Here is a 42,656-nt window from a genome sequence, read left to right as displayed (position 1 = left end):
GTCCACCGGACCGGGGCCTCAGCCATGTGCGGGGAGAGCGTCAGAAGCGGCGCGTGATGAGCGCCCGCTTCACCTCCGCGATCGCCTTGGTGACCTCGATGCCGCGCGGGCACGCGTCCGTGCAGTTGAAGGTCGTACGGCAACGCCACACGCCGTCACGGTCGTTGAGGATCTCCAGGCGCTGCTCGCCGGCCTCGTCGCGCGAGTCGAAGATGAACCGGTGCGCGTTGACGATGGCGGCCGGACCGAAGTACTGGCCGTCGTTCCAGAAGACCGGGCACGAGGACGTGCAGGCGGCACACAGGATGCACTTCGTCGTGTCGTCGAAACGCTCGCGGTCCTCGGCGGACTGCAGCCGCTCACGCGTCGGCTCGTTGGTCTCCTTCGTGATCAGGAAGGGCATCACGTCCCGGTAGGCCTGGAAGAACGGCTCCATGTCCACGATCAGGTCCTTGAGGACCGTGAGGCCCTTTATCGCCTCGACCGTGATCGGCTTCTCCGGGTTGAGGTCCTTGATCAGCGTCTTGCACGCCAGGCGGTTCTTGCCGTTGATCCGCATGGCGTCGGAGCCGCAGATGCCGTGGGCGCAGGAACGGCGGAAGGTCAGCGTGCCGTCCTGATCCCACTTGATCTTGTGCAGCGCGTCGAGGACACGCTCCTTGGGGTCGATCTCCAGCTGGAAGTCTTCCCAGGTCGCCTCGGCGGAGACCTCCGGGTTGAACCGGCGGATCCGGAAGGTGGCGGTGATGTACGGGGAGTCGCCGAAGCCGGGCTCGGGGGATCCGGCCGCTTCCGCCTTGTCCACAACAGGGGTAGCCATCAGTACTTACGCTCCATCGGCTGGTAGCGGGTCTGGACGACCGGCTTGTAGTCGAGCCGGATCGACTCGGAGCCGTCGTCGCCCACCTCGCGGTACGCCATGGTGTGGCGCATGAAGTTGACGTCGTCCCGGTTCGGGTAGTCCTCGCGGTAGTGGCCGCCGCGGGACTCCTTGCGGGCGAGCGCGGAGACGGCCATGACCTCGGCCAGGTCGAGCAGGTTGCCCAGCTCGATCGCCTCCAGCAGGTCCGTGTTGAACCGCTTGCCCTTGTCCTGGACGGAGACGCGCAGATAGCGCTCGCGCAGCTCGGCGATCTTCTCGACGGCCGTCTTGATCGTCTGCTCCGTACGGAACACCATGACGTTGGCGTCCATGGTCTCCTGCAGCTCGCGGCGGATCTCGGAGACCCGCTCGGTGCCGGTGGAGGACCGCAGCCGCTCGATCTGCGCGACGACGAAGGACTCCGGGGCCTCGGGCAGCTCGACGAAGTCGGCGGTCTGCGAGTAGTCGGCGGCCGCGATGCCGGCCCGCTTGCCGAACACGTTGATGTCCAGCAGCGAGTTGGTGCCCAGCCGGTTGGCGCCGTGCACCGACACGCAGGCGACCTCGCCGGCCGCGTACAGACCGGGGACGACGGTGGTGTTGTCCGCCAGCACCTCGCCCCGGACGTTCGTCGGGATGCCGCCCATGGCGTAGTGCGCGGTGGGCTGGATCGGGATCGGGTCCGTGTACGGCTCGATGCCCAGGTAGGTCCGCGCGAACTCCGTGATGTCGGGCAGCTTGGCGTCCAGCTGCTCCGGCGGGAGGTGGGTGAGGTCCAGGTAGACGTGGTCGCCCTCGGGGCCGCAGCCACGGCCCTCACGGATCTCCGTGTAGATGGACCGGGACACCACGTCGCGGGAGGCGAGGTCCTTCATGACCGGCGCGTACTTCTCCATGAAGCGCTCGCCGTCCTTGTTGCGCAGGATGCCGCCCTCACCGCGGGCGCCCTCCGTCAGCAGGATGCCCATGCGCCAGATGCCGGTCGGGTGGAACTGGAAGAACTCCATGTCCTCCAGCGGCAGCCCGCGCCGGTACACGGCCGCCTGGCCGTCACCGGTCAGGGTGTGCGCGTTGGACGTCACCTTGAAGAACTTGCCGTTGCCGCCGGAGGCGTAGATCACGGACTTCGCCTGGAAGACGTGGATCTCACCGGTGGCCAGCTCGTACGCCACCACACCGGCCGACTTCTTGACGCCGTCGACCTCGGTGATCAGCTGGTCCAGGACGTAGAACTCGTTGAAGAACTCCACGCCCTCCTTGACGCAGTTCTGGTACAGCGTCTGGAGGATCATGTGACCGGTGCGGTCGGCCGCGTAGCAGGAGCGGCGGACCGGCGCCTCGCCGTGGTTGCGGCTGTGGCCGCCGAAGCGGCGCTGGTCGATGGTGCCGTCCGGGGTGCGGTTGAACGGCAGGCCCATCTTCTCCAGGTCGAGGACGGAGTCGATGGCCTCCTTCGCCAGGATCTCGGCGGCGTCCTGGTCGACCAGGTAGTCACCGCCCTTGACCGTGTCGAAGGTGTGCCACTCCCAGTTGTCCTCCTCCACGTTGGCCAGCGCGGCGGCCATGCCGCCCTGCGCGGCGCCCGTGTGGGAGCGGGTGGGGTAGAGCTTGGTCAGGACGGCGGTGCGGCTGCGCTTCGTCGACTCGATGGCCGCGCGCATGCCCGCGCCACCGGCGCCGACGATGACGGTGTCGTACTTGTGGATCTTCATGATTTTCGCAGCCCCGTGCCTAACGGATGTTCGGGTCGAAGGTGAAGATCACCAGCGTGCCCAGCAGGATGGTGAACACCGTGGCCGTGTAGAGCAGGCCCTTGAGCCACAGCCGGGTGTTCGCGCGTTCCGCGTAGTCGTTGATGACCGTGCGCAGGCCGTTCGCGCCGTGCAGCATCGCGAGCCACAGCATCAGCAGGTCCCAGACCTGCCAGAACGGCGAGGCCCAGCGGCCCGCCACGAAGGCGAAGCCGATCTTGGAGACACCGCCGTCCAGGACGAGCTGGATCAGCAGGTGCCCGATGACCAGGACGACCAGGACGACGCCGGACAGGCGCATGAACAGCCAGGCGGCCATCTCGAAGTTGCCCCGGGTGGTCTTCGGGGTCTTCCTGGTCCGCTTGCGCGGGGGCTCGATGACCGGCGCCGGGTTGTCGACCGAGTAGAGCGACGCACCCTCGACGGGGCTGATGCCCGAAGCAGTGGATTCAGTCGTGGACATGGGCGTCAGCTCCCGAACAGTTCACGAGCGGCGTGGCCGAGCACGGGGTAGATCGCCCCGAGCATCAGCACGACCCACAGGGCGCCGACGGTCCAGAGCATCTGCTTCTGGTACCGGGCGCCCTGGAGCCAGAAGTCGACGGCGATGACACGCAGGCCGTTGAGCGCGTGGAAGAGGATGGCGGCGACGAGGCCGTACTCCAACAGCGCGACGATCGGCGTCTTGTACGTGGCCACGACGGTGTCGTAGGCCTCGGGGGACACTCGCACGAGGGCGGTGTCCAGCACGTGGACGAACAGGAAGAAGAAGATGAGGACGCCGGTGACTCGATGAGCCACCCAGGACCACATTCCTTCCCGGCCGCGGTACAGCGTTCCAGCCGGCACGGAATTTTCCTCCGGGAGCGGGGATTGGGGCCGCGCCGGCTTTCTCCGTGTCGGTCGGGCCCGGCCGGGTACGGTCCACCGGCCCCCAGCATCGTAGCCACGTGTGGCGGCGAGGCGGACAGGGGCCCTGCCGCTGTGATCGAACTGGCACGCTTACGGGCTAGGAAAGCGGGCGGCGGAACGGGTTCCGGGGAGTCGCCGAGGGGCTTTTGGGTGACTTGGTGCGGCTTGGTGCCGTCTGCGGGTGGCCGCCGCGGCCCGTCAGCGGTCCGCGTCCGCGAGGAAGGCGGCCAGCCGGCCCCGGGCCAGGCGCCGGAGTTCCTCCGCGGCGACCAGGCGTTCCTCCTCCGGATCGTTGGCCAATCGTGACCGGATCCCTTCGAGTACGTGGTCCAGGACCTCGTCCGGCTTCAGACCGTCGAGGCAGATGACGAACGGATGTCCGAACCGGCTCCCGTAGGCCGCGTTGGCCGCGTTCAGGGCCGTGTGGGCGGCGGAGTAGGTGTCCGCCGGGAGGCCGGGGAGGGATTCCGCGGCCAGCGCCTCGGCGCGGTCCGCGCGGGGCAGGTCGTAGGCAGCCTCGTCCGCCGCCGCCAGGAGGGCTTCCAGGTCCGGGTACGGGCGGTGGGCCGCGAGGCGCACCGCCCAGCGAGGGCTGTGCAGGCAGGCCAGCAGGGCGCGCTCGGCGTCCTCGGACGGCATGGCGTTGAAGCGCTCCAGCCCGGATCGGGCGCCGGGCGTGTCGGACGCTCCGGGGATGCCGCGCGACTGTCCGGGGAGGGCGACACGGCCGGGGAGGGGCGGGAGACGGTGCGCGGGCAGCGTGGGTCCTCGGGGTGTCACGTGTGTGTCGGTGAGGGAAGGTGAGGGAAAGGGGAAGGGACGGTGAGGGTGGGGTGGTGGATGGTGTGAGAGTTGTGCCGTCACGTTATCGAGTGAGTCCATGACGTGTCCGATCGATAGTCGAAATTCACTCGGACGGGAGAGTTTCGGAACGGCTCCTCGACGTCCGTCACCCGGATGGGCCGTAGGTTGGTCGTGTGAGTCAGCACAGGCAGCACAGGCGTCGGCCCTCTCCTCGGCAGGTGCGGCAGCGGCGGACGCTGGCCGTGGCCCTCGCCGCGGGCGCGCTGGTCGCGGCGTCCGGGGTGGGCATCGGTCTCTGGGCGACGTCGGACGACGGCGGCACGGCCGGTTCCGCCGCCTCCCGCTCCGCGGACGCGGCGGGTTCACCGCCCTCCGGGACGTCCGAGCCGAGCCCCAGCCGTTCCTACCCCTTGTCGAAGGCGCCCCGGACCATCCCCGCCGTCCGTGACCACAGCGCCGAGCGCGGCCCCGGCTGGCGGCCCGGGCGCGGTCACCGGGTGGTCGTCGGTGATCCGGCGCTGGCGGACGAGGGCCGCCTCATAGCCGGCGAGCTGGGCCTCGCGTACGCGGGGGAGAGGAACGACGAGCGCGCCGGGGACCTGCGCCTGGAGCTGAACAAGGGCGGGGGCGCGAACCCCGAGTCGTACACGATGACCGTGCGGGGCGGGCGGGTGACCGTCAGCGCTCCCGCCGAGGCGGGCGTCTTCTACGGCACCCGCACCCTCAAGCAGCAGATCCGCGGCGCAGAGACCGCCCCCGAGGGCGTGGTGCGCGACGAGCCGGCCAAGCAGCGGCGCGGGATGATGCTGGACATCGCCCGCAAACACTTCACCGCCGGCTGGATCGAGGACCGGGTCCGCGAGCTCGGCGACCTGAAGTACAACGAGCTGGGCCTGCACTTCTCCGACGACCAGGGCTTCCGCATCGAGTCCGACTCGCACCCGGAGATCGTCTCCGACCAGCATCTGACCAAGGCGCAGGTCGAGCGGATCGTCGACCTCGCCGCGAGCCGGCACATCACCGTCGTCCCCGAGATCGACTCGCCCGGACACCTCGGCGCGGTCATCGCCGCCCACCCCGACCTCCAGCTGCGCGACGCGGGCGGCGGGCCCGTGCGCGGCGCGATCGACATCTCCGACCCCGGTTCCGCCGAGATCGTCGACGACCTGCTGAACGAGTACGCCGGGCTGTTCCCCGGATCGCAGTGGCACCTCGGCGCCGACGAGTACCAGGCGTTGGTGGTGTCCGACCCCGAGGCGTCGTTCCCGGGGCTGGCCGCCGCCGCGGGCAGGGAGCACGGTCCCGGCGCGACCGTCGAGGACCTGGCCACGAGCTGGCTCAACGACCGCGCCGACACCGTCCGCGCCCACGACCGCACCCTCCGCGCCTGGAACGACGGCTTCTTCGAAGGCGGTTCGGTGCAGGCCGCGAAGGACATCCAGGTCGCCTACTGGACCGGCAAGGAGATCGGCGCCCGGCAGCCGGCGGACTATCTGGGCGAGGGCCGCGAGGTCGTCAACTACAACGACGAGTTCCTCTACTACGTGCTCGGCGAGCCGAACGACTTCGTCTACCCGACGGGGGAGCGGATCTACGAGCAGTGGACACCGCGCGTGCTGCGCGGCACCACCGCCGTGCCCTCCCGGTACGACGGTCGGATCGTCGGCGGGTCCTTCGCCGTCTGGTGCGACCTGTCCCGTTCCCAGACGCAGGACCAGGTCGCGGCCGGGATCAGGATGCCGCTGCGGGCGACCACGCAGAAGCTCTGGGACCCGGCCGAACCGGGGTTGTCCTGGGCGGAGTTCCGGAGCCTGGCGGACGAGGTGGACTGATCCGGACCCGACGTGGCGGTTTCAGCGTCCTTCAGTCGGTACAGATGGAGTGGTGCGGGGCGGATCGCGGCATATCCCTGCGAACCCTCGTGCGACTGTGGTGGTCTTCTGACGAGTCGAAACCAATACACCGGGGGGATACCGGCACATGGGCTACTGGGGGTATTTCGTCGTGGGCCGTGACGAGCGGCCGCTCGCCGAACGGGACGCGCTGGCCGGCGCCCGGGGCATGACCCTGCGCACGTCGGCGCCGGGCGGATGGCAGGTCTGGGAGTACCCGAGCGGCGACGGCGGCATCGGGAACATGAACGACCTCGCCAGGGAGACCGGCGCACCCGCGCTGTTCGGCTACGTGATGGACAGCGACTGCGTGGTGGTGGAGGCGGCCGCACCGGAGAGCGGTGCCTGGACGACCTGCCTGGCGCGGACCGCGATGGCCGGCTACCTCGGCGCCTCGGCGGCGGACGGCACCGGCGGGGCGGAGGGCGGCGAGGGCGCGGCAGGTGCGGTGCAGGACGGGCTCACGCTGGAGGACTACTTCCTGGAACCCCGTGACGCCGCCGGCCGGGCCGTCGAATGGGCCGCCGAGGCCGGACACACCGTAGCCGTGGAGGAACTGGTCGAGGTGCTGACCGCCGACCCCGATCCGGTGGCCGAAACCTTGCTCTTCCGGTTGCTCGACCGGCTCGGAGTGGTACCCCTGTGACACTCCCGGGCCGTCGCACGCAGTAAGGGCAAAGTGCGGCCTCCGTGCTGGTGAGGTCCATGAAGGGCCTTTTCAGAGGCTTGCGAAGACCCGCTGAGGAGACGTGGATGAGCCTGGTGGAACTGATCGCGCAGGCCGACGAGCGAGGGCTGGCCGCGAGCGGACTGGCTTGTTTGGATCGCTGCGTGCCGTTGCTGGGCGGCGACGACGAGACGCTGCGCCCGCTGTGGGGGAGCCTCGCCGAGGACGCCGCCGCCGAGGACTGGGCGGAGCGGCTGGAGCAGACGCGCGGCAGGCTCGCCGCGGCGGGCGGCACGGACGCGGCGGCGGTGCTCACGCACCGCATGCTCACCACCGCCCCGGCGGAGAACTCCGCCGCCGCACTGCGGGAGTGGGCCCACGCCTGCTCGGTCACCGCGCTGCGGATCCACCGCATCCTGGACGGCGGTGCTCCGGACGAGGACGTGGCGGACGCGATCGAGGCAGCCCGCGGGGGCCGTACGGAAGGGCTGCCGCTGTCACCGCTCGGCGCCGCCGAACTGCGCCGTCAGATCACCGTTCTGGAGGTCCTGGCCGGTCACGGTCCGGCCGGGCTGCGGCGCGTGCTGGAGATCTCGACGGAGGGCCGGCGCGTCCTCGTCGCGGCCCTGTCCCGCCGCAACCGCAGGGACGGCTGACCCGGCTGCACATCGGCGGCCTCCGGGAAGCCGGCGGCCCGGCCGGCCTGCGCCGCGGTGAGCAACAGGAACGGCGGTCGGGCAGGACCGGGCGGGGAGACCGGCCGGCCGCCGAGCACCGCGTGCGCGGGCGGCCCGTTCGGCGCGCGCGGCGAGGGAGCGCCCGCGTAGAGGGGTTCGTGGACGGGGCAGCCCTTGTCGAGGACCTCCTCGCGGTGCCGGGCCCCGATCCGTCCCCCGACGTCGACCGCCCCGCGGCTCGCAGAGCCGGCCACCCGCCCGAACGGCGGCGCCTGTGACCGGACTGCGGCGGAGCCGGGCCGGTTCCGCGCCGGTTGCCCGTGCCCCCGCGCATCCGGGTGACAAAACCACGGGCCCGAGCGCTCTATCGGGTGTGACGACTGCGACGAGTGAAACTTCGACGACCGCGACGACCGCGACCACACGGCAGGAGACCCGGCCCTCGGCCGCGGCCAAGCCGGTGCGGTGGGCGGCGGACACCGTGACGGCGATGCGCGAGGGGGCGCGGCTGCGCCTCGACTACTCGGCGCGCAGCCTGTGGAGGGTCGACCGCGCCATCGAGGACATACGCGGGGAGTCGGCCCCGTACGCCGCCGTGGAGACGGTGCTGCGCGGGTTCGGTGCCTACGCCGGTGAGGTGATCGTGCGTCAGGCCGGCGGCGAGTGGGTGGCCTCGGGCGGCGAGTACTGGGTCCGTACCCCCGACGGCCGTTTCTGGGACCCCATGGAGGAGGCCCGCCGCTGCTACACGGCCGACGGATCCCTGCGCCTGCTGTGCCGGGACGCGTCGGGCGGCAGCCGCTGAGACGACGGGCGGCACGCACGGGTCGCGCGGGCGGCCGTAGCGGTCCGCACCGGCGGGTTCACGGGACGCCCTGGGCGGCTGACGGGCTGTGACACTTTCGTGGCGCCGGACGCTGATGACCATGGGGCCGTGGGCACGACCCGACGTGGCGCGCCGCACGGCTGCGCCACGGACCGGTACGGACGAGGACAGTTCTTGGGCAAGGGAGGGGAACCCCGCCGCGCGCAGGCGCACGACGGGGAACTGGGCGCGGCCGTCGCGCGGGCCCAGGACGGTGACGAGGCCGCCTTCGCCGTGGCCTACCGGCTCGTGCAGCCCGGACTGCTCGGCTACGTGCGCGGACTGGTCGGCGACGACGCCGAGGACGTGACCTCGGACGCCTGGCTGGAGATAGCCCGCGACCTCGGCCGGTTCAAGGGCGACGGGGCGGGGTTCCGGGGCTGGACGGCGACCATCGCCCGGCACCGGGCACTGGACCACCTGCGCCGGCAACGGGTGCGGCCACGGTCCTCGGCGCTGGAACAGGACGTGCTGAACCTCCCCGCTCCGCAGAGCACGCACGACCAGGCGCTGGAGACCCTCTCCACCGAGCGCGCCCTGGAACTGGTCGCCGGGCTGCCGCGGGACCAGGCCGAGGCCGTACTGCTGCGGGTGGTCGTCGGCCTCGACGGCCCCGCCGCCGCCCGTGTCCTCCGCAAGCGGCCGGGCGCGGTACGGACGGCGGCGTACCGGGGACTGAAACGCCTGGCCGGACAGCTGGGCGGCGACAGTGTGACGGATGAGGCCTCCCGGACGCTGGGTGGGTCGAAGTGACCGGTGACCGGGACGGCGCGTGACGGCGGACGGGGCGACGACGCCCGGACCGGACCGGTCGGCCCCCGGCCACCCGTGAACGCGGCCGGCCCGGCGGACTGAACAGGCCGGACGTGCGGGACGTATGCGTCGGACGGCACCGGCCGGGCGGGCCGGGCGGGCCGGGCGGGCCGGGCGAGTGGATCGAGTACATCGAGTGGATCGAGCAGGGACGGAAACGGACATGGGTGAACGGAGGAACGACGGCGGGACGCCCGACCGTCGGCGTGCGCACCCTGATTCCACGTCGCAGGGCCACCGCACGGCCGGACGGGACCGCCCCGGTTCCGGTTCCGGGGCAACCTCCGCGTCAGCCCCTGCCCGGCATCCCGTCCATGACACCGTCGGTCCCGACACCGTCGGCATCGAGGCCCTGCTCGCCGAAGCCCTGGTCCCGGACGGTGTCGACCCCGGGTCCGAGCAGCGGGCGGTGGCCGCGTTCCGGGAGGCACGGGACGCAGACGCGCATCGCACCCGCACCCGCACCCGGCGCCGCGACGACTGGCGCCCCCGGGAACGGCGTCCCGGCCGCTTCTCGGTGAAGGCCACCCTCTCCGTCCTGGTCGCCGGCCTCAGCCTGGGCGGGGTCGCCGTCGCGGGGATGGGTGCGGCCGGGACGGCGACGGACGGTTCCCGGGACGGCGAGGGACGTCCGGCGGCACCGGCCCTCACCTCCGCACCCGCGGGGGACCGGCCCGCCGGCCGGCCCCCCGCCGCCGGCCCGGACGCGGGCTCCGGCCCCGCCGCCCCGGAGCGCCCCTCCCGGGCCCGGGACACCGAGGCCCACTGCCGTGTGTACGAGAAAGTCGAGGGGCGCGGCAGGGCCCTCGGCTCGGCCGCCTGGAAGCGGCTCGTCGCCGCGGCGGGCGGCGTGGCGAACGTCGACGCCTACTGCGCCGCGCAGGTGCGGTCGGCGACGAGCGAGGCGGAGCCCGGTGGCACCGGTGCGCCGAAGGGCCTGACCGGCGACGCGGGAGGGGCCGGGAGCGGCCCTTCGAATGACGCGGGCAACTCCGGCAACGGCACCGGCAACGGCAGTTCGGGGGACGGCGCGGACGAAGCCGCGGATGAGGGCGCTGACAACGGCGCGAACGGCCGCCGGGGCACGTCCGGCCGGCCGAGCGGTGAAAAGAAGCCGTGATCCCGGCCTGCCAAGGCAACGGCCGAGGCCGCCACCCCCCACAGGAGAGGCCCCGGCCGTCGCGCGGCACGGACCGCGCAGCGGCCCGTAACTCCTACAGCGCCATGAGTGCGTTTTCTGTCACACCGCCCGGTCACAGGTCTGTTGAATCACACACGGAAACGTGGGCGGACATGGACGGGGAGCGGTTTGAGGTCGTAACGTGCCTTTCGCGCCAGCCGTCCGAGGACAAACGACCACAACCACCACGGACGGCCGAGAACATCGAGGAACCATGACAGCGAGAATCCGGTCCGCGCGGGCGGTGCCGGCTCAGGCGCAGAAGGGCGCGCGCGGTGCTGGGGGACGACGCGGAGCTGACGGCCGCGGTGGGGGCGGCACAGGACGGGGACGAGACCGCGTTCCGGACGGTGTACCGGGCCGTGCACCCACGGCTGCTGGGGTACGTACGCACGCTGGTCGGTGAGCTCGACGCCGAGGACGTGACGTCCGAGGCGTGGCTGCAGATCGCCCGGGACCTGCAGCGGTTCAGCGGTGACGCGGACCGGTTCCGCGGCTGGGCCGCCCGGATCGCCCGCAACCGTGCCCTCGACCACATCCGCATGCGGGGGCGCCGTCCCGCGACCGGCGGCGACGAGACCGAACTGAACGGGCGGCCCGCCGAGTCCGACACCGCCGAGCAGGCCATCGAGGCGATGGCCACCGACGGTGCCTTCGCCCTCATCTCCCGGCTGCCGCAGGACCAGGCCGAGGCCGTCGTCCTGCGGGTGGTCGTGGGCCTCGACGCGAAGACCGCCGCCGCGACGCTGGGCAAACGGCCGGGCGCCGTACGCACGGCCGCACACCGGGGCCTGAGACGTCTGGCTGAGATGCTCGACGGCGATCCGGAAGCACATCCGGAATCCGCGGGGGTACTGGATGTCCTTCCGTCCCAGAGAGAACCACGCCGCCCTGCGGTGACGTCCGCGAGTGTGACGCATATGCGAGCGCGGACGCAGAAGGACATGTGATGGCCGACGAGCAGGACAGGTGGCTGGACCGCGAAACGGCGGAGCGACTGCTGAGCGGAGAGCCCCCCGAAGCTGCCGACCCGGCCCACCGCGAACAGGCCGAACGGCTCGCGCGCGCACTCGGCGCCCTGTCCGCCCCACCCTCGTCGGCCGACGGGGAACTCCCCGGTGAGGCCGCCGCGCTGGCCGCTTTCCGCATGGCCCGCGAGGAGCGGGCGGGACGGGCCGCGCAGGACGCCGACGTGGGACTGGTCAGCATCGGTGCCCTGCCCGCGGACCGTCCCGGAGCCGAGCGCGGACCCCGCTGGGCGCGCCCGGTGCGCTTCGGGCTGGCCGCCGTGCTGACCGTGGGCATGGTCGGCGGTGCCGCGGTCCTGGCCGGTACCGGAATCCTGCCGACACCGTCCGGAATCTCCGGCCCCGCCGCCACGCCCACCGCCACCACCTCACCCGAACGCCCCCTGCCGCCGCCCCCGTCGGAGAAGGACGCGCCGGGCGGCGCCATGCCCGGGGGCGGTGATCCGGGCAAGCCGTCCGGGGACGCCGACGGTGGCACCGGGCAGCAGGACGGACCGGGCGCCGGCGGCGACGAGGACGGCGGCGCGGCGGAGCCCGGCGTGAAGACCGGCGACGTCGCGGCCGGGAACGGCCGAGGGAAGCAGATCGCCTCGGCCTGCCGTGCCTTACGCGACGGCCGCAAACTCCCGGGCAACCGCAAGCGCCTGCTGGAGGACGCGGCGGGCGGTTCCGCCCATGTCGGGCCGTACTGCGAGAACGTCCTGGCCGCCCACGGCACCGGAGCCGACACGGGCACGGGCTCCGGCTCCGGCTCCACGGCGAAGAGGGACGGTGGCGACGGCACTGACACCGGCACCGGCAACGGCGCCACGGGAAACGGGAACAACGGCACAGGTAACGGCGGCACCGGGGACGCGACGGACGGCAACAGCGGAAACGGGAAGGGCAACGCGACCGGCAACGGGAACGCCAACGGCAACAAGAACGGCAAGGGTGCCGGAGCATCCGGCTGACCTGCGGCTTTACAGGCGTTCGGCGTTTCCGTGCCGCCAGGTGTGACATTTTCGGCCACCGGGGCGCAGTACTGAGTGAGCCGACTGGTCATCGGCTTCTGCACGGAGCCGGGGTTCCCCCCGTACCTGCGGCTCGTGCACTCGGCGCGGGCGGGACACGTTCCCCCGGTCCCGCCCGCGCCCTTCTCCCGTCACTCCCCTGATGCCGCCGGGTGTCCGCGCCGCGCGGCTCACCAGTGGACGACGACCTTGTCGCCGTCGCGCACCTGCTCGTACAGCCGGGCGATGGCCGCCTCGTCCCGCACGTTGACGCAGCCGTGCGAGGAACCGGCATAACCCCGCGCGGCGAAGTCGGCCGAGAAGTGCACGGCCTGGCCGCCGCTGAAGAACATGGCGTACGGCATCGGTGAGTCGTAGAGCGTGGACACATGGTCGCGGGACTTCCAGTAGACCTCGAAGACACCGTCGCGCGTCGGTGTGGGGTCGGAGCCGAAGCGGACGGGCAGCGTCGTCAGGGTCCGCCCGTCGATCATCCAGCGCAGGGTGCGGCTGGACTTGCTGATGCACAGCACGCGTCCCGTCCGGCAGCGCGCGTCGGGAGCGGCGGCCGGCTGGCCGCCCATCAGGTACAGCTCCCACCGGCCCGGCTCGCGCGTCATGCCGAGCAGCCGCTGCCAGGTGACGGTGTCGGTCCGCCCGGTCCGCGGCAGCCCTCGCTTGCCCTGGAACCCCTCGACGGCCTCCCGCGTGGCACCGTCGTACGTCCCGGTGGGCCCGTCGAACAGCCAGGCGACCTGACGCAGCCGGGCCTGGAGCTCACGGACGTCACGCCCCGAGTCGCCGGGGGACCACAGCACCCGCGCCGGCGGCCGGGCAGGCACGCTCTCCGGCCGGTCCCCGGCGCCGGAACCCCCGCCACCCCTGCCGTCGTCGGCCCCGGGCCCGGAACCCCCGCCGGCCCCGGCCCCGGAGCCGGAACCGTTGCCGGAACCGGAACCGGAACCGTTGCCGGACCCGGAATCGGAGGGCGGCCGGTACGCCGACGGCGTGCCGCTCGGCAGCTCGATGCGCACCGGTGACCGCCCCTTGCCGTCCGCGTCGACGGGCTGCACGGTGCAGCCCGCCGCGCCCCCGGCCAGCGCGGCCAGCGCCACGCCCGCGGCGACGGCCCTCGCCGCCGCACCCGTGCCCGGCCGCGACCGGGTCCCCGCCGCCGCCCGTGCCCTCGTCCCCATGCCCGTAGTACGCACGCGAGCCCCCCTCGCCTCACCGGTCCCTGCGTGCCGTCACCTGAGATGGTCCCCGACGTGACCGCTCCCGAACCAGGGGGCATGGTGGTGAGTGACAGGCGGACGGCGGCGGAGACGAGCGCTGTGAGCGGGGTCCCACCGACCCTGTGAGGAAGGTCCCAGCGTGCGCCCCTGCACCGGATCGCACCCCCACGACTACAGTCCGTCGAAGGGTCGGGTCCGTACCGGCGGACAGTCGGTCGGTACGGGGGAGCACCTGACGAGCACCTGACCTGACGGTGAACGGGCAAGCAGCCGAGCAGCGCTGCTCAGCGGGAGGCATCACACCATGGCACGCGAGTCGGGCAGTGCCCGATCCACCGAGAGCGGACTGCCCATCGAACCGGTCTACGGACCGGAGTCCCTCGAGGGCTGGGACCCGGCCGAGCAGCTGGGTGAGCCGGGGACGTTCCCGTTCACCCGGGGTGTGTACCCGACGATGTACACGGGCCGGCCGTGGACGATGCGCCAGTACGCCGGTTTCGGCACGGCGAGCGAGTCCAACGCCCGCTACAAGCAGCTGATCGCCAACGGCACGATGGGCCTGTCGGTCGCCTTCGACCTGCCCACCCAGATGGGCCACGACTCCGACGCCCCGATCGCCTCGGGCGAGGTCGGCAAGGTGGGCGTGGCCATCGACTCGATCGACGACATGCGGGTGCTGTTCGGCGGGATCCCGCTGGACAAGGTCTCGACGTCGATGACGATCAACGCTCCGGCCTCCCTGTTGCTGCTGCTGTACCAACTCGTCGCCGAGGAGCAGGGCGTCGGCGCCGAGCAGCTGACGGGCACCATCCAGAACGACGTGCTCAAGGAGTACATCGCCCGCGGGACGTACATCTTCCCGCCGAAGCCGTCGCTGCGGCTGATCGCGGACATCTTCAAGTACTGCCGGGCCGAGATCCCCAAGTGGAACACGATCTCGATCTCCGGCTACCACATGGCCGAGGCGGGCGCGTCCCCGGCGCAGGAGATCGCCTTCACCCTGGCGGACGGCATCGAGTACGTGCGGACCGCGGTCGCGGCCGGCATGGACGTCGACGACTTCGCCCCCCGCCTGTCGTTCTTCTTCGTGGCCCGCACGACGATCCTGGAGGAGGTCGCCAAGTTCCGCGCGGCCCGCCGGATCTGGGCCCGGGTGATGAGGGAGGAGTTCGGGGCGAGGAACCCCAAGTCGCTGATGCTGCGCTTCCACACACAGACGGCCGGCGTGCAGCTGACCGCCCAGCAGCCCGAGGTCAACCTGGTCCGCGTCGCCGTCCAGGGCCTGGCCGCCGTCCTGGGCGGCACGCAGTCGCTGCACACCAACTCCTTCGACGAGGCCATCGCGCTGCCCACCGACAAGAGCGCCCGCCTGGCCCTGCGCACCCAGCAGGTCCTCGCCTACGAGACGGACGTGACCGCGACCGTCGACCCGTTCGCCGGCTCCTACGTCGTCGAGAAGATGACCGACGAGGTGGAGGCCGCGGCACTGGAACTGATGGAGAAGGTCGAGGACCTCGGCGGCGCGGTCAGCGCCATCGAACACGGCTTCCAGAAGAGCGAGATCGAACGCTCCGCCTACCGCATCGCCCAGGAGACCGACTCCGGCGAACGCGTCGTGGTCGGCGTCAACCGCTACCAGCTCGACGCCGAGGAACCCTACGAGCCGCTGCGCGTCGATCCGGCCATCGAGGCCCAGCAGGCCGAACGCCTCGCCACACTCCGCGCGGAACGCGACCAACAGGCCGTGGACAACGCCCTGGCCGCCCTGAAGAAGGCCGCCGAGGGCGAGGACAACGTCCTCTACCCCATGAAGGACGCCCTGCGTGCCCGCGCCACGGTCGGCGAGGTCTGCAACGCACTGCGCGAGGTCTGGGGGACCTACGTGCCCAGCGACGCCTTCTGAGCAGGTCGGTTACCTCGCACGAGTGACCGCGGGCGGAAGCCGTCCGTCCCCGGTCACTCTCGTGGAGAGTGGGCCCCGAAAGGAGGACGCCATGGCCGTACTGCGGCAGGAGCTGACCCTGGGTGAGGCTGCCGACCAGCTCGCCCGTGCACTGCCTGGCCACCGCGTGGAGATTCTCCAGGGGAGGCTCACTGTGACACCGCCTCCGGACGGCTCGCACGGGTTGGCGTTGACGAAATTCTGCAGGGCACTCGAGCGTGCGGGTATCGCGGGCAGCGGGGCCGAATGGATCCGAGGTGTCGGTCTGTGGCTGCCCACCTTGCCGGCGGACTTCGCGATCCCCGACCTGTCCGTCGTCGACGACGACTTCCGCGACGCCCACGTCACCAAGAACTATTACGCGCCGAACGTCTTCCGTCTGGTCGTCGAGATCACGTCGTCCAACTGGTCCGACGACCTCGGCCCCAAGGTCGAGTGCTATGCCCAGGCAGGCATCCCGGCCCACCTGGTCGTGGACCGCAAGCACGACGAGGTCCTGCTCCACACGGAACCGGCCGACGGCAAGTACCCCGACCCCCAGCGCTTCAAGCGGGGGCAGGACGTGGCCCTGCCGGGATCGGTCGGTGTGCGCGTAGAGCTCCCCGTGGACACGCTTCTCGACGGCTGAAACACCGGCGCGGAGTGTCGCACCCCCGTGCGACACTCTCCTCCATGTTCGGCGTCATCGACCTCCCCACCTACCTGGCCGGCCTGATCCTCATCGTGCTGCTGCCCGGTCCCAACTCGCTGTACGTGCTGTCCGTCGCCGCGCGGCGCGGGGTGCGGGTCGGATACAAGGCGGCGGCCGGGGTGTGGTGCGGGGACGCCGTGCTGATGACCCTGTCCGCGGCGGGCGTCGCCTCGCTGCTCCAGGCGAACGCCGTGCTGTTCGGCATCGTGAAGTACGCGGGCGCCGGCTATCTGACATGGCTCGCGGTCGGCATGCTGCGCGCGGCCTGGGGCATGTGGCGGACCCGGCGGGAACAGAGCGCCCCTGAGAACGCCCCCGGGGTGGTTCCGGCCGACGCGGCCCCCGTGGAACGGCCGTACCGCAGGGCGCTGGTCATCAGCCTGCTCAACCCGAAGGCGATCCTGTTCTTCGTCTCCTTCTTCGTGCAGTTCGTCGACCCGGCCTACGCCTACCCGGCGCTCTCCTTCGTCGTCCTCGGCATCCTCGCCCAGATCGCCAGCGTCCTCTATCTGAGCGCCCTCATATTCGGCGGCACCCGGCTCGCCGCCGCCTTCCGCCGCCGCCGGGCCCTGTCGGCGGGCGCCACTTCGGCAGCGGGCGCCCTGTTCCTGGGCTTCGCGGCAAAGCTGTCACTGGCGGCGTGACTCCGGCGGCGGAGGTTTCCTCACCCTCCGAGGACGGCCGGCCCACGCGCCGGACGGACTCCCCGGTGCCCCGATACCGTCCCCGCGCTACGCCAGCAGCAGGACCATCAGGCCGAGCGCGAGCGTCAGCGTCAGTACCGCGTAGAGGTTGATCCTCCACTTCGGGGCTTCGTACTTCTTACCCGTCCGGGCCGTCGCCGCCTGCTTCACCACCTCCGGTCTCAAAGCGGCGACCAGGAGGGACACGGAGAGCACGGAGACGGAGTACATGACCAGGGCCTCCACCGCTCCGTGGTCCCGCAGCTCATTGTGGCCGAGGACGGACAAGACTCCGAGCGCGGGTGCCATCAGGGAGAGCAACGCGCCTTTCCTGTTCCTGAGGCAGTAGTAGAACGCGGCCGGGAAGAGAGCCGAAACCACGAGCGCGACGATCCACCACTGCCCCACTGTCAAGTTCTGTGCGACCACTGCTCTTTCGCCATTTCTTCGTCACTTGGCACGGGGGCGGGTGACACGCACACGCCGTGTCACCCACCCATGTCTTTCAGCTGTGTCCGGAACTGCTGTCCGTTCAGCTCCAGTTCAGCCATCCGATGGCTGCCGTGGTGGTGTCCTCCAGGAATCCGGACAGCTTGGTGCCCACCTCGTCCGCGATTCCGGAGAGGCCCGGCACCTTCTTGGAGGCCCAGCTGACGGCGCGTCCCTTGCCGAAGAACATGGCGCTCAGGGCGAACGTACCCAGGGACTTGTTGAAGTCGGTGCCCCACCAGCCGGCGGAGAACCCTGTCGCGATGACGTTGATGCCGCCGGCCACCAGGGACACGCCTCCCGCGATGAGGGAGACCCCGCCGAGGACCGCGGCGACGGGCTGGCCACCGGGGATGAGGGCGGCGATGATCGCCGCGCCGCCGGCGACCGCGGAAATCGTCCCGGCCACGGTGCTGACACGGCCGGACCAGGTGGCCCAGTCGTCCGCGCTGATGCCGAGGAACTCGGCTTCCTTGTCGGCGTTGTTGCTGTCGCTGTCGGGGGTGTCGGCCGGGTTGGTGCCGTTCTCCCTGTTCTCCCTGGCCTTGCGTGCCGCTTCGGCGGCCGCGGCGGCGATCTCCTGCTGCCGCTTGCGCTGTGCTGTGCGGTGCGCCTCGCTGGCCGCCGTCGCCGCGGCCCGCGCGTCCTGGCCGGCCTGGGTCGCCGCGGCGCGTGCCTGTGCCGCGGACCGGGCCGCCGAGACGGCCGAGGCCTGGGCCCGGGTCGCCGAGGCGTAGGCCTGGTTCGCGGAGTAGTTGGCCGCGCGGGACGCGGAGCGTGCCACGGACGCCGCTTTTGTGGCCTGCTGTGCCGAGGCGGCGGCCTTGGCGGCGGAGGCGTCGGCCGCCGTGGCGTTGTCACGGGCCTCCGTGGCCGCGCGGGTGGCGTCGGCGGCGTAGTCCTGGGCCCTGGCCGCCCAGTCGGAGGCCTCTTCGGCCGCGTTCCGCGCCTCCGCCGCCGCCTTGGAAGCACGTGCGGCGTCCTCCAGGGCCTTCTGCGCGGTGTGGGCGGCGTGTGCGATGGCGGCCCGTATCGCGGCGACGTGGGCCTCGGTGTCATGGTCGAGGCGGGCGATGTTGTACCGGTCGTGTGCGAGGAACGACCGCCGCATCAGGGCGGACCCCTCCAGCACCACCTTCGCGGCCGACTGGAGGTAGGCCCCGCCCTCGTTGAGGATCCTGAAGATCTCGACGCTGTCGTCTTCCTTGGTCGCCTCGGCGTACTCCGTGCTCAGGAAGCGGAACAGTGCTTCGGCGCTGTTGTCGGCGAGGGCGGCCTCCGCCTTCTCCTTGACCGCGGGACCGGGCTCCTGCCCGAGGATCTTGAAGATGGTGACGCGGTTCTCGGTGGCGGCCGCCTGCGTCACCCCGTGCTCGAGGAAGGTGCGCGGCGCGTTCGCGTCGTCGCTCTCCACGGCCTGCCGAGCGGCTTCCGCGACATCCGGAGCAGCCACCCCGGCGACGGCCAGCACGGTCTCGCGGTCGTCCTGCTGCTGTGCCCCGATGCGGTCGGCGTCGATCCAGTTGAGGATTTCGTAGTCGCCGCCGGCCAGGGCGAACTCGGCCGCCTCACGCGTCCAGGTGCCGTGGCTGTCGAGGAGCTTGACCGCGGCCCTGCGGCCGAAGCCCACCGCCGCCGCCTCGTCCCCGGCGGCGAACGCGCTCTCCGCCTGCTCGACGAGGCCGGTGATCTCCTGGGTCAGCTGGTCGCTCTGGGAACGCTGCTCGGTGATCCGCTCCAGGGCCTCCTGCTCCTCGGCGGCCTTGAGCCGGGCCGCGATGATGCCGATCTCGGTGTCCTGCAGGATGCGATCGGCCTCCGCCTCACGGGCCGCGGTCTCCACCTCCTGCGCTTCCTTGACCGCGTCGGCGGCGGTCGTGGCCGCCTCCACCGCGGCCTCGGCGTACGCCTTGGACCGCTTGGCGTACTCGACGGCCTCCCCGGCGTGTTCGGCGGCTTCCTCGGCCGCGGCGGCTGCCTTGTCGGCGTGGTCGGCCGCGGAATTCGCCGCCCGGTGCGCCTCGGCCGCGGCCGTTGCGGCCCGGCGGGCCAGGCGCTGGGACAGGGATGCGGCGCTGGTGGCACGGGCCGCCTGCGCCCTGGCGTCCTCGGCGGCGGCACGCGCCCGGCGGGCCTGGTCCGTGGCGGCGCCGGCGGCGTCGGCCGCCTCGGCGGACGCGGTGGCCGCGGCGGCGGCGTTGTTCGCAGCGGAGGCGGCCGCGGAACCGGCGGAGGCGGCCTGCTCGGAGGCAACGGAGGCCTGGCGTGCCGCCGCCGCCGCGGTGCGCGCCTTGGCGGCCGCGTCACGGGCGCCCTCGGCCGCCGTGCGTGCAGCGGAGGCCTTCGAGGCGTCACCCGAGGCGGCGATGGCGGCGTTGTAGGCACGTGAAGCCGCCCGGCCGGCCTGTGCCGCCGCGGCCGCGGCGGCCTGGGCCGCCCACGCCGCCCGCTGCGAGGCAGCCTGCGCGGCCCGGGAGGCGCTGATCGCGGTCTGCGCCGCACCGGCCGCGCCACGTGCGGCGTCGGCCGCCTTGTCCGCGGCCTTCGCCGACTTGCGGACGTCGTTCTGCGCGGCCTTCGCCTCGGCGGCCGCCGTGAGCGCCGCTTCCTTCGCCCTGGCCGCGGCCTCCTCGGCCTGGTTGGACGCGGTGACGGCCTTGTCCGTCTTGGACTTGGCCCGCTTGCCCTCCCGTTCGACGATCGCCACGAGCTGGTCGATGGTGGCGGTTTCCTCGTCCCGGGCACGAGCGATGTGCTGGCCGGTGGTGAGGAACCAGTGGACGGCCTTCGGCGAGCCGTCCTCGAGGGCCCGTTCGGCGTACTTCTTCACCTCCGGGGACGCCTTGGCCAGAAGGGTGAAGACCTCGACCTGTTCGTCCTCGTCCTGCGCGGTGAACCGGGTCGTGTCGAGGAAGGTCTGCAGCGCTTCCCGGGTGTCCTTCTCCAAAGCCGCGGCGGCCTCCCGCCGCACCCCCGGCCCGCCGTTGTTCATGACCCGGAAGACCTCGACCCGCAGGTCGGTCAGGAGCGGCGCCCGGTAGCCGTCCTTGAGGTAGGCGGCGACCGCCTCGTCACCCCCGGTCAGGGCCTGCTGCGCGCCCTCCTGTACGGACTGCCCGGCCCAGGCGAGGCTCTGGAAGACGGCGAAACGGTTGTCGTCGGCCCGGGCCACGGGCAGTTCGCCGGTCAGGAACGCAGTGATCCGGGCGTCGGTGCCGGCCAGTGCCGCGGCGGCGGCCTCGCGGACGGCACGGCCACCGGTCCGGTAGGCCCACACGGCGTGTCCCCGGTCGGTGTCCGGTAAGCGGTCCGGGAGTTCGGCCGCGCCCGCCGCGTACGCGGGAGCGGAGGCGAGGGCCAGGGCACCGGGCAGCGCAGGCGCGGCGGCCAGCGCGGACAGGGTGGTGAGGAGGCGGCGTCTGCTCCACAGAGTCGGTGGCACGGCCTTGGGTCCTTTCGCTTCGGACGACGAGGGAATCGATGCGTACGGCGGCGTGGTGCTTCAGCCCCGGCGTCCGGGGAACACCTCGGACGCCGGGGGTGGGAAGAGGGCGTGGGAGTGCCCGTGCGGCTGCCTGACAGCGGTGCCGCACGTCCTGTCAGCGGCGGGACGACCGAGCCGTCGGCCCTGTCCTCCGGGCCGGGGGACGGCGGCGTCGGCTCCGGGAGGCGCTGCGGACGCCGCCGTAGGCACTGATGCTGCCGGGTGCACGGACGACAGGCCGCGTACCGGTGACGGGATCGGCCGCCTCGGGGCCGGTGCGGGTCACGGAGGCCCGCTCGCCGAACCGGGGCAAGCGGCGACCTGGCTCTGCGCGTCCGGAGCCAAGGCCCCGAACGGGAGCGGTCGGGTGCCTATTTGGCCGTGATGATCTCGACGAGAACGTGCCGACGGCCGTCCGGATCGGTGGCCTCACCCACGGGGGTGAAGGAGTTGGGGTCCACCTCGTACTGGTGCTCCTCGTCCTCGACGGTGGTGTGGAGGTCGGTCCGGTACGCGTTGGACTGCACGCCGTAGACGGCCGGCAGTTCCAGGCTCAGGTAGCCGCTGTCCCCCGTGGTCCGGAAACAGACGATGCCGTTGTTGCGGGTGTAGATCTTCAACAGCCCTTCCTGACCGCTGCAGTCGACGAGCACGATGTGCCCGTCCCCCCGTTTGAGCAGGATGCCCCGCTCCTCGAGGATCTTGTCGGCCTGGGGGTACGCGAAGTCCTCGACGGCGTAGCCCGGGGCCCCCTCCGCCACCGCGGCCATCGGCGGTGTCCGTTCTGCGCTCGAACCGGTGTCGGAGAGTCCCACGCCCAGCGCCAGAGCGGCTGCCCCGGCCAACGCGCACGACAGTAATGTCCGTGAAATACGCTTTCTCATCTTCTTCCTCGCATGGTTGTGCATCCCTGCGTCCGAGGCGCGTACGCCGGAGCGGGCGACAGAAATACTGGATTCCCCGAGCGGGGGTGAATCTATGCCTTCCGGGTTCGGCTCGCGAAAATTGAATGACTCAGGAGCGCGAACAGGCGGCCTTCGGGTGTGAACGCGGCGGTGTCCCCACAGGTGGGGGTGGCGGCGGGATCGGGAGCCTTTACAAGTTTTACCGTTCCGTCAGATCTAAAACGTTCGGTTCTTGTCTGTCTACCCGAACGAATCCGTCATTCACCTTAAAATGCCCATTGCGTACAACGGGGTGCGCGAATACGGATGAAGGTTGTGTCGAATTCTGTAACGACATGGCAAAAAACTGTGCACGGGGAGGGCCGTCGGGGCTGAACCCCGTCCCGGGCCCGGTTGCGGCGCCGGGTGCCCGTGCGGTTCCTGTGGCTGCGCGGCGTGGCAACTTCAGCCGCTGGAGCTGGGGTTCAGCTCTGGATGGATCCGCCCTCGGTGCCTGCGGCGGCGTCCGTCGGCCGGCACCCCGGCTGCCCCCAAGGGCTCCGGCTGCGGAATGCCGCATAAATTCCCCCGGGTTGCCGCCCTGGCGCGCCTCCCTGCTCCGGTCGCCTCGTTCACTTTCAGTACATGCCATTGATGTTTCTTGTTCTTGTAATGGGAGGTGCGTGTGACGGCCGGGTGGATCGAGGGGGGATTTGGGTCAATTTGTGCGCTGGACAATCTTGAGGCGGCTGGGATTCCATGGCATGGATGGCGGGGTTTCGGGAGCCCTGAAAGTTTGAGGGAGACATTTCTGTACGGATATTTCGATGGTTGACGGCAGGGGTGGGCGACTGTCATTGTCCTGGCGGGCAATTCCCATTCCTCATTGCCTCCCACGCCTCCTCCCGACGCATGGCGAAGCGTTGACGGGAGGGGGTTTCCCTTTGCTTCTCTTGCCCGGCGGTTTTCCGCCGCGGCCTTCGCGCCCGTATTGAATCGCCTGCCGGCCGCTTCCACTGAACATGCCGGGGACGGGCGTATGTCCACTGGCGTGGTGACTTCCGATGCCGAGCAGGTCGACAAGGTGGTCGACGGGGCCCGCGAGGGCGGCATCGGCCTCGCGTCGCCCGGATCCGGCCGTATTGTCGACATGCCTCGGAGGGCAAATGATCACTGATCGCAGCAGAGTCTCACGATCCGCCGGGCTGGCCGCGGTCTTAGTCGTGGCGCCCCTCGTCCTGGGCGCCGGCCCCACCCATGCCGTCACCGGCACTGCCGCCTCCGACGCCGGCTACGGCTATGCGGCACGTCTGGACATGGGCGACGGCACACGCGCCTGCTCCGGCACCCTCGTCCATGCGGAATGGCTGCTCACGGCAGCAAGCTGCTTCGCCGACAACCCGGCGGCCGACCTCACCGTGCCCGCCGGCGCCCCGAAGCTCAAGACGACGGCGACGGTCGGCCGCACGGATCCGACGACCACCGCAGGCCAGGTGCGCCAGGTCGTGGAGCTGGTGCCGCGCGCCGATCGCGACCTGGTTCTGGCCCGTCTCTCCCGGCCGGTCACGGCAGCCGTCCCCGTGTCCGTGTCCGCGGCCGCACCCACCGCCGGCGAGCAACTGGCGGCCGCGGGTTACGGCCGGACGAAGGACGAGTGGGCCCCGCTGAAGCTGCACACGGGCGCGTTCTCGATGGACTCCTTCGATGCCACCACCGCCGCGGTCACAGGTCAGGACGGCGCTGCGATCTGCGCGGGTGACGCCGGAGGCCCGGTGGTGCGCACGACGAACGGTCAGGCCGCGCTCGTGGCCGTCAACAGCCGTTCCTGGCAGGGCGGATGCTTCGGGACCGATACCGCCGAGGTCCGGACGGGCGGCGTCGCCACCCGCGTCGACGACCTGAAGGACTGGGTGGCCGGCAAGGTCGGTGCGACCCGGGTGACCGACTTCGACTGCGACGGCACGGAGGACGTCGCGGTCGGCGACCCGACGGCGTCGGTGAACAGCCGGTCCAACGCCGGCCTGGTACGCATCGTCTACGGCGGCGGACGCGGGTCCACAGCGATTCACCAGGACCTCGACCTGGTGACCGGAGGTGCCGAGGCCGGTGATTCCTTCGGCAGGACACTGGCCGTGTTCGACCACGACGAGGACGGCTGCACCGACCTGGCCGTGGGCGCACCCACGGAGGACATCGGTGACGTGGTGGACGGCGGCCTGGTGACCGTGCTCTACGGCTCCCGGGACGGGCTGGGCCTCGGCAAGGCCTCGTTCAACCTCCAGCAGGGCACGGGCACCGGAGAGATCAAGGAGCGGGCGTCCGAGAAGGACGACCTGATGGGCGCTGCCCTGGCCGCCGGCCGGACCGCTTCCGGCGAGCCGTATCTGTTGATAGGGGTGCCCGGCAAGAACCTCAAGGGCCATGTGAACGCGGGCCTGGCGTACTACCTCCGGGGCACGACCAGCGTATCGGTCCACCAGGACGATCCCGGTGTGACGGGCGTCATCGAGGACGGGGACCGGTTCGGCGCCTCCGTCACAGGTTCCCCGAACCACCTCGCCATCGGCGCGCCCGGTGAATCCGCGGACGCCGGTGCGGTGCATGTCCTGAAGCACGAGTTGAGTGCGGACGGCATTCCCGCCCCCATAGCCACGATCGACCAGGAGACCGACGGAATCAGCGATGCTGCCGAAGCCGGGGACCTGTTCGGTGCCTCGCTGTCGATGACCGCGTACCGTCCGTCCGGTGCCGCCGCCGCGACCGACTCGATCCTCGCCGTCGGCACGCCCGGTGAGACCCTCTGGGTGGGCACGGACTCCTTCCAGGGCGCCGGACAGGTGACCACGCTCAGGGTGGCCGCGACGGGTGCCGTGACGCAGCTGGCAACCGTCCACCAGGGAACAGAGGGCGTCAACGGCGCCTCTGCGGCCGGTGACGGTTTCGGCACCGAGGTGGTCGCCGTGAACACCTCGCCGGACACGCCGGGCACCGCGGCGACGATGCTGCTGGCGGTCGGTGTGCCCGGAAAGGACATCACCACGGCCGCGGACGCGGGCATGGTGCAGGCCTTCTCGCTCCTGGGTGCGCCCGGCGACTCCGACCACTGGATCGAGGCCGGCAACGCCCGGGGCCTGCCGGGGACTCCGGGACCGTCGCAGCGTGTGGGTGCCTATCTGAACGGCACCGGCACGCACCTGTGGATCGGCATGCCGCACGGCCCCGCCGAACGCGGAGCCGTCCACGCCCTGCCGTGGCCGGACGTCATGGGCGGTACGGGCGGCACCGTGACCACCCATCGGCCGGGACAGGGCGGACTGCCTCTGACCGGCAAGGCCTTCGGCATGACGATGCGCTGACCCGTCGGCTGCACGGGTCCCGGGGCAGCGGCGGCCTCCCCGGGGCCCGCGGGTTCGTCCTCGGTGCCGGCTTCCGTACGGCCACGCACCCGGGGTGCGCCGCGCGTGAACGGAACTTTGATCCGAGCGTCCAGAAAGAAACCGGCCATCACGTGAGAAGACGGTCGACGAGTTGTGACAGGAGCAGAGACGTGAGCAGGAGAACGAGATGTGGAGCGTGGTTCGCCGGCGCGCTGGCCGTGGCGGGAACGCTCGTTGCGGGTCCGGCACAGGCGACGGTGGGCGACTCGGCCGACGACGGGGAGAAGCCCTACGTCGCGAGAATCGAGATGGGGGACAAGGATCGCGCCTGCTCCGGGGCCCTCATCGAGGAGCGGTGGATCGTCACGGCGGCCAGTTGCTTCGCCGACGACCCCGCCCAGTACACCTCGGTCGCCGCTGGGGCGCCTCCGGTCCCCGCCGAAGTCACCATCGGGCGCACCGACATGACGACGACGGGCGGTGAGGTCCGGGACATCGTGGAACTGGTCCCGCGCGCCGATCGGGATCTTGTGCTGGCACGGCTGTCCTCGCCGGTGCGGACCATCACTCCCGTGCCGCTCGGTGCCGTGGCCCCCGCCGGGGGAGAGCCGTTGTCCGTCGCCGGATACGGCCGCACCGAGGACGAGTGGGCGCCCACCCGCCTGCACGTCGGCACCTTCGGTGTCACCGGCACCCGTGACACGGAGCTGGACATCGAGGGCCTGGACGGCGCCGCGGTCTGCAAGGGAGACGCGGGCGGCCCGGCGATCCGCTCCGGCAGCGAAGGGGACGAACTCGTCGCTGTCAGCAGCCGTTCCTGGCAGGGCGGATGTTTCGGTTCCGAGGAGACCCGCCTCGGCGCGGTGGAGACCAGGCTGGACGACATCACGGACTGGATCGGTGCCCGGGTCGCCCGCTGGACGCTGAAGGCACAGGCGAACGGCAAGTACGTGTCCGCCGCGGTCACCGCCACCGGCGAGAACGAGGGCCGGCTGCGGGCGCGCAGCGACACGGTGGCGGGCTGGGAACAGTTCACATTCCACACCCGTGACAACGGGGCGACCGTGGCGCTCCGGTCCGAGGCCAGCCGTCTCTTCGTCGCCACCGAGCTCAACCGGACCGGCGACCACGAGGGAATGCTGCGTGCCCGCAGCGAGTCCGTCACCGGCGGGTGGGAGCTGTACGCGCTGGTGCCCCAGGGAGACCGGAAGTACGCCCTGCAGTCACGGGCGAACGGCAAGTACGTCGTGACCGAGGCCAACCACACCGGCGACGACGCGGGTCAGTTGCGGGCCCGCTCGGACACCGTCGCCGGGGGTTGGGAGCGCTTCACGCTGGAGCACGCCGACAACTTCCGTGTCACGGGCCTCGCCCCGGCGGATCCTGCCCCGCTGCCCCTGAGCTGACCTCACCGAGCGGTACGGGTACTGATCGCGGTCCCTGGGCGGGGAGAACACCCGGGCGCCGCTCAGGGATCCCCGAGGGGGCGGTTCCCGGACCGCCCCCTGCGGGCCGTGCAGGCGTCGGTGCTCAGGACGCCCGCAGGTACGCCGAGTGGGCCGCCCTGCCCAGGTAAGTGAAACGGGTCCCGCCCTTCAGATGGTCGTCCAGGGCGTCCTTGATGCCGGGCCAGTGCGGGTCGCCGTAGTCGTCCAGGACGACGATCGCGCCGGGCGCGGCGATTTCCTCGGCCCACTGAAGGTCCTGGGCGACGCCCTTGGCCGAGTGGTCACCGTCCACGACGATCACGCCGTAACGGCGGTCCGAGACGGCCGCCCGGGTCTCGGGGTCCTCGGAGAACCCCTGCTGGATCCGTGCCGCCGCTCCCGCCGGGCCGGCCAGGCCGAGGTTGGTGCGTACGGCGTGCTCGTCGACCGGTGCCCCGGTGGGGTCCGGGGGCGGGCTGGTACCGGGCTGGAGCTGCACGCCGGCGAAGGGATCGACGATGGTCAGGCTCGGGCTGCGCCCGTCGCGCTCCATCATCCGCAGGAGCCCGGCGGAGAACATGCCGTAGAGCGTGCCGATTTCCAGGATCTCGTCGTTCGGCGGGTCGAGCAGGGGGATCGTGCCGAGTTTGCCGCAGATGTTCATGGTGCCGCCCGCGATCCGGCCCACGCCCAGCGACTCCAGCGCGACGAGCAGCCGGAAGGCGGCGGCGACGTTGCGCACCGCCGCGTCACGGTCGCCCGACAGGGCCGCGACCTCGGCGTGCAGACGTTCCAGCGGGGCCTCGGAGACCATGCGGGAGTTGCGGCGCCCGTGAGGACCGAGAAGCAGCTCGAAGGTGAGCTGGCGGCGCCTGAGCAGCTCGACGTCGCGCACCAGCTGCTCGATGTCCGGGCCGCTCTGCGCCGCCGGTTCGGTCCTGCGCCGGACCGCCGAGCGGACCTGCCGCTCGATGCGCTGGTCGATGAGGTCGGCCACCGGACGCAGCAGACGCCGGAAAGCCGGACTGCGAAGCATGACAAGGCTGTTCATTGACCAAGGACCTCAATCCGTTGCGGAGGCGAACGTGGGTGCGAGGAACGTGGATGCGATGGACGGGGCACAGGTTAGCCTCGACTCGTCAGCGGGGTTCGGCAGCTGACGTGCTCGGCAGTTCGCTCGTCCTGTCCTCGGGCCGTTCGGGGCGGGCCGTCACGTGATGCCGCGGATGCGCCGGGTTCCACGGGCCCGGAGTGCTGCCGGTCCTCTCCTTCCCGGTCCTTGCCGGGGCGGTGCCCGGCTGTCGGCGGAGACCATCGGCGGCGTCCGGGCAAGCGGTCGCTTTCCGCCGTCACTCACCGTCTTGCGGATTTGTTCATTCCGGTCCGGCTTCCCTGTGAGCTCGGGAGAAGGGGTACTCGAACGGGCTACCGGCGACCGGAAGGTTCGACTCCGTTCGTTTCCGTGTGCGGGCCCGTTCGCCTGTCGAAGTCCGAATGGGCGGGCGCGGATCACGTGCGCGAGAAGTCCTGGACCGCGGTGGTCACCGGTGCGACGGCAGTCGCGGCTCTCCTGATGGACGCGGGTTCCGCATCCGCGGCGGCCGCCGACATCTTCTGCGGCTGCGGCGGTGGCGCCGAGCAGTACTGGTACTGAGCGCGGCCCCTGGGCGGGGAGGCGCGCCGGCCTCGCCGCAAAAGACGTCGGGCGGGCGGCGTCGTGACGTCACCTCGCGTTCACCTCATGGTCCCGACGTGTTCCGGCTTCGACGTCTGGTGGCTCCTAGAGTAGGAGGGATAGCCCTTGAGAGAACTTAGGTGCCCGCGTGACTCGACGTCCCCCGACACTTTCCGTGATCGTTCCCTGCTTCAATATCGAGGCCTATGTCTCGGAAACCGTGGCCAGTCTCGGCAACAACGTCCGGGACGACTTCGAATTCATATTCGTTGAGGACCGGTCGACCAAGGACAGGACCTACGAGGCGCTCCTGGCCCTGACCGAGCGGCTGGAGCACAGCAGGGTGATCCGGCACGAGCACAACGGCGGCCTGGCCACCGCGCGCAACACCGGGATCGATGCGGCCGAGGGCAGGTATCTCACCTTCCTGGACGGCGACGACTGGCTGGCCCCCGGCTATCTGGCGCGGCTCGTGGAGTCGATCGAACGGTTCGACGTCGACTTCGTGCGGACCGACCATGTGCAGGTGACGGGCCTCCAGCGCAATGTCCACCGTGCGCCCGAGGGACGAAGGAACACACCGATCGACCCGAGGAGTTCGATCCTCCCGGTCGACGACACCACCATGGTCGACTACCCCTACGCCTGGGCCGGCATCTATCACCGTCGCCTTCTGGACCAGGGCATGCTGCGTTTCCACGACGGGCTGCGGACCGCCGAGGACAGGCCCTGGATCTGGGAGCTCCACCGCCGGGCGGAGTCCTATGCCGTCGCCAGTCTGCACGGCGTCTTCTACCGACGCGGTCTGACGACCTCCCTCACCCAGATCGGTGACCTGCGCCAGCTCGACTTCTTCCGCTCCTTCGACCTCGTCCTCGCCGAACTCGAGAGCGACCCCGAGGCGGACCGGCTGCGGAAGAAGGCGCTGCGCAACTACTGCGTCGTCATCGCCCACCAGGTGCTCGACCGGCACAGGTTCGAGCGCAGCGTCCACGCCAAACTGCGACAGATGGCCGCCGAGGCCTTGGGCCGGATGACCGAGCAGGAGCTCGGTGAAGCCCTCGTCGGCATGGGCGAAGAACGTGTGCACACGCTGCGGCGCATACGCGGCGGGATGAAAGGCGTAGCGGCATGATCCAGATGTTCTTCTCGGCCACGCAGTACGCGGCCGCGACCGTCACCGCCGCCATCCGCGCCGGTCATTTCGGCCCGCGCGCCGCCCACCGCCGCATCCTGGTCGTCAGCAACACCGCCGCCGTGCCCGAGGTCGGCACACCGCTGGACCGGATGGCCGGCTTCGAGAAGCTGCGCCCCGAATTCGACCAGGTGCACTCGTGGAACGAGTTCATCAGTCCCCACCACCCCGCCGGGTGGTCGCCGCGCGCCCAGGACACGCGGCTGTGGGAGAAGGCCATACGCCTGGCGTGGGACCTCGGCGACGAGCCGGTGGAGATCGCCTGCGAGTCGATCCAGGCCAACCCCTCCCGGGCCGTCGCCGACATCTTCGCCGACAGCCCCATCCACGTCTACGCCGACGGCCTGATGAGCTACGGGCCCACCCGCAACCGCATCCCCCGGCCCATGAGCAGCCGCATCGTGCGGGTGCTGCACCTCGACCTGGTGCCCGGGCTGCGCCCCATGCTCCTTTCCGAGTACGGAGTCGAGCCCGAGGCCATCCCCAACGAGGCGATCACCGGTGTCCTCGACGAACTGGGCGAGGAGGGAGCCGGGATCCTCGCCGAACGCCTGCCCGCCGAGGACCCGCCCACGGCCGTTCTCCTCGGCCAGTACCTGTCGGCCATCGACCTCATCACCCAGGACGAGGAGGAGCAGCTGCACCTGCGCATGCTGCGCGCCGCGGCCCGCGCCGGGCACCGGTCCGTCCTGTTCAAGCCCCACCCCAGTGCGCCCGCCGTCTACAACCGGTCCCTGGAGACGGCGGCGGACGAACTCGGTGTGCGACTGTCCGTCCTCAGCGAGCCCGTCCTCGCCGAGACCGTGTTCTCCCGTCTGCGGCCGAAGCTCGTCATCGGCTGTTTCTCGACGGCCCTGATGACCGCCGCGGCGCTCTACGGCATTCCCGTGGCCCGCGTCGGCACCGAGCTGCTGCTCGAACGCATAGCTCCGTACGAGAACAGCAACCGCGTTCCCCTCACCGTCATCGACGCGGCTCTGCCCGACGCCGAGCACGCGCAGGTGGGTGAACCCCTTGAACTGGCCGGACTCGCGGAGCGGCTCGCCCCCTTGGTGCGGGCCGTGGGCTACTGCATGCAGGCGCGCAAGTACCACGACCTGCGCGACGAGACGGCCGCCTGGCTCACCGCCCATCTCGCCGAGTACCCGCAGTACTTCAAGAAGCGCCGGCTGACCAGCCTGGGTCTGCCCGGAGGCAGTCCGGTGCGTGCGGAAGCACTGCGCCGCAACCCCACCGTACGGCGCGTGGTGCGGCGCATCCGCGCCGCGCAGTCCTGACACGGCGGCCGGTCGGGCTTCTCCGGCGCAGCGGCACCGGAGAAGCCCGGAAGGAACTCACTGCGTGGTGCGGGACCCCAGGCGGGCCGCCTGCACGGTCATCGTCCGCTTCAGCCGCGGGCCGAAGGGCTTCTCCACGAAACGGTGCATCAACCAGGCCAGGACCAGCAGACAGGCCAGGGACAGGACGAGCGTCTCGTAGGGGCCCACTCCGAAGCCCCGGTGCAGTACCCGGATGGCGAACCAGCCGAGATGCTCGTGGATCAGGTAGAAGGGGTAGGTCAACGCTCCCGCCACCGTGAGCCAGCGCCAGTTCGCCCAGCGGGTCCAGCCCAGCGCCACCGCGGCGACAGCGGCGAAGGAGAGGAGGACGATCCCCTGGATGACGTACGGATTGCGGTGGAAGTCACCGCTCATGCCGGGATGCCACAGCGCTGTGACGGAGTAGCGCTGCCCCATCAGGAAGGACATGCCCACGATCCCCCACAGCAGCAGATCGCTGCCGAACCGGTGGATCAGGTACAGCGCCAGCCCGCCGATGAAGAACGGGGCGTGGTCACGCATCACCAGCTCGTCGGTCAGCGGAGTGTCGGCGACCCGGGCGAGGACCCCGGCCAGTGACCACAGGATGCAGAAGATCACCACCCGCCGGTAGGTGACGCCCTTCCAGATCACGAACAGGGCGAACAGCACGTAGAAGCGCATCTCGACCCAGAGTGTCCAGCACACGCCCAGCACACGCGGCACCCCCATGGGCTGCTGCAGCATGGTGAGGTTCATCAGGAACTCGTCCGACCTCAGCGGCGCGAAGACCACGGGCAGGGCGAGGGACGCGGCGCCCACGATCAGCAGGGCCGCCCAGTAGGCGGGGTAGAGGCGCGCCACGCGGGACCGGAAGAAGTCACCCAGGCTCCGGCCCCAGCTGCTCATGCAGATGACGAAGCCGCTGATGACGAAGAAGAACTGCACACCCAGACAGCCGTAGACGGCAGCCTGCGACAGGGTCGGGAACATCTGCCCCGGGGACTGGTTCCAGGAGGCGGCGACCTCGCCGTCCTTCCCCGCGAAGTGGTACAGGCAGACCATCAGCGCGGCCAGCAGCCGCAGGCCGTCCAGCGCGCGCAGGCGGTCTCCCCCGGGCCGGCGAGACGGGGAACCGGGGATCCTTTCCACGGCCCGTACCTGCGGGGTGGGTGCCGGCGCGGGGCTCCTCGGAGCCAGGGCCTGGTCGGCCGCTTTCATCTGAGGCCTTTCTCGACGGGGAGGCGTTCCCGAAGTCGGCGGACGGGACACTGGGAACCTCCGGCGGATGGCAGAGGATTCAGTGGCGACGCCGAGCGGGCGCACAGGTGGCGTGTGGGTGAATACTGGGGCAGGTGTTCGACATCCGGCGCGGGCCGTGTCGGGCGCCGGTCAGCGCTTCGCCAGCCCCCGGGCCCGACGGGCGACCCGCCGCACGGTCGCATTGCGCGGAATGAAGGAGAGCCGTGCCGGTACGCCACCCGGGAGCGCCAGCACGGTCAGCCGACGGCGTTTGAAATAGCGCCAGGTGTGCGAGTCGAGGTGCTGTGAGAGGTAACTCTCGGCCTCCGCCCGCAGCCCGGGGTAGATCTTGGGTTGCATGGCGAACCCCACAGCCTTGAGCAGGCCGGCCAGCTCCGCCACCCGTTCCTCCGAGGGCATGTGCCGGTCGGCCACCGCCGACGGGTCGCCGATGTCGGGCAACAGCGCGTCCACGATGGTCAGCGGCACTCGGTCGCTGTTCTGGTAGGGGGCGAGCCGGGCCAGGAGGGTGTCGGTGCCCACCCGCGCGACCGGGATCCGGTACAGGCTCGCGGCGGTGAGCAGCGCGGTGGAGAAGCAGCCGACGGCGAGCGCGGGCCGCATCCGCCGGACGGCGACTTCGGCGGGCACGAGGCGGTCCAGCGAGGTGAGGCGGGCCCCGAGCCGCGAGGCCTCCTCCTCCAGCAGCCGGTCCCAGCGCGCCGGTGCCACCGGGTGCGGCTTGAAGACGAGGTGACGGTGACCCAGCTCCACGGCACCGCGCACCATACGCAGATGCAGTTCCTCCTCCTCGGCGGCGGTGAGCACACCGAGTGCCGAGAGGCACTCTCCGAAGAGCAGGGCCGGGGGTTCCTCGGAGAGGCCAGGCTGGTCCTCGTCCCCGGCGAGATCGTCCAGCACCTTCACAAGCGCCTCGGCCGGCACCGGTTCGGGCGGCACCCCGTACTCGGTCAGCAGCAGCGGAGTGAGCCCCGGAACCAGGTCCGTGTGCAGCAGCCGGTCGATGCGCGTGCCGACCAGGGGGTCGATCTTGTCGCGGGTGGGGCCGTAGCTCGTGAGGCCGCCCGCGTAGACATCGACGGGGGCACCGGTGAACACCTGGCACAGCGCGAGCGACGGATTCGCCGGGACGGGCTCGACGACCAGCCGGATCTCGTCGTCGCCGAGGCCCCACAGGAGCCGCACATATCGCTCCCACATGGGAACGTCGTCGGTACGAGGGCTCCAACCGCCGGGGTGGAACGGCGCGATGGTCTCGTTCCAGGAGAGCACGTCGTCGAAGCGTTCCCTGATGCGCGAGAACCCGGGCATCGTGTCGACGGCAGGGGTGGTCTCCGGGTTCTCCGCGTTGTTCGTGACCAGCAGCAGTCGCCGGTCGGTGGGTTCGAACAGTCCGGCGTCGAGGGAGGCGGCGAGGGCCGCGGCGCCGTAGAGGGTCGACGCGCAGAAGATCCGGGTCGTGCGGGGCATCAGGCGGCCACCGTCCGGAACGAAGCGGGCAGTCGTCGCAGCCGTCGCAGCCGGCTCGCCCTCCGGGCGTCCATCGAGTCCAGCACTTCCGCGAGGACGGGCTGGGGCAGGCGTTTCATGGCGGCAGAAGTCAGGGTGCGCAGTTTCCGGGCCACGTCGGGTTCGAACCTTTCGATTGAGCCGAGGTGATGAGCCATGACGGCGCAGTAGGTGCGCACGGCCTTGGGCAGCAGTTCCTCCGCATCCGGGTCCCGCGCCGTTTCCTCGATCACCTGGTCGAATGCCCGGATGAAGTCCAGCTGCCGCACATCTCCGATCTGGGTGAGCGAGGAGGCGACTCCGCGCCGGTAGTGGACACCCAGCAGACCCGCCACCGCGAAGGAGTCCGCTTCCCGGTGCAGTCGCCAGATCCAGGGCCGGTCCTCGGCCGTGCGCAGGCCGTCGGTGAAGTGCAGCAGCCCCCTGTCGACGAGCCGCCGGTGGTACACACCCGCCCACGCGTACGCATAGTCCACGGAGGTGGTCCGGTCCGCCGGCAGGATCGCGTCCCGTGGCCGCAGTACGACACCGCGGCGGCCCACCGGCACGCGGTGGATGCTGCGCGCCCGTCCGGTGCACTGCACATGGTCGGTGCGGACGAAGTCGCAGTCCAGCTCCTCGATCGCGGTCACCAGTTCGGCGTAATAGCCGGGCGCCAGCCAGTCGTCGCCGTCGAGGAAGGTCAGGTACTCGCCGCGGGCCCGGTCGATGCCGGTGTTGCGGGCGGTCGCCAGGCCGCCGTTCTTCTCGTGTCCGACCAGCACCGCACCCGGCAGTTCGCGCTCGGCGCGTGCGAGGAGGTCCGCGGTCCCGTCGGTCGAGCAGTCGTCGACGAGAATGAACTCGAAGTCGTCCCGCGCGTTGGCGCGCAGACTTCGCAGGGCATCGGGGACGTATTGGCGCACGTTGTAGAACGGCACGATGACGGAGAGCTTGGGCACGTCTCCGACGTTAGGGGGCGCCCCGCCATTCGTCATTACTTGAACCTTGATACGGGGTGAACGGCGCGTGGCGAAGCGGTGAAGCAAACATTTTTCCGGATGACGGGCGGGCTGTTTCGCCATTCGGCGGTCTCCTGTTAACCATTTGTTGGATTTAGGTTGGGCGGCTCCTAGAAATTGCTCCTAACGTCTTCGTTGTGCCAGCAAGTGCAACGAAGACCCTGAGAGTCGCCGTCCTCGCGGATTCCGACACCCGGTGGAAATGGGGTGCGCTCACCGCGAACCGCATCGCCCCGGAGGATTCGGACATCCGGTTGGACGGTTATCTCCTGCGGGGCCGTGCGACTCCCACCGCCCGTCAGCTCGAAGAGGTCGGCGTCCAGGCGGACGCCCTCCACGAGGTGACCGCGGTCCAGTTCCTGCACGCCATGCGCGAGGAGTCGTACGACATCCTGGTCCTCGCCCTGGTCGGCGGCGGGGTGCAGGCGATGCTGCACGGACTCGGGCGGGTGTGGGAGGACAGCCCCGCCGGCCGGCCCGGCCGGCCCGTCGTCGTCACCGGGTACGTCGGAGTCGTCTACGAGAAGCTCGCCGACGGCCTGCTGCTGCGCCACGGCGCGGACCTCGTCCTCGCCAACTCCCGTCAGGACGCCGACCGCTTCCGCGCCGTGTACGAGGGCGTGGGCGCCGACGCCGGCTCGGTGACGGAGGTCGCGCTTCCGTTCCTCGGCGGGGCCGCCTACACCGGCGAGCACGACCCCTACACGGTCGTCTTCGCCGCCCAGCCCTCCGTGCCGGAGAACCGCCGGGACCGTACCTACCTGCTGAACCGGCTGGTCGGGCACGCCCGCCGGCACCCCGAGCGGGAGGTGCTGCTCAAGCTGCGCTCCAAGCCGGGCGAGCACACCACGCACATCGAGGAACTGCCGTACCAGAAGCTGGTCCAGCGGCTCGACCCACCGGCCAACTTCCACCTGGTGTACGGGCACATGGGCGAGGTCCTGGACCGCACCGACCTGCTGGTCACCATGAGCTCCACGGCCGCGCTGGAGTCCCTGCACCGCCGCATCCCGACCGTGGTCCTCACCGACCTCGGGGTGCGCGAGGCGCTCGGCAACCACCACTTCGTCGGCTCCGGCTGTCTCGCCTCCTGGGACCAGCTCGACGCCGGCCACCGGCCCGTGCCGGACGAGGAGTGGGTGGCCCGGCAGGGCGTGGCGGTGGACGGGGCGTACGACACCGCCTTCGACGCCGCCCGCGCACGCATCGCCAAGCTGCTCGAGCGCCCCGGCGGCCTGCCGCCGCTGGCCCCGTACTACACGACCGTCACCGCGCCCGGCTATCTGCCCGGCCTGCTCGCCCGTCACCACCTCGGCCCGGACGGCACCCCGATGCCCGGCACCCCCGCCGCCGACAAGGAGCCCGGACCGGTCCGGCAGATCGTGCGCCGTGCGGCGCGCGGCGCCTACCGCCACGGCGTCCAGCGGGTGGCCCCGGTGATCCGGCGGATGGGCGAACTGTGAGCGCCGCTCGTCCGGCCGGCCGAGACCGCCTCCCTTCCCGTCCAGCTCAAGGAGCTGATCCCATGTCCCCACCGCAAGCGGACCAGGGCGCCGGCGGGGTTACCCCCTGCTCGAGCGCAGTAGAGAACTCGGGGGAGCGCCGGGTGCTCGCCGTGATCCCCGCGCGCGGCGGCTCCAAGGGCGTGCCCGCGAAGAACCTCGCGCCGGTCGGCGGCGCGCCCCTGGTGACCCGCGCCGTCCGCGAGTGCCGTGCCGCACGCCGTGTCACGGACGTCGTCGTCTCCACCGACGACCAGGCCATCGCCGCCGCCGCCCGGCAGGCCGGCGCCGAGATCGTGATGCGCCCCGCCGCCATCGCGGGCGACCTCGCCACCTCCGAGGCCGCGGTCCTGCACGCCATGGACGCCCACGAGGCGCTGCACGGCGCCGAGGTGGACGTCGTCCTGCTGGTCCAGTGCACCAGCCCGTTCCTGATCCGCGAGGACATCGACGGGGTGGCCGGCGCGGTCGCCGAACAGGGCGCCGACACGGCGGTGACCGTGGCCCCGTTCCACGGCTTCATCTGGCGGGACGAGCCCGACGCGACCGCGACGGACGCGGCGCCGGTGGACGGCCCCAGCGGCGGCTTCGGCGTCAACCACGACAAGTCCTTCCGCCCCCGCCGCCAGGACCGCCCCCAGGACCTCCTGGAGACCGGCGCCGCCTACGCGATGGACGCGGCCGGCTTCCGCGAGCACCGGCACCGCTTCTTCGGCCGGACCGAACTCGTCCGCACCGACCCCGCGCGGGTCCTGGAGATCGACGACCCGCACGACCTCGCCCGCGCCCGCGCCCTCGCCCCGCTCTTCGACGCCGACAGGCCCGGCGCCCTTCCGACCGCCGACGACGTCGACGCGGTCGTCCTCGACTTCGACGGCACCCAGACCGACGACAGGGTGCTGATCGACGCCGACGGACAGGAATTCGTCTCCGTGCACCGCGGCGACGGACTCGGCATCGCCGCTCTGCGCAGGAGCGGACTGAGGATGCTCGTCCTGTCCACGGAAAAGAACACGGTCGTCGCCGCCCGCGCACGCAAGCTCCAGATCCCCGTGCTGCACGGCATCGACCGCAAGGACCTCGCACTGAAGCAGTGGTGCGAGGAACAGGGCATCGCGCCCGAGCGCGTGCTCTACGTCGGCAACGACGTCAATGACCTCCCGTGCTTCGCCCTCGTGGGCTGGCCCGTGGCGGTCGCGAGCGCCCACGACGTCGTACGCGGCGCCGCACGCGCGGTCACCACCGTCCCCGGTGGCGACGGCGCGATCCGGGAGATCGCCAGCTGGATCCTCGGCCCCTCTCTCGATTCCCTCCCCAAGTAAGGAAACACCAGGTCATGAGCACCAACTCCCGCATCCGCACCTTCGGTACCCGCGAAGCCGGCCCCGGCCGCCCGGTGTACGTCACCGGCGAGATCGGCATCAACCACAACGGCGACCTCGAGAACGCGTTCAAGCTGATCGACGCCGCCGCCGAAGCCGGCTGCGACGCCGTCAAGTTCCAGAAGCGCACGCCCGAGATCTGCACCCCGCGCGACCAGTGGGACATCGAGCGCGACACCCCCTGGGGCCGCATGACCTACATCGACTACCGCCACCGCGTGGAGTTCGGTGAGGACGAGTACCGTCAGATCGACGAGTACTGCAAGTCCAAGAACATCGCCTGGTTCGCCTCCCCGTGGGACACCGAGGCCGTCGCCTTCCTGGAGAAGTTCGACGTCCCCGCCCACAAGGTCGCCTCCGCCTCCCTCACGGACGACGAGCTGCTGCGCGCCCTGCGCGCCACCGGCCGCACGGTCATCCTCTCCACCGGCATGTCCACCCCGAAGCAGATCCGCCACGCGGTCGAGGTCCTGGGCAGCGACAACATCCTGCTCTGCCACGCGACGTCCACCTACCCGGCCAAGGCCGAGGAGCTGAACCTCCGCGTGATCAACACCCTCCAGCAGGAGTACCCGAACGTCCCGATCGGCTACTCCGGCCACGAGACCGGCCTGCAGACCACGCTGGCCGCCGTCGCCCTCGGCGCCACCTTCGTCGAGCGCCACATCACCCTCGACCGCGCCATGTGGGGCTCCGACCAGGCCGCGTCCGTCGAGCCGCAGGGCCTCACCCGCCTGGTCCGCGACATCCGCACCATCGAGGAGTCCCTCGGTGACGGCGTCAAGAAGGTCTACGAGTCCGAGCTGGGTCCGATGAAGAAGCTGCGCCGGGTTCCCGGTGTCGTCGCCGAGGCGGAGATCGCCGACGCGGCCGGCGAGCCGCTGACCGTCTGACCTCCCTCTCCCCCCACCATCCCTTGACGACGGGAACGGTCGTACGTAGATGAGCCCCCGCGCCGGGAATGCCGGCTCCCACACTCTCGCCTTCGTCGAGAGCCCGGTACAGCTGCTGAACGTGCTGGAGTGGGCGCACGCGCATGCGCCCGGCGTGGGGCTCACCCTCGTGGTGCTGTCCCCCGTCGACCCCATGACCCGCGGCCAGTTGCGCCGCATGTCCGAACTCGCCCGCGAGGAGGGCCACGAGGTCCGCTGGGAGGAGGCGCGCGGCGGAGCGAGCGCGCCCTTCCAGACCATAGGCGGCCTGGCCGGCCCGCTGCGCCGCGCCACCCGGGTCGTCCTCGGCGACCCCTTCTCGCGGTACGTACAGCTCATGCTGGCGATCACCAGCGCCCACGACCTCGTCGTCGTCGACGACGGCACGGCGACCATGGAGTTCGTCGGCCAGCTCGCGCGCGGCGAACGCCTGGTCCGCTGGCACCGCAAGGGCGGCCGCCGCGGTCCCCGCGACCTGCTCCTCGCCCCGGTCTCCGGCATCGCCCGCCGCAGGCTCACCCCGGGCGGCCGGCGCCGGGTGGAGGTCTTCTCCTCGATGCCGGTCGACGACATCCCGGCCGGTGTCACCGTCAGCGCCAACTCCTTCGCCTGGACCCGGGAGCGGTTCGGCCCGCCCCGGATCACCAGGACCGCCGACATGGTCGGCACGTCCCTCGTGGAAACCGGCGTGGTGGACGCCGACGCCTACATCGAGGCCGTCCGCACCCTCACCAAGACCCACGGCGCGACCCGCTACTTCGCCCACCGCCGCGAGAGCACCGAAAAACTCCACCGCCTCGCGGTCGAGACGGGCCTGGAGATCGTCCGCCCCGAACTCCCCCTCGAACTGATCGCCCGCCGGGGCCCCATCGGCCGCACGGTCCTCAGCTTCCCGTCGACCGTCGTCCACACCCTCCCCCTGGCCCTCTTCGGCACGGAGGTCCGTGTCGCGGTCTGCGACATCAACCCGGCCTGGCTGACCGAGAACGCCTCCCCCCGGGCCCAGGGTTTCCTCTCCAACGTGACGGGCACGGCCCGGGACGCCCACCGCCTGGCGGCGGTTTCGGTGGCGCCGGCCATCTGAGGAGGACGTCGTACGGGGCACGGGTGGCCCGGAGGAACTCCGGCAGGCCGGCGTGCACGGCCCCGCACCCCATCGGCGCAACCCGGGGCGGCGGAGGCGGTTTCACCCGGGTGCGCGGGGGGCGGGCGCGGACCCGGGGCGGCGGGGCGCCGTGTCCGGCAGGCGAACCGGTCCGCGTGGCTCGAGCGATGCGTGGTACACCGAGGAGAGGTGGAGTGCGGCGCGCGGGGTGCCGGAAGCGGCCGCTGTGAGCGGCGGTGCGTTCGGGACGGTCCGTACGGACTCGTCCGCGTACGGGGCGGCGAGTTTACCCATGGCGGAAGGCCGCTAAGCGTGGCGCCGCCAGTTTTTCTTCCACTGACGGGCTGAATTTTCTTGATCAGGGGTCGGTCGGAGGTCCCGTCGGCCTACCCTTCAAAGGGTGAAGCAACTGATGTCACTGGAGTCCGAGGTCGATCTGCCCGGAGGGGCGGTGCTTCCGGGCGCGCTCCCCGAGGTCCTGCACGCCGAGCTCGTCGCCTTCCGCCGCGACCTGCACATGCACCCTGAGCTGGGCAACCAGGAGTTCCGTACGACCGCCGCGATCAAGGAGCGGCTGGAGCGGGCCGGCCTCGCGCCGCGCGTACTCTCCGGCGGGACCGGCCTCGTCTGTGACATCGGGGTGGTGGACGGCGGCAGCCTCGCAGACACCGGTACCGGCACGGGGGCCGTCCCCGGGGCCGGCGTGCTCGCGCTGCGGGCCGACATCGACGGGCTGCCCATCCCCGACATGAAGACCGAGTGCCCGTACCGCTCCACCGTGCCCGACCGCGCGCACGCCTGCGGCCACGACGTGCACACCACCGTCGTGCTCGGCACCGGGCTCGTCCTCGCCGAACTGCACCGCCAGGGCCTGCTGCCCCGGCCGGTGCGGCTGATCTTCCAGCCCGCCGAGGAGGTGCTGCCCGGCGGTGCCGCCGACGCCATTCTGGACGGCGCGCTCGTCGGGGTCGGGCGGATCGTCGCCGTGCACTGCGACCCCCGGGTCGACGCGGGGAGGATCGGGCTGCGCGAGGGCCCCATCACCTCCGCCTGCGACCGCCTGGAGATCGCCCTCGACGGGCCCGGCGGCCACACCGCCCGGCCGCATCTGACCACCGACCTGGTCACCGCCGCCGCCCGGGTCGTCACCGACGTGCCCGCGCTGGTGGGCCGGCGGGTCGACAGCCGCAGCGGACTCGCCGTCACCTGGGGCAGGGTCGAGTCCGGCCACGCGCCCAACGTCATCCCGCAGCACGCCGAACTCTCCGGCACCGTGCGCTGCCTCGACCTGGAGACCTGGCGGCTGGCCCCGGACATCGTGGTCGCCGCCATCGACGAGGTGGCCAACCTGCACCGTGCCAAGTCGGAGATCAACTACGTGCGCGGAGTCCCGCCGGTCGTCAACGAGGCCGGTGCCACCGAGCTCCTGCGGGACGCCATGATCGCCCGGCGCGGCCCGGAGTCCGTGGAGAACACCGAACAGAGCCTCGGCGGCGAGGACTTCTCCTGGTACCTGGAGCACGTTCCCGGCGCCATGGCCCGCCTCGGGGTCCGTCCTCCGGGCGAGCGCGCCATCCGCGACCTGCACCAGGGCGACTTCGACGTCGACGAGTACGCCATCACCGTGGGCGTCGAACTCTTCACCGCCGCCGCCCTGCTGGACGACCTGCGCTGAGAACGCCGGTGGCGCGGGGGCCGGCCGGTTCCCGCACCGGACCCCGGCCCCCTTTCGTCGCCGCCGCCCTCTTCCGCCCCGTCTCCCCGCTCCACTTGCGTGCGGGGCGGGGGAGGGGGAGCGTGGTGCGCGTGGCGTCCCGCCGCGTGCTGTTGCGGTCGACCGTTTCCGCCCCTTTCGACCCCCTACGGTCCTCTGCTTCACCAGGGTGTAACCGGCCATCGGCACGAATGGATAACGGCCTCGCAGTACCCCGTTCCCAGGAGTGTCTACGCGCGTTAATGTGCGCCGGACCGAGCGCCGTTGCGGGGCTTTGGAGAATGGGGAGCGTCAGATGCGTCGGATATCCAGACTGACTCGCGTCGCGGTGGGGGTCGCGTCGCTCGCACTCGCCGCCACGGCCTGCGGCGGTACCAGCAGCGAGAGCGGTGACGGCTCGGAGAGCTCCGCGAAGGGTGACCTCGGTCTCGCCATCGCCTACGACATCGGCGGCAAGGGCGACCAGTCCTTCAACGACGCCGCCCACGCGGGGCTCCAGAAGGCCGAGAAGGAGTTCGGCTACAAGACCGCCGACATCGAGCCCACCGAGGGCGAGACCGACGCGGACAAGGAGCAGCGCCTCTCCTCGCTCGCCAAGCAGGGCTACAACCCCGTCATCGGCGTCGGCTTCGTCTACGGCCCGGCGATGAAGGCCGTGGCCGAGAAGTACCCCGACACCACCTTCGGCATCGTCGACTCCGTGGTCGAGGGCAAGAACGTCGTCTCCCTCGTCTTCGCCGAGGAGCAGGCGTCCTACCTCGCCGGTGTCGCCGCCGCCAAGGCGACCGAGACGAAGACGGTCGGTTTCGTGGGCGGTGTCGACATCCCGCTGATCCACAAGTTCGAGGCCGGCTTCAAGCAGGGCGTCACGGCCACCGACCCGAAGGTCAAGATCGTCTCGCAGTACCTGACGCAGACCGCGGAGGAGGGCGGCTTCTCCAGCCCCGACAAGGGCAAGGCCGCCGCCGAGGGCCAGATCGAGAAGAAGGCCGACGTCGTCTACCAGGCGGCCGGTCTCTCCGGGCAGGGCGTGATCGAGGCCGCCGCCAAGGCGAAGATCTGGGCGATCGGCGTCGACTCCGACCAGTACCAGCAGGAAGCCCTCGCCGGCTACAAGGAGTTCATCCTCACCTCCGCCCTCAAGGACGTCGGCGGTTCGGTGTACGCGCTGGCCAAGTCCGTCCAGGACGACAAGCCGCTGACCGGCACTCAGGTCTTCGACCTGAAGGTGGACGGTGTCGGCCTCTCCGACAGCAACCCGAAGATGGCCGACGTCGAGGGCCTGACGGACGCCGTGGCCGAGGCCAAGGCAGGCATCATCGACGGCTCCATCACCGTCAAGACGGAGTAACGCGGCAGGAGGGCGGCGCGGTACCGCGGTACCGCAGTGGTGAAGCCGGGCGGGCACCCCAGGGGGTGCCCGCC

The 42,656-nt window shown here is 71.2% G+C and carries 36 protein-coding genes; 23 read left to right on the top strand and 13 right to left on the bottom strand.

The window, feature by feature from the left end; all coding sequences use genetic code 11:
• Positions 1-40: 40 nt before the first annotated feature.
• From ACFWVE_RS24880 to ACFWVE_RS24860, 5 genes are all read right to left on the bottom strand, one after another.
• Positions 41-820, bottom strand: coding sequence for a succinate dehydrogenase iron-sulfur subunit (locus ACFWVE_RS24880; RefSeq protein ID WP_062190266.1), 780 nt, complete (start codon positions 818-820; stop codon positions 41-43).
• The gene (gene sdhA, locus ACFWVE_RS24875) at positions 820-2,574 is read right to left on the bottom strand and encodes a succinate dehydrogenase flavoprotein subunit (protein ID WP_384017946.1); all 1,755 of its coding nucleotides are present in this window, start codon (positions 2,572-2,574) and stop codon (positions 820-822) included. The genes ACFWVE_RS24880 and sdhA overlap by 1 nt, the downstream gene beginning before the upstream one ends.
• A 19-nt stretch (positions 2,575-2,593) precedes the next feature.
• Complete coding sequence (locus ACFWVE_RS24870) at positions 2,594-3,076, bottom strand: succinate dehydrogenase hydrophobic membrane anchor subunit (RefSeq protein WP_384017943.1); 483 nt, start codon at positions 3,074-3,076, stop codon at positions 2,594-2,596.
• 5 nt (positions 3,077-3,081) lie between these two features.
• Complete coding sequence (gene sdhC / locus ACFWVE_RS24865) at positions 3,082-3,462, bottom strand: succinate dehydrogenase, cytochrome b556 subunit (RefSeq protein ID WP_384017941.1); 381 nt, start codon at positions 3,460-3,462, stop codon at positions 3,082-3,084.
• A gap of 261 nt (positions 3,463-3,723) precedes the next feature.
• On the bottom strand, positions 3,724-4,407 hold the full coding sequence (locus tag ACFWVE_RS24860; protein ID WP_384017938.1) for a 2-oxo-4-hydroxy-4-carboxy-5-ureidoimidazoline decarboxylase: 684 nt from the start codon (positions 4,405-4,407) through the stop codon (positions 3,724-3,726).
• Between the two features lie 158 nt (positions 4,408-4,565).
• Here ACFWVE_RS24860 and ACFWVE_RS24855 point away from each other — a divergent pair, with 158 nt between their 5' ends.
• From ACFWVE_RS24855 to ACFWVE_RS24820, 8 genes are all read left to right on the top strand, one after another.
• Positions 4,566-6,161, top strand: coding sequence for a glycoside hydrolase family 20 protein (locus tag ACFWVE_RS24855; protein WP_384017952.1), 1,596 nt, complete (start codon positions 4,566-4,568; stop codon positions 6,159-6,161).
• Between the two features lie 148 nt (positions 6,162-6,309).
• Positions 6,310-6,867, top strand: a complete 558-nt coding sequence (locus tag ACFWVE_RS24850; protein ID WP_384017935.1) for a hypothetical protein — start codon at positions 6,310-6,312, stop codon at positions 6,865-6,867.
• A 107-nt stretch (positions 6,868-6,974) separates the two neighbouring features.
• Positions 6,975-7,544: a hypothetical protein gene (locus tag ACFWVE_RS24845; RefSeq protein ID WP_384017933.1), complete on the top strand. Its 570-nt coding sequence runs from the start codon at positions 6,975-6,977 to the stop codon at positions 7,542-7,544.
• Between the two features lie 394 nt (positions 7,545-7,938).
• Positions 7,939-8,370 (top strand): hypothetical protein, encoded by a 432-nt coding sequence (locus tag ACFWVE_RS24840; RefSeq protein ID WP_384017931.1) that lies wholly within the window; start codon positions 7,939-7,941, stop codon positions 8,368-8,370.
• A gap of 195 nt (positions 8,371-8,565) precedes the next feature.
• On the top strand, positions 8,566-9,183 hold the full coding sequence (locus tag ACFWVE_RS24835; RefSeq protein ID WP_384017928.1) for an RNA polymerase sigma factor: 618 nt from the start codon (positions 8,566-8,568) through the stop codon (positions 9,181-9,183).
• Positions 9,184-9,406: 223 nt separating this feature from the next.
• Positions 9,407-10,363: a hypothetical protein gene (locus ACFWVE_RS24830; protein WP_384017925.1), complete on the top strand. Its 957-nt coding sequence runs from the start codon at positions 9,407-9,409 to the stop codon at positions 10,361-10,363.
• Between the two features lie 335 nt (positions 10,364-10,698).
• On the top strand, positions 10,699-11,373 hold the full coding sequence (locus ACFWVE_RS24825; protein WP_384017922.1) for an RNA polymerase sigma factor: 675 nt from the start codon (positions 10,699-10,701) through the stop codon (positions 11,371-11,373).
• Positions 11,373-12,404 (top strand): hypothetical protein, encoded by a 1,032-nt coding sequence (locus ACFWVE_RS24820; protein ID WP_384017919.1) that lies wholly within the window; start codon positions 11,373-11,375, stop codon positions 12,402-12,404. Before ACFWVE_RS24825 ends, ACFWVE_RS24820 begins: the two co-directional genes overlap by 1 nt.
• A gap of 230 nt (positions 12,405-12,634) precedes the next feature.
• Here ACFWVE_RS24820 and ACFWVE_RS24815 read toward each other — a convergent pair whose 3' ends face one another.
• Positions 12,635-13,639: a L,D-transpeptidase family protein gene (locus tag ACFWVE_RS24815; RefSeq protein ID WP_384017916.1), complete on the bottom strand. Its 1,005-nt coding sequence runs from the start codon at positions 13,637-13,639 to the stop codon at positions 12,635-12,637.
• 343 nt (positions 13,640-13,982) lie between these two features.
• Here ACFWVE_RS24815 and ACFWVE_RS24810 point away from each other — a divergent pair, with 343 nt between their 5' ends.
• The 3 genes from ACFWVE_RS24810 to leuE all read left to right on the top strand — a co-directional run bounded on the left by ACFWVE_RS24810 (position 13,983) and on the right by leuE (position 16,955).
• Positions 13,983-15,581, top strand: coding sequence for a methylmalonyl-CoA mutase (locus ACFWVE_RS24810; protein ID WP_384017913.1), 1,599 nt, complete (start codon positions 13,983-13,985; stop codon positions 15,579-15,581).
• Positions 15,582-15,672: 91 nt separating this feature from the next.
• Positions 15,673-16,248 carry a Uma2 family endonuclease gene (locus ACFWVE_RS24805; protein WP_384017910.1) on the top strand — a complete coding sequence of 192 codons (576 nt, stop codon included), beginning with the start codon at positions 15,673-15,675 and terminating at the stop codon, positions 16,246-16,248.
• A 44-nt stretch (positions 16,249-16,292) separates the two neighbouring features.
• On the top strand, positions 16,293-16,955 hold the full coding sequence (gene leuE, locus ACFWVE_RS24800; protein WP_384017907.1) for a leucine efflux protein LeuE: 663 nt from the start codon (positions 16,293-16,295) through the stop codon (positions 16,953-16,955).
• Positions 16,956-17,042: 87 nt separating this feature from the next.
• Here leuE and ACFWVE_RS24795 read toward each other — a convergent pair whose 3' ends face one another.
• From ACFWVE_RS24795 to ACFWVE_RS24785, 3 genes are all read right to left on the bottom strand, one after another.
• Positions 17,043-17,375: a hypothetical protein gene (locus tag ACFWVE_RS24795; protein WP_384017904.1), complete on the bottom strand. Its 333-nt coding sequence runs from the start codon at positions 17,373-17,375 to the stop codon at positions 17,043-17,045.
• Between the two features lie 151 nt (positions 17,376-17,526).
• Positions 17,527-20,925 carry an ALF repeat-containing protein gene (locus ACFWVE_RS24790; protein WP_384017901.1) on the bottom strand — a complete coding sequence of 1,133 codons (3,399 nt, stop codon included), beginning with the start codon at positions 20,923-20,925 and terminating at the stop codon, positions 17,527-17,529.
• A 413-nt stretch (positions 20,926-21,338) separates the two neighbouring features.
• Positions 21,339-21,812 (bottom strand): hypothetical protein, encoded by a 474-nt coding sequence (locus ACFWVE_RS24785; protein ID WP_384017898.1) that lies wholly within the window; start codon positions 21,810-21,812, stop codon positions 21,339-21,341.
• 1,078 nt (positions 21,813-22,890) lie between these two features.
• Between ACFWVE_RS24785 and ACFWVE_RS24780 the strand changes: the two genes are divergently transcribed.
• From ACFWVE_RS24780 to ACFWVE_RS24770, 3 genes are all read left to right on the top strand, one after another.
• The gene (locus tag ACFWVE_RS24780; protein ID WP_384017895.1) at positions 22,891-23,028 is read left to right on the top strand and encodes a hypothetical protein; all 138 of its coding nucleotides are present in this window, start codon (positions 22,891-22,893) and stop codon (positions 23,026-23,028) included.
• Between the two features lie 46 nt (positions 23,029-23,074).
• Positions 23,075-25,207, top strand: coding sequence for a trypsin-like serine protease (locus ACFWVE_RS24775; RefSeq protein WP_384017893.1), 2,133 nt, complete (start codon positions 23,075-23,077; stop codon positions 25,205-25,207).
• Positions 25,208-25,398: 191 nt separating this feature from the next.
• Positions 25,399-26,634: a trypsin-like serine protease gene (locus ACFWVE_RS24770; RefSeq protein WP_384017890.1), complete on the top strand. Its 1,236-nt coding sequence runs from the start codon at positions 25,399-25,401 to the stop codon at positions 26,632-26,634.
• 124 nt (positions 26,635-26,758) lie between these two features.
• On the opposite strand, the gene ACFWVE_RS24765 is transcribed toward ACFWVE_RS24770, so the two are convergent.
• Positions 26,759-27,706, bottom strand: coding sequence for a class I SAM-dependent methyltransferase (locus tag ACFWVE_RS24765; RefSeq protein WP_384017887.1), 948 nt, complete (start codon positions 27,704-27,706; stop codon positions 26,759-26,761).
• Between the two features lie 462 nt (positions 27,707-28,168).
• On the opposite strand from ACFWVE_RS24765, the gene ACFWVE_RS24760 reads away from it, so the two are divergent.
• From ACFWVE_RS24760 to ACFWVE_RS24750, 3 genes are all read left to right on the top strand, one after another.
• Positions 28,169-28,309 carry a hypothetical protein gene (locus ACFWVE_RS24760; RefSeq protein WP_384017884.1) on the top strand — a complete coding sequence of 47 codons (141 nt, stop codon included), beginning with the start codon at positions 28,169-28,171 and terminating at the stop codon, positions 28,307-28,309.
• A gap of 169 nt (positions 28,310-28,478) precedes the next feature.
• On the top strand, positions 28,479-29,465 hold the full coding sequence (locus tag ACFWVE_RS24755) for a glycosyltransferase family 2 protein (RefSeq protein WP_384017881.1): 987 nt from the start codon (positions 28,479-28,481) through the stop codon (positions 29,463-29,465).
• On the top strand, positions 29,462-30,802 hold the full coding sequence (locus ACFWVE_RS24750; RefSeq protein WP_384017878.1) for an alpha-2,8-polysialyltransferase family protein: 1,341 nt from the start codon (positions 29,462-29,464) through the stop codon (positions 30,800-30,802). Before ACFWVE_RS24755 ends, ACFWVE_RS24750 begins: the two co-directional genes overlap by 4 nt.
• Positions 30,803-30,859: 57 nt before the next feature.
• Here the strand turns inward: ACFWVE_RS24750 and ACFWVE_RS24745 are convergent, their stop codons facing one another.
• From ACFWVE_RS24745 to ACFWVE_RS24735, 3 genes are all read right to left on the bottom strand, one after another.
• Positions 30,860-32,044 (bottom strand): acyltransferase family protein, encoded by a 1,185-nt coding sequence (locus ACFWVE_RS24745; protein ID WP_384017875.1) that lies wholly within the window; start codon positions 32,042-32,044, stop codon positions 30,860-30,862.
• Between the two features lie 171 nt (positions 32,045-32,215).
• Complete coding sequence (locus ACFWVE_RS24740) at positions 32,216-33,556, bottom strand: polysialyltransferase family glycosyltransferase (protein ID WP_384017872.1); 1,341 nt, start codon at positions 33,554-33,556, stop codon at positions 32,216-32,218.
• Positions 33,556-34,536, bottom strand: a complete 981-nt coding sequence (locus tag ACFWVE_RS24735) for a glycosyltransferase family 2 protein (RefSeq protein ID WP_384017869.1) — start codon at positions 34,534-34,536, stop codon at positions 33,556-33,558. Before ACFWVE_RS24735 ends, ACFWVE_RS24740 begins: the two co-directional genes overlap by 1 nt.
• A 197-nt stretch (positions 34,537-34,733) precedes the next feature.
• Between ACFWVE_RS24735 and ACFWVE_RS24730 the strand changes: the two genes are divergently transcribed.
• The 6 genes from ACFWVE_RS24730 to ACFWVE_RS24705 all read left to right on the top strand — a co-directional run bounded on the left by ACFWVE_RS24730 (position 34,734) and on the right by ACFWVE_RS24705 (position 42,582).
• A complete protein-coding gene (locus tag ACFWVE_RS24730; protein ID WP_384017867.1) occupies positions 34,734-36,059 on the top strand; it encodes a DUF6716 putative glycosyltransferase in 1,326 nt (441 codons plus the stop codon).
• Positions 36,060-36,121: 62 nt separating this feature from the next.
• A complete protein-coding gene (locus tag ACFWVE_RS24725) occupies positions 36,122-37,420 on the top strand; it encodes a cytidylyltransferase domain-containing protein (RefSeq protein WP_384017864.1) in 1,299 nt (432 codons plus the stop codon).
• 14 nt (positions 37,421-37,434) lie between these two features.
• Positions 37,435-38,373, top strand: coding sequence for an N-acetylneuraminate synthase family protein (locus ACFWVE_RS24720; RefSeq protein ID WP_384017861.1), 939 nt, complete (start codon positions 37,435-37,437; stop codon positions 38,371-38,373).
• Positions 38,374-38,422: 49 nt separating this feature from the next.
• Positions 38,423-39,496, top strand: coding sequence for a hypothetical protein (locus ACFWVE_RS24715; RefSeq protein ID WP_384017858.1), 1,074 nt, complete (start codon positions 38,423-38,425; stop codon positions 39,494-39,496).
• A 433-nt stretch (positions 39,497-39,929) separates the two neighbouring features.
• Complete coding sequence (locus ACFWVE_RS24710) at positions 39,930-41,192, top strand: amidohydrolase (protein ID WP_384017949.1); 1,263 nt, start codon at positions 39,930-39,932, stop codon at positions 41,190-41,192.
• A 334-nt stretch (positions 41,193-41,526) separates the two neighbouring features.
• Complete coding sequence (locus ACFWVE_RS24705; protein ID WP_384017855.1) at positions 41,527-42,582, top strand: BMP family protein; 1,056 nt, start codon at positions 41,527-41,529, stop codon at positions 42,580-42,582.
• Positions 42,583-42,656 lie beyond the last annotated feature (74 nt).

The sequence above is a fragment of the Streptomyces sp. NPDC058632 genome (assembly GCF_042717095.1).
GTDB lineage: Bacteria > Actinomycetota > Actinomycetes > Streptomycetales > Streptomycetaceae > Streptomyces.
The sequence above is the reverse complement of the archived record's forward strand: the minus strand, read 5'-3'. Positions and strand labels throughout refer to the sequence as shown.

Coding starts and splice junctions, on each gene's coding strand:
- ACFWVE_RS24880 (WP_062190266.1), bottom strand. CDS start 820: ATGGCTACCCCTGTTGTGGACAAGGCGGAAGCGGCCGGATCCCCCGAG.
- sdhA (WP_384017946.1), bottom strand. CDS start 2,574: ATGAAGATCCACAAGTACGACACCGTCATCGTCGGCGCCGGTGGCGCG.
- ACFWVE_RS24870 (WP_384017943.1), bottom strand. CDS start 3,076: ATGTCCACGACTGAATCCACTGCTTCGGGCATCAGCCCCGTCGAGGGT.
- ACFWVE_RS24860 (WP_384017938.1), bottom strand. CDS start 4,407: ATGGACTCACTCGATAACGTGACGGCACAACTCTCACACCATCCACCA.
- ACFWVE_RS24850 (WP_384017935.1), top strand. CDS start 6,310: ATGGGCTACTGGGGGTATTTCGTCGTGGGCCGTGACGAGCGGCCGCTC.
- ACFWVE_RS24845 (WP_384017933.1), top strand. CDS start 6,975: ATGAGCCTGGTGGAACTGATCGCGCAGGCCGACGAGCGAGGGCTGGCC.
- ACFWVE_RS24830 (WP_384017925.1), top strand. CDS start 9,407: ATGGGTGAACGGAGGAACGACGGCGGGACGCCCGACCGTCGGCGTGCG.
- ACFWVE_RS24820 (WP_384017919.1), top strand. CDS start 11,373: ATGGCCGACGAGCAGGACAGGTGGCTGGACCGCGAAACGGCGGAGCGA.
- ACFWVE_RS24815 (WP_384017916.1), bottom strand. CDS start 13,639: ATGGGGACGAGGGCACGGGCGGCGGCGGGGACCCGGTCGCGGCCGGGC.
- ACFWVE_RS24810 (WP_384017913.1), top strand. CDS start 13,983: ATGGCACGCGAGTCGGGCAGTGCCCGATCCACCGAGAGCGGACTGCCC.
- ACFWVE_RS24805 (WP_384017910.1), top strand. CDS start 15,673: ATGGCCGTACTGCGGCAGGAGCTGACCCTGGGTGAGGCTGCCGACCAG.
- leuE (WP_384017907.1), top strand. CDS start 16,293: ATGTTCGGCGTCATCGACCTCCCCACCTACCTGGCCGGCCTGATCCTC.
- ACFWVE_RS24780 (WP_384017895.1), top strand. CDS start 22,891: ATGTCCACTGGCGTGGTGACTTCCGATGCCGAGCAGGTCGACAAGGTG.
- ACFWVE_RS24765 (WP_384017887.1), bottom strand. CDS start 27,706: ATGAACAGCCTTGTCATGCTTCGCAGTCCGGCTTTCCGGCGTCTGCTG.
- ACFWVE_RS24750 (WP_384017878.1), top strand. CDS start 29,462: ATGATCCAGATGTTCTTCTCGGCCACGCAGTACGCGGCCGCGACCGTC.
- ACFWVE_RS24745 (WP_384017875.1), bottom strand. CDS start 32,044: ATGAAAGCGGCCGACCAGGCCCTGGCTCCGAGGAGCCCCGCGCCGGCA.
- ACFWVE_RS24740 (WP_384017872.1), bottom strand. CDS start 33,556: ATGCCCCGCACGACCCGGATCTTCTGCGCGTCGACCCTCTACGGCGCC.
- ACFWVE_RS24725 (WP_384017864.1), top strand. CDS start 36,122: ATGTCCCCACCGCAAGCGGACCAGGGCGCCGGCGGGGTTACCCCCTGC.
- ACFWVE_RS24720 (WP_384017861.1), top strand. CDS start 37,435: ATGAGCACCAACTCCCGCATCCGCACCTTCGGTACCCGCGAAGCCGGC.
- ACFWVE_RS24715 (WP_384017858.1), top strand. CDS start 38,423: ATGAGCCCCCGCGCCGGGAATGCCGGCTCCCACACTCTCGCCTTCGTC.
- ACFWVE_RS24710 (WP_384017949.1), top strand. CDS start 39,930: ATGTCACTGGAGTCCGAGGTCGATCTGCCCGGAGGGGCGGTGCTTCCG.
- ACFWVE_RS24705 (WP_384017855.1), top strand. CDS start 41,527: ATGCGTCGGATATCCAGACTGACTCGCGTCGCGGTGGGGGTCGCGTCG.